The 56,379-nt window shown below is 62.1% G+C and carries 54 protein-coding genes and 1 tRNA gene (2 of these 55 cut by a window edge); 28 read left to right on the plus strand and 27 right to left on the minus strand.

What is annotated here, in order from left to right:
* The 3 genes in view from ED21_RS01960 to dusB are tightly spaced (each overlapping or abutting the next) and all read right to left on the minus strand, a layout consistent with a single transcriptional unit that may run on beyond the window.
* Positions 1-542, minus strand: partial view of a sigma-54 dependent transcriptional regulator gene (locus tag ED21_RS01960; RefSeq protein ID WP_006832137.1) — the 5' end (the start) only. It extends 874 nt beyond the left edge of the window; the window shows 542 of its 1,416 coding nt (coding positions 1-542); it begins with the start codon at positions 540-542; its stop codon lies beyond the left edge, outside the window.
* A complete protein-coding gene (locus tag ED21_RS01965; protein ID WP_006832138.1) occupies positions 539-1,612 on the minus strand; it encodes a nitrogen regulation protein NR(II) in 1,074 nt (357 codons plus the stop codon). Before ED21_RS01965 ends, ED21_RS01960 begins: the two co-directional genes overlap by 4 nt.
* Positions 1,609-2,628, minus strand: a complete 1,020-nt coding sequence (dusB, locus tag ED21_RS01970; RefSeq protein ID WP_006832139.1) for a tRNA dihydrouridine synthase DusB — start codon at positions 2,626-2,628, stop codon at positions 1,609-1,611. The genes ED21_RS01965 and dusB overlap by 4 nt, the downstream gene beginning before the upstream one ends.
* 82 nt (positions 2,629-2,710) lie before the next feature.
* Here dusB and ED21_RS01975 point away from each other — a divergent pair, with 82 nt between their 5' ends.
* Together ED21_RS01975 and ED21_RS01980 are read left to right on the plus strand one after the other, a co-directional pair.
* Positions 2,711-3,853: a bifunctional 2-C-methyl-D-erythritol 4-phosphate cytidylyltransferase/2-C-methyl-D-erythritol 2,4-cyclodiphosphate synthase gene (locus ED21_RS01975; RefSeq protein WP_006832140.1), complete on the plus strand. Its 1,143-nt coding sequence runs from the start codon at positions 2,711-2,713 to the stop codon at positions 3,851-3,853.
* A 16-nt stretch (positions 3,854-3,869) separates the two neighbouring features.
* A complete protein-coding gene (locus tag ED21_RS01980; RefSeq protein WP_034920975.1) occupies positions 3,870-4,373 on the plus strand; it encodes a CinA family protein in 504 nt (167 codons plus the stop codon).
* Here ED21_RS01980 and ED21_RS01985 read toward each other — a convergent pair.
* Positions 4,370-4,825 carry a type II toxin-antitoxin system RatA family toxin gene (locus tag ED21_RS01985; protein WP_034920977.1) on the minus strand — a complete coding sequence of 152 codons (456 nt, stop codon included), beginning with the start codon at positions 4,823-4,825 and terminating at the stop codon, positions 4,370-4,372. The genes ED21_RS01980 and ED21_RS01985 overlap by 4 nt on opposite strands.
* Complete coding sequence (gene lipA / locus ED21_RS01990) at positions 4,825-5,778, minus strand: lipoyl synthase (protein WP_034921205.1); 954 nt, start codon at positions 5,776-5,778, stop codon at positions 4,825-4,827. Before lipA ends, ED21_RS01985 begins: the two co-directional genes overlap by 1 nt.
* A gap of 113 nt (positions 5,779-5,891) precedes the next feature.
* On the opposite strand from lipA, the gene ED21_RS01995 reads away from it, so the two are divergent.
* Both ED21_RS01995 and ED21_RS02000 read left to right on the plus strand, forming a co-directional pair.
* Positions 5,892-6,530, plus strand: coding sequence for a carbonic anhydrase (locus ED21_RS01995; protein ID WP_006832144.1), 639 nt, complete (start codon positions 5,892-5,894; stop codon positions 6,528-6,530).
* A 37-nt stretch (positions 6,531-6,567) separates the two neighbouring features.
* The gene (locus ED21_RS02000; protein ID WP_006832145.1) at positions 6,568-7,293 is read left to right on the plus strand and encodes an NYN domain-containing protein; all 726 of its coding nucleotides are present in this window, start codon (positions 6,568-6,570) and stop codon (positions 7,291-7,293) included.
* 63 nt (positions 7,294-7,356) lie between these two features.
* Here the strand turns inward: ED21_RS02000 and ED21_RS02005 are convergent, their stop codons facing one another.
* The gene (locus ED21_RS02005; RefSeq protein ID WP_006832146.1) at positions 7,357-8,685 is read right to left on the minus strand and encodes a hypothetical protein; all 1,329 of its coding nucleotides are present in this window, start codon (positions 8,683-8,685) and stop codon (positions 7,357-7,359) included.
* A 307-nt stretch (positions 8,686-8,992) separates the two neighbouring features.
* On the opposite strand from ED21_RS02005, the gene gyrA reads away from it, so the two are divergent.
* Positions 8,993-11,833, plus strand: coding sequence for a DNA gyrase subunit A (gene gyrA, locus ED21_RS02010; protein WP_006832147.1), 2,841 nt, complete (start codon positions 8,993-8,995; stop codon positions 11,831-11,833).
* Positions 11,834-11,851: 18 nt separating this feature from the next.
* Here the strand turns inward: gyrA and ED21_RS02015 are convergent, their stop codons facing one another.
* Positions 11,852-12,508, minus strand: coding sequence for a lysoplasmalogenase (locus ED21_RS02015; protein ID WP_006832148.1), 657 nt, complete (start codon positions 12,506-12,508; stop codon positions 11,852-11,854).
* A gap of 55 nt (positions 12,509-12,563) precedes the next feature.
* Here ED21_RS02015 and trmFO point away from each other — a divergent pair, with 55 nt between their 5' ends.
* Positions 12,564-13,931: a methylenetetrahydrofolate--tRNA-(uracil(54)-C(5))-methyltransferase (FADH(2)-oxidizing) TrmFO gene (gene trmFO / locus ED21_RS02020; protein ID WP_034921208.1), complete on the plus strand. Its 1,368-nt coding sequence runs from the start codon at positions 12,564-12,566 to the stop codon at positions 13,929-13,931.
* Here trmFO and ED21_RS02025 read toward each other — a convergent pair whose 3' ends face one another.
* Both ED21_RS02025 and ED21_RS14585 read right to left on the minus strand, forming a co-directional pair.
* Positions 13,932-14,399: a hypothetical protein gene (locus ED21_RS02025; protein WP_006832150.1), complete on the minus strand. Its 468-nt coding sequence runs from the start codon at positions 14,397-14,399 to the stop codon at positions 13,932-13,934. It lies immediately after the preceding gene.
* Positions 14,400-14,437: 38 nt separating this feature from the next.
* Positions 14,438-15,115 (minus strand): hypothetical protein, encoded by a 678-nt coding sequence (locus ED21_RS14585; RefSeq protein ID WP_006832151.1) that lies wholly within the window; start codon positions 15,113-15,115, stop codon positions 14,438-14,440.
* 116 nt (positions 15,116-15,231) lie between these two features.
* Between ED21_RS14585 and ED21_RS14590 the strand changes: the two genes are divergently transcribed.
* From ED21_RS14590 to ED21_RS14595, 3 genes are read left to right on the plus strand one after another with little or no spacing between them, the layout of a single operon-like run.
* Positions 15,232-16,818, plus strand: a complete 1,587-nt coding sequence (locus tag ED21_RS14590) for a TadE/TadG family type IV pilus assembly protein (protein WP_006832152.1) — start codon at positions 15,232-15,234, stop codon at positions 16,816-16,818.
* Positions 16,815-17,276, plus strand: coding sequence for a TadE/TadG family type IV pilus assembly protein (locus ED21_RS02040; RefSeq protein WP_006832153.1), 462 nt, complete (start codon positions 16,815-16,817; stop codon positions 17,274-17,276). Before ED21_RS14590 ends, ED21_RS02040 begins: the two co-directional genes overlap by 4 nt.
* On the plus strand, positions 17,273-17,707 hold the full coding sequence (locus tag ED21_RS14595; RefSeq protein WP_006832154.1) for a TadE/TadG family type IV pilus assembly protein: 435 nt from the start codon (positions 17,273-17,275) through the stop codon (positions 17,705-17,707). The genes ED21_RS02040 and ED21_RS14595 overlap by 4 nt, the downstream gene beginning before the upstream one ends.
* Before the next feature lie 80 nt (positions 17,708-17,787).
* Here ED21_RS14595 and ED21_RS02050 read toward each other — a convergent pair whose 3' ends face one another.
* The 3 genes from ED21_RS02050 to ED21_RS02060 form a co-directional block, all read right to left on the minus strand.
* Positions 17,788-19,179, minus strand: a complete 1,392-nt coding sequence (locus tag ED21_RS02050) for a pyruvate dehydrogenase complex E1 component subunit beta (RefSeq protein WP_006832155.1) — start codon at positions 19,177-19,179, stop codon at positions 17,788-17,790.
* A gap of 3 nt (positions 19,180-19,182) precedes the next feature.
* Positions 19,183-20,253 carry a pyruvate dehydrogenase (acetyl-transferring) E1 component subunit alpha gene (gene pdhA, locus ED21_RS02055; protein ID WP_006832156.1) on the minus strand — a complete coding sequence of 357 codons (1,071 nt, stop codon included), beginning with the start codon at positions 20,251-20,253 and terminating at the stop codon, positions 19,183-19,185.
* A gap of 136 nt (positions 20,254-20,389) precedes the next feature.
* Positions 20,390-20,677 (minus strand): septum formation initiator family protein, encoded by a 288-nt coding sequence (locus ED21_RS02060; protein ID WP_233995687.1) that lies wholly within the window; start codon positions 20,675-20,677, stop codon positions 20,390-20,392.
* Positions 20,678-20,882: 205 nt separating this feature from the next.
* On the opposite strand from ED21_RS02060, the gene hppD reads away from it, so the two are divergent.
* The 5 genes from hppD to ED21_RS02085 all read left to right on the plus strand — a co-directional run bounded on the left by hppD (position 20,883) and on the right by ED21_RS02085 (position 25,690).
* Entirely contained in the window at positions 20,883-22,004 is a 1,122-nt protein-coding gene (gene hppD, locus ED21_RS02065; RefSeq protein ID WP_006832158.1) for a 4-hydroxyphenylpyruvate dioxygenase, read from the plus strand.
* Complete coding sequence (locus ED21_RS02070) at positions 22,001-22,573, plus strand: VOC family protein (protein WP_006832159.1); 573 nt, start codon at positions 22,001-22,003, stop codon at positions 22,571-22,573. Before hppD ends, ED21_RS02070 begins: the two co-directional genes overlap by 4 nt.
* A gap of 76 nt (positions 22,574-22,649) precedes the next feature.
* Positions 22,650-23,528 carry a mechanosensitive ion channel family protein gene (locus tag ED21_RS02075; RefSeq protein WP_006832160.1) on the plus strand — a complete coding sequence of 293 codons (879 nt, stop codon included), beginning with the start codon at positions 22,650-22,652 and terminating at the stop codon, positions 23,526-23,528.
* A gap of 75 nt (positions 23,529-23,603) precedes the next feature.
* On the plus strand, positions 23,604-24,518 hold the full coding sequence (locus tag ED21_RS02080; protein WP_006832161.1) for a haloalkane dehalogenase: 915 nt from the start codon (positions 23,604-23,606) through the stop codon (positions 24,516-24,518).
* Positions 24,515-25,690, plus strand: a complete 1,176-nt coding sequence (locus ED21_RS02085; RefSeq protein ID WP_006832162.1) for an MFS transporter — start codon at positions 24,515-24,517, stop codon at positions 25,688-25,690. Before ED21_RS02080 ends, ED21_RS02085 begins: the two co-directional genes overlap by 4 nt.
* 307 nt (positions 25,691-25,997) lie before the next feature.
* On the opposite strand, the gene ED21_RS02090 is transcribed toward ED21_RS02085, so the two are convergent.
* From ED21_RS02090 to grxC, 6 genes are all read right to left on the minus strand, one after another.
* Positions 25,998-27,698 (minus strand): DUF262 domain-containing protein, encoded by a 1,701-nt coding sequence (locus tag ED21_RS02090; protein WP_034920981.1) that lies wholly within the window; start codon positions 27,696-27,698, stop codon positions 25,998-26,000.
* A 100-nt stretch (positions 27,699-27,798) separates the two neighbouring features.
* Positions 27,799-28,890: a site-specific integrase gene (locus ED21_RS14980; RefSeq protein WP_083800353.1), complete on the minus strand. Its 1,092-nt coding sequence runs from the start codon at positions 28,888-28,890 to the stop codon at positions 27,799-27,801.
* Positions 28,891-29,140: 250 nt separating this feature from the next.
* A tRNA-Arg gene (locus tag ED21_RS02100) sits at positions 29,141-29,217 on the minus strand.
* A 39-nt stretch (positions 29,218-29,256) separates the two neighbouring features.
* Complete coding sequence (locus ED21_RS02105) at positions 29,257-29,724, minus strand: DUF1178 family protein (protein WP_006832165.1); 468 nt, start codon at positions 29,722-29,724, stop codon at positions 29,257-29,259.
* Between the two features lie 7 nt (positions 29,725-29,731).
* Positions 29,732-30,547 carry a carbon-nitrogen hydrolase family protein gene (locus ED21_RS02110; RefSeq protein ID WP_006832166.1) on the minus strand — a complete coding sequence of 272 codons (816 nt, stop codon included), beginning with the start codon at positions 30,545-30,547 and terminating at the stop codon, positions 29,732-29,734.
* Positions 30,548-30,811, minus strand: coding sequence for a glutaredoxin 3 (grxC, locus tag ED21_RS02115; RefSeq protein WP_006832167.1), 264 nt, complete (start codon positions 30,809-30,811; stop codon positions 30,548-30,550). It lies immediately after the preceding gene.
* 168 nt (positions 30,812-30,979) lie between these two features.
* On the opposite strand from grxC, the gene ED21_RS02120 reads away from it, so the two are divergent.
* A complete protein-coding gene (locus ED21_RS02120) occupies positions 30,980-31,447 on the plus strand; it encodes an Hsp20 family protein (protein WP_006832168.1) in 468 nt (155 codons plus the stop codon).
* Between the two features lie 378 nt (positions 31,448-31,825).
* Here the strand turns inward: ED21_RS02120 and ED21_RS02125 are convergent, their stop codons facing one another.
* From ED21_RS02125 to tpiA, 3 genes are all read right to left on the minus strand, one after another.
* Positions 31,826-33,460: a CTP synthase gene (locus ED21_RS02125; protein WP_006832170.1), complete on the minus strand. Its 1,635-nt coding sequence runs from the start codon at positions 33,458-33,460 to the stop codon at positions 31,826-31,828.
* 101 nt (positions 33,461-33,561) lie between these two features.
* Positions 33,562-33,924: a preprotein translocase subunit SecG gene (gene secG, locus ED21_RS02130; RefSeq protein WP_006832171.1), complete on the minus strand. Its 363-nt coding sequence runs from the start codon at positions 33,922-33,924 to the stop codon at positions 33,562-33,564.
* Between the two features lie 79 nt (positions 33,925-34,003).
* The gene (gene tpiA / locus ED21_RS02135; protein ID WP_006832172.1) at positions 34,004-34,765 is read right to left on the minus strand and encodes a triose-phosphate isomerase; all 762 of its coding nucleotides are present in this window, start codon (positions 34,763-34,765) and stop codon (positions 34,004-34,006) included.
* Positions 34,766-34,986: 221 nt separating this feature from the next.
* Here tpiA and ED21_RS02140 point away from each other — a divergent pair, with 221 nt between their 5' ends.
* The 9 genes from ED21_RS02140 (at position 34,987) to lexA (ending at position 44,162) form a co-directional block, all read left to right on the plus strand.
* Positions 34,987-36,924 (plus strand): peptidyl-prolyl cis-trans isomerase, encoded by a 1,938-nt coding sequence (locus ED21_RS02140; protein ID WP_006832173.1) that lies wholly within the window; start codon positions 34,987-34,989, stop codon positions 36,922-36,924.
* An 8-nt stretch (positions 36,925-36,932) separates the two neighbouring features.
* Positions 36,933-38,447 carry an anthranilate synthase component I gene (gene trpE / locus ED21_RS02145; protein WP_006832174.1) on the plus strand — a complete coding sequence of 505 codons (1,515 nt, stop codon included), beginning with the start codon at positions 36,933-36,935 and terminating at the stop codon, positions 38,445-38,447.
* Positions 38,444-39,283: a phosphodiester glycosidase family protein gene (locus ED21_RS02150; protein WP_006832175.1), complete on the plus strand. Its 840-nt coding sequence runs from the start codon at positions 38,444-38,446 to the stop codon at positions 39,281-39,283. The genes trpE and ED21_RS02150 overlap by 4 nt, the downstream gene beginning before the upstream one ends.
* Positions 39,276-40,238, plus strand: a complete 963-nt coding sequence (pip, locus tag ED21_RS02155) for a prolyl aminopeptidase (protein WP_006832176.1) — start codon at positions 39,276-39,278, stop codon at positions 40,236-40,238. Before ED21_RS02150 ends, pip begins: the two co-directional genes overlap by 8 nt.
* Before the next feature lie 61 nt (positions 40,239-40,299).
* Positions 40,300-40,914 carry an aminodeoxychorismate/anthranilate synthase component II gene (locus tag ED21_RS02160; protein WP_006832177.1) on the plus strand — a complete coding sequence of 205 codons (615 nt, stop codon included), beginning with the start codon at positions 40,300-40,302 and terminating at the stop codon, positions 40,912-40,914.
* Entirely contained in the window at positions 40,911-41,903 is a 993-nt protein-coding gene (gene trpD / locus ED21_RS02165) for an anthranilate phosphoribosyltransferase (protein ID WP_006832178.1), read from the plus strand. The genes ED21_RS02160 and trpD overlap by 4 nt, the downstream gene beginning before the upstream one ends.
* Entirely contained in the window at positions 41,900-42,685 is a 786-nt protein-coding gene (gene trpC, locus ED21_RS02170; protein WP_006832179.1) for an indole-3-glycerol phosphate synthase TrpC, read from the plus strand. Before trpD ends, trpC begins: the two co-directional genes overlap by 4 nt.
* A gap of 171 nt (positions 42,686-42,856) precedes the next feature.
* Complete coding sequence (moaC, locus tag ED21_RS02175) at positions 42,857-43,330, plus strand: cyclic pyranopterin monophosphate synthase MoaC (RefSeq protein ID WP_006832180.1); 474 nt, start codon at positions 42,857-42,859, stop codon at positions 43,328-43,330.
* 139 nt (positions 43,331-43,469) lie between these two features.
* Positions 43,470-44,162 (plus strand): transcriptional repressor LexA, encoded by a 693-nt coding sequence (gene lexA, locus ED21_RS02180; protein WP_006832181.1) that lies wholly within the window; start codon positions 43,470-43,472, stop codon positions 44,160-44,162.
* A 74-nt stretch (positions 44,163-44,236) separates the two neighbouring features.
* Here lexA and ED21_RS02185 read toward each other — a convergent pair whose 3' ends face one another.
* The gene (locus ED21_RS02185; RefSeq protein WP_006832182.1) at positions 44,237-46,402 is read right to left on the minus strand and encodes a ComEC/Rec2 family competence protein; all 2,166 of its coding nucleotides are present in this window, start codon (positions 46,400-46,402) and stop codon (positions 44,237-44,239) included.
* 28 nt (positions 46,403-46,430) lie between these two features.
* Here ED21_RS02185 and gltX point away from each other — a divergent pair, with 28 nt between their 5' ends.
* Together gltX and ED21_RS02195 are read left to right on the plus strand one after the other, a co-directional pair.
* The gene (gene gltX / locus ED21_RS02190) at positions 46,431-47,861 is read left to right on the plus strand and encodes a glutamate--tRNA ligase (protein ID WP_006832185.1); all 1,431 of its coding nucleotides are present in this window, start codon (positions 46,431-46,433) and stop codon (positions 47,859-47,861) included.
* Positions 47,862-47,881: 20 nt separating this feature from the next.
* A complete protein-coding gene (locus ED21_RS02195) occupies positions 47,882-49,168 on the plus strand; it encodes a citrate synthase (RefSeq protein ID WP_006832186.1) in 1,287 nt (428 codons plus the stop codon).
* A 54-nt stretch (positions 49,169-49,222) separates the two neighbouring features.
* Here ED21_RS02195 and ED21_RS02200 read toward each other — a convergent pair whose 3' ends face one another.
* From ED21_RS02200 to ED21_RS02210, 3 genes are read right to left on the minus strand one after another with little or no spacing between them, the layout of a single operon-like run.
* Positions 49,223-50,593 carry a sensor histidine kinase KdpD gene (locus ED21_RS02200; RefSeq protein WP_006832187.1) on the minus strand — a complete coding sequence of 457 codons (1,371 nt, stop codon included), beginning with the start codon at positions 50,591-50,593 and terminating at the stop codon, positions 49,223-49,225.
* Positions 50,590-51,555: a hypothetical protein gene (locus ED21_RS02205; protein ID WP_006832188.1), complete on the minus strand. Its 966-nt coding sequence runs from the start codon at positions 51,553-51,555 to the stop codon at positions 50,590-50,592. The genes ED21_RS02200 and ED21_RS02205 overlap by 4 nt, the downstream gene beginning before the upstream one ends.
* A 32-nt stretch (positions 51,556-51,587) precedes the next feature.
* The gene (locus ED21_RS02210; protein WP_006832189.1) at positions 51,588-52,520 is read right to left on the minus strand and encodes a hypothetical protein; all 933 of its coding nucleotides are present in this window, start codon (positions 52,518-52,520) and stop codon (positions 51,588-51,590) included.
* 18 nt (positions 52,521-52,538) lie between these two features.
* Between ED21_RS02210 and ED21_RS02215 the strand changes: the two genes are divergently transcribed.
* On the plus strand, positions 52,539-52,748 hold the full coding sequence (locus ED21_RS02215) for a hypothetical protein (protein WP_006832190.1): 210 nt from the start codon (positions 52,539-52,541) through the stop codon (positions 52,746-52,748).
* Between the two features lie 219 nt (positions 52,749-52,967).
* Positions 52,968-55,685: a hypothetical protein gene (locus ED21_RS02220; RefSeq protein WP_006832191.1), complete on the plus strand. Its 2,718-nt coding sequence runs from the start codon at positions 52,968-52,970 to the stop codon at positions 55,683-55,685.
* A 1-nt stretch (position 55,686) separates the two neighbouring features.
* Here ED21_RS02220 and ED21_RS02225 read toward each other — a convergent pair whose 3' ends face one another.
* Together ED21_RS02225 and ED21_RS02230 are read right to left on the minus strand one after the other, a co-directional pair.
* Positions 55,687-55,959, minus strand: a complete 273-nt coding sequence (locus ED21_RS02225; protein ID WP_034921226.1) for a DUF1467 family protein — start codon at positions 55,957-55,959, stop codon at positions 55,687-55,689.
* 17 nt (positions 55,960-55,976) lie between these two features.
* Positions 55,977-56,379, minus strand: the 3' end of a protein-coding gene (locus ED21_RS02230; RefSeq protein ID WP_006832194.1) for a ribonuclease J. Its footprint extends 1,256 nt past the window's final position; the window shows 403 of its 1,659 coding nt (coding positions 1,257-1,659); its start codon lies off the right edge, out of view — the gene reads right to left on this strand; its stop codon occupies positions 55,977-55,979.

Below are 56,379 nucleotides of genomic sequence, written 5' to 3' on the forward strand. Positions count from 1 at the left end.
TGGTGGATCGCCTCCGCGACCAGTTCCTTGCCCGTCCCGCTTTCGCCCGTGACAAGGACTGTCAGGTCGTTTCGCAGGACCCGCGTGATCATGCGATAGACATCCTGCATCGCGCGGCTGCGACCGATGAGGGGGAGGTCCCCGCCCTCGCCCGCCTCGTCTTCGGCAGACAGACGTGGGGAACGCGCCACCGCCTGCTTCACGGCCTGTGTCAATTCGTCGAGGTCGAAAGGTTTCGGGAAATACTCGAAGGCCTCGCTGTCGCTGGCCCTGACGGCCGTGTCGAGCGTGTTCTGCGCCGAGAGCACTATGACCGGCATGTCGGGCGCGGCGGCATGAACCGATGCAATTCCGTCGAGGCCGTCACCGTCTTCCAGCATGATGTCGGTCAGCATCACGTCAAAGCTGTCCTGCGCCAGCAAGGCGTCGCGCCGGGCGATGCTGGTGCAGTGATCCAGCGCAAAGCCCTCGTCACGCAGGGCCTCGGTGATGACGGTGGCTATGGCGCGGTCGTCCTCGACCAGCAGGACCTTGTGGCTCATGGCAGTTCCCCGTCTGCGACTGGCAGGTTGATGCGAAAATGGGTCAGTCCGGCGCGCTCGTCGCGTTCATGGGCGATGCGCCCTCCCATGTCGCGCAGGAGCTTCCGCACGAGGGCGAGGCCGAGGCCCTGCCCATGCGGCTTGCCCGAAACGAAGGGCTCGAACGCGTGATCGCGCAGTTCCGGAGGCAGGCCCGGCCCGGGATCGGTGACGGTGATCTCGATCGGGAGGCGCGTCGCCTTGCCGAAGCGGATGGCCGAGAAAACAAGCCCACTCACGAACCGCGTCCGCACGGCGACCCGCGCGTTCTCCACGAGCGAACACGCGTCGCAGGCGTTCGCAAGGAGATTGATCATCACCTGCTCGAGCGCGCCCTGGTCGGCCTCGACCGGAGGCAGGGAGGGATCGAACTCCTCGACCATTTCGCAGGCATCCTCGCGTCCCGCGCGGACCGTTGCCATGGCGTTGCGTATGGCTTCATGCAGATTGCAGGGCGCGGTCCTGATCGGTTTGCGACTTCCCAGCTGCTGCATCCGGTCGATCAACTGGGCGATCCGATCCACTTCGCCCTCTATCATGCGAGCCAGAGGCCGGTCCTTTTCGGTTACGCGGCGGGCGAGAAGCTGGCTCGCCCCGCGAATGGCCGACAGCGGATTCTTGATCTCATGGGCGAGCACCGCCGGGGCGCGGAGTTCGACGCGTTCTTCGTAGTCTCCGTTGTTCCCCTCCTGGCCGACTTCGGACAGCGTCACTACGCGCCAGCCCGGATGGGCGTGCATGGGGGAGCTGGTGAAATTGACCCGACGCGCTTTCTGACCAGCTTCGATGGCAATGCCGCGTGCGATCACCTGCGCATCGAAATTGCGGAGGCTGTCGCGCAGCCTGCCGTCGTCGATCCCGATGACATCCGCGAAATCCGCATCGATCAGGCGGCCTGCGCTGCGCCCCAGCAATTCCTCGGCCGCGGGATTGGCCTGCCGGATGCGATCGTCTTGATCGAGCAGGAGGACAGCGAAAATCAGCCCTGAGATCTGCGCATCGGCATCGGGCGCGCCCGGGCTGGCGCTCATGCGGCGCGCCTGCGCAGGAACGGCTCGTAGAAACGCTCCAATTCGCCAAGGACTTCACTGGTATCGTCGATGAAGTTCACGCGATTACGGAACTCGGCAGAGCCGTGCATTCCCTTGGTGTACCAGCCGAGGTGCTTGCGCGCGATTTTCACGCCAACCTGCTCGCCATAGAGTTCGAGCATATCACGGTAGTGCTCCACCACCACTTCGTACTGCTCGTCGAAGCTGGGACTTTCTAGCCGTTCTCCGGTGTGCCACCAGTGCATGACCTGCGCCAGCAACCACGGATTGCCATAGGCACCGCGCCCGATCATCAGCCCGTCCGCCCCCGACTGGTCGAGCGCCTTGGCCGCGTCGTCGATCGTGCAGATATCGCCGTTGACGATGACGGGGATATTGACGGCGTCCTTCACCTTGCGGACGAATTCCCAGTCGGCGCTGCCCTTGTACATCTGGTTGCGCGTGCGGCCGTGTACGGTGACCATCTTCACGCCCAGATCCTCGGCAATGCGCGCCAGTTCGGGGGCGTTGAGATCGGCATGGTCCCAGCCCATCCGCATCTTGACCGTCACAGGCACGTCCACCGCCCTGACGGTGGCTTCCATCAGCCTGGTCGCCAACGGGACTTCGCGCATCAGGGCAGAGCCGGCCAGCTGGCCGACGACCTTGCGCACCGGGCAGCCGAAATTGATGTCGATAATATCGGCGCCATTGCCCTGCTGGAGCTTGGCGGCCTCTGCCATGCTTGAGGGGTCGCAACCGACGAGCTGCATCGAAACCGGCTCTTCGATCGGGTCCCAGGCCGCCTTCTGGACCGACTGGCGCGTTTCACGGATTGCGGCTTCGCTCGCGATCATCTCGGTGACATTAAGGCCCGAGCCGTATTTGCGAACCAGCTTGCGGAACGGCAGATCGGTGACGCCCGTCATGGGCGCCAGGATGACCGGCGTATCGATAGCCACATTGCCGATATGGATCGGCTTCGGCGGGGCCGGCGGTTGGGTGATTGCGTTCATGAGTGCGGCTGTGCCTAAATATTGGGCAGGCACATAGTGCGTTGCAGCGAAAACCTCAAGCCGCTAGCGGCGCACTATAGCTATGCAGGACGAAAGCCCCCTTCTCTCCTTCGCCGCAATCGTGGTCGCCGCGGGCAAAGGGATGCGCGCGGACCAGCCCCTGCCCAAGCAATTCGCCATGTGGCGGGGCAAACAGGTGCTTCGGCATTCGGTCGAGGCCTTTCTGGAAGCGGGCGCCGATCCGCTGGTCGTCGTCATTCCCGAAGGCGGCGAGGACGCGACTTCGACGGCGCTCGAAGGCCTCAACGGGTGGCGCATGGTTGTGGGCGGAGACACCCGCCAGCAATCGGTCGCCAACGGGCTTGACGAGATTGAGGCAGCGGACCGAGTCTTGATCCACGATGCCGCGCGCCCCGACCTGCCTCGGGATGTCATAGCCAGGCTTCTCGAAGCGCTCGCCAACCACCCGGGCGCTATCCCCACCCTTCCCGTCGTGGACAGCCTCGCCATTGACGAGAGCGGCGTGATGGCCGGAAACGGGGAACGCGAGAAGTTGCGCCGCGTCCAGACCCCGCAAGCCTTCCGCTTCGACGACATCCTCGCGGCCCACCGCGCGTGGCAGGGCGAGCCCGATGCCGGAGACGACGCGCAGGTCCTTCGCGCAGGCGCCGGTGCTGTAGCCCTTGTCGAGGGAGACGAACGCTTGAAGAAACTCACTTTCGCGGAGGATTTCGTGTCCGACCTACCCCCCGTTCGCATCGGCAGCGGTTTCGACGTCCACAAACTCGCGGCAGGCGAGGAGCTCTGGCTGGGCGGCGTGAAGATCGATCACGACAAGGGCCTTGCCGGTCACAGCGATGCCGATGTCGCGCTCCACGCCATTGTCGATGCCCTTCTCGGCGCGATTGGCGACGGCGATATCGGCAGCCACTTCCCGCCCTCGGACCCGCAATGGAAGGGCGCAAGCAGCGACCGCTTCCTTGCCCATGCCGCCGATCTCGTGGCCAAAGCGGGTTATCGCACCGGCAATGTCGATCTCACCATTATCTGCGAAGCGCCCAAGATCGGGCCGCACCGCGAGGCCATGCGCGCGCGGATCGCCGAACTGCTCGGCGTTGACATCGGCGCCATATCGGTGAAGGCGACGACCACGGAACGGCTCGGCTTTACCGGACGCGGCGAAGGAATTGCCGCGCAGGCCGTCGCCACGGTGATCCGCGACTGACGCAATCGAGGTGGGCATGACGCTCGAAACTCTTCTTCCCGACGATATCGAGGATCTCGCGCGCCGCGTGATCGAGGCCAATATGGCCGAGGGCCGCAAGGTCGCCATCGCGGAAAGCTGCACGGGCGGCCTGGTATCGGCTGCGCTAACGGAAATCCCCGGATCGTCCGCCGTCTTCGACCGCGGCTTTGTCACCTATTCGAACGAAGCGAAAATGGAGACACTCGGCGTCCCGCTCGACATCATCGAGACCTTCGGCGCCGTATCGGTGGCCTGCGCCTGGGCGATGGCCAAGGGCGCGCTTGCCCGGAGCGAAGCGGATGTTGCCATTGCGATCAGCGGGGTGGCAGGCCCGACCGGCGGGACAAAATTGAAGCCCGTCGGCACAGTGGTCTTCGCTCGGGTGAAACGCGGCGACGAAGGCGAGCCCGAAGGCGAACTCAGAAAGTTCGACCCGACCTCGCGCGCCGATATCCGCCGGCAGGCAACGGTCTGCGCGCTCGAACTGCTGATGCCCTAGAGGTTGGCGGCGGCGTTTTCGCGGCCGTAAAGCTCGTCCGCGCGTTTCTCAAAAGCCTCGACCATCTTGCGGAAAGCGCGGTCGAAATACTGGCCGGCCAGCGCTTCGAACACACTCGATCGGAAGGTGAAATCGACGCAGAAGTCGATCTCGCACCCGCCGTCGGGCAGGCACCGGAAGTTCCAGTTGTTGTCGAGATCCTTGAGCGGCCCATCGACGTAGAACACCTCGAGATGCTCGGGCCGGTTCTTGACTACGCGCGAGGTGAATTTCTCGCGGATCGCCTTGAAGCCGACCAGCATGTCGGCGACCATCTCCGTTTCGTTGTCGCTGCGCACGCGGGTCGCAACGACCCACGGCAGGAACTTGGGATAATTGGTCACGTCCGCAACCAGATCGAACATCTGTTCGCAGCTGTAAGGAAGGCGCCGCGTCTCGCGAATGCCAGGCATCAGGCGGACTGCCTCGCGCGCTCCTTCGCGAGCCGCTCTTCGCGCGCGGCCTTCATCACGGCGAAATCGTCGCCCGCGTGATAGCTCGAACGGGTCAGCGGGCTCGAGGCGACCTGCAGGAAGCCTTTAGCGCGCGCGATCGAACCGTAAGCGGCAAAGGCCTTGGGCGTGACGAAATCTTCCACCTTGGCGTGTTTCGGCGTCGGCTGGAGATACTGGCCCATGGTGATGAAATCGACGTCCGCGCTGCGCATGTCGTCCATCACCTGATGCACTTCGAGGCGCTGTTCGCCGAGACCGAGCATAATGCCCGACTTGGTGAAGATAAGCGGGTCGTGATTTTTCACTTCCTCCAACAAGCGCAGCGAGGCGTAATAACGCGCGCCCGGACGGATCGTCGGATAAAGGCGCGGCACGGTTTCGAGGTTGTGGTTGTAAACGTCCGGACCGGCTTCGCAGATCTTTTCGACCGCCCCGCGCATCTTGCCGCGGAAATCGGGGGTGAGGATCTCGATCGTCGTGTCCGGGGTCTCGCGGCGAAGGGCCTTGATGACCTTCACGAACTGGTCCGCGCCGCCATCGGGCAGATCGTCGCGGTCCACCGACGTGATGACGATGTGGTTGAGGCCCATCTGTCCCGCCGCAATGGCGACATTCTCAGGCTCCATCGGATCGACGATGCGCGGCATGCCGGTCTTAACGTTGCAGAAAGCACAGGCGCGGGTGCAAACATCGCCGAGGATCATCACCGTGGCGTGCTTCTTGTCCCAGCATTCGCCGATGTTCGGACAGGCCGCTTCCTCGCACACGGTGTTGAGCGACAGGTCGCGCATCAGCTTGCGCGTCTCGTGATAGCCCTTGCTGACCGGCGCCTTGACGCGGATCCAGTCGGGCTTGCGCTGCTTCTTCGGCTGTTCGCCCTCGGGCTTCGGTGTGGAGGAAAGATCGTTCATCGCGCCGCCCATCTAGGCGCGAAGCCGGTTTGCCGCAACCTTGCATAGCTATGTGCATGAAGGACGATTCGAGGGCTTGCCTCGCCCAAGGTTTCGGGGCAGCAGCACGAGCCATGAAGACATTCGAACAGATGATCGACGGCTATCGCAATTTCCGCGCCACTGAATGGCATAAAGAGCGGGCGCAGTGGCAGCAGCTTGCCGAGGGTCAATCGCCTCAGGTCATGGTCATTTCCTGTTCGGACAGCCGCGTCGATCCGGCGCAAATCCTCGATGTCGCGCCGGGCGAAATCTTCGTCGTCCGCAACGTCGCGGCGCTTGTCCCGCCCTTCGAGACCACGCCCGGTCGCCACGGGGTTTCGGCTGCGGTCGAATTCGCGGTGCAGTTCCTCAAGGTGCGCGAAATTGTGGTCATGGGCCACGGCCTGTGTGGCGGGTGCCAGGCGGCGTTGACGCAGGATTTGCACGGCAACGAGATCGGCCAGGGGGGCTTTGTCGCGCACTGGGTCGATATGCTGGACGAGGCGCGCGAACCGATCGCCGCGAAATACGGGACTTCGGGTCGCGAGGCGGAACTGGCAATGGAACTGGAAGCGGTGAAGGTCAGCCTCACCAACCTCATGACCTTCCCCTATGTTTCTGACAAGGTGGCGAGCGGCGATCTGGCACTACGCGGCGCGCATTTCGCCATTTCCGATGGCATCCTGCGCCTGCTCGACCGCGACAGCGGCGAGTTCTCTCCGGCGGAGTGACTTGCGCTTGCAGCCCGCTCCGCCCATGTGAGCGCGCATGTCTGACAAAGAACTGAAGAACATCGCCCTGCTGATCGACGCGGACAACACCACTCCGCGCGGGATCGACCCGGTGCTGACCGTCATGGCCGAACTGGGCCAGGTCAATATCAAGCGGGCCTACGGCAATTTCACCAAGAAGAACCTCCAGGGCTGGGACAAGTACAGCCACAAGTTCGGCATCCTGCCCTACCAGCAGTTCGACATGACGACCGGCAAGAACGCCACCGACATGGCCATGACGATCGACGCGATCGACCTGCTCTACCAGGGCAAGGTGGACGGCTTCGGCATCATGAGCTCGGACAGCGATTTCACGCCCTTGGCAACGCGTCTTCGGCAAGACGGCCTCATCGTTTACGGCTTCGGCAGCAAGAGCAAGACGCCGGACGCCTTCAAGAGTGCCTGCACCCGTTTCATCGACATCGATGCCCTGATCGCGGGCGCGGCCGATGAGCCGGCGCCTTCGAAGTCGCAGGGCAAGGCGGAAAAATCCACGGTTGACGACGACCTCGTCGAATTGCTCGGCACTGCCTGGAAGGCTGCCAATCGTGACGAGGACGGCTACGCCCAGATGGGCGAGGTCGGCAGCCTGGCGGGCAACCGGTCCAGCTTCGACGTACGCAACTACGGCTTCAAACGCCTTTCGGACCTGTTTCAGGCTATGGACCAGTTCAAGGTCGAACGGCGGGACAACGGGCTCTACGTCAAACGCCTGCGCTAGACAGCAAAACGGCGCGGATCCGCTTAGGACCCGCGCCGCTTTAAGTGGCTAAACCCTATTGGATTACATGCCGCTCTTCTGGGCGGCGTAAATGGCCCAGAGGTTGGCGATGTCCTGACGAGCGCCCTCGACCTTGCCAAAGGTTTCGATGGCTTCGGCATACTTGCCCTGGTCATACTGGGCGATGCCGAGACGGGTGAGAACCATCGGAGTCTCGACGCCGCTCATGCCGAGCGCCTTGGTGTAGAACTCTTCGGCTTCGGTCGGCTGGTCGTAGCTGAGGAAGGTGTCGCCAGCTACTACCAAGGTCTTGAGCGAAGCATTGCTTGCACGCGCATCCGCGGCAAGACTAGCAAGTTCCTTGCGATCGGTGTCCACTCGGCCAGCAGCCTCCTTGCGCGTTTCGGCGAGGAAGGGATCGCTTCCGTCCGCTACGCCCTTGGCAATGCCTTCATCGATCGCAGCGAGGACCTCACCAGGATAACGCCTGGCGTCGAGCACTTCGACATACTCCGACAGCACACGCGCGTCGTTGTATGCGCCAGTCCGGCGTGAGAGCCGCAGGAGATCGAGCACTTCAGGGTTCGCGTAGCTGTTGGCGTTAAGCGTGATGATTACCGCATCGCCCCAGGTTACATCGGTCGGGTAGTTTTCAGCCAGCAGCGCGACATACTCCACTGACTGGCGGTTGAGGTTGTTTTCGTAAGCTTGGGAAAGACCGGAGCGGATCAAACTTTCGGGTACCGGCTGACCGGCGGCTTTCAGCGCTTCGATCTGGCTCGAAATGTAGGACAGACCTTCCGCGTATTGTCCCTGATCGAAATATAGATCGGCGATCATGCGCTGCATGTCAGCGGCAGCGATAGTACGTTGGCTGCCGTCACTCATCTGCGCAGTGAAGGCATAGTTCGATTTGATAGCGCCCTCGAGCACTTCGCGCGCGCCGGCAATATTTCCGGCATCTTTGTACGCCTGATAGGCGGCAAAACTAAGCTGGCCACCCAAGTCGGAATCGACCTTGCCGCTGGAAAGCATCATTTCGATACCCTTCAGACGCAGGTCGGCGTCGCTCGATGAGTTGGCAAGGTTGAATATCAGGCCGCCCGCAGCGCGTTTCTCGTCAGCGCTCTTGACGGTCGCTTCGAGTGCAGGAACCAAAGCCTTAGCAGCCGCGTAATCGGGCGCTTCAGCCTTCAAAGCTTGGTCGAGTGGGGAATAGGCGGCCATGAACTCCTTGGAGTATTCGGGCTTGGCTTCCTTTTCCTTGTCCTGCTTGGCGAAGGCAGGAGCCTCGAGTGCGGACACACCGAGCGCGCCGGTGGCGGCAAGCACAAGCGCCATGGCAATAGAAGAACCGGGGCGCGAAGCCTTGTTGATGCGGGTGAAGATCATTCGTGAACTCCCAAGAGTGGATTAGGGGAACAGAGCGCCACGCAGGGCGACTTTTTATACCATAGGTGCGGCCCTTGCCGCGTCTGCGCTCTCATTGCAAACTGTCTAAGCGAAACGCGCTGAACAGCGATTGAATACCGCCTCGTCCCACCGTTCAGGGTTACATGCGGTCCGGTCGATACCCATATGTGGAAAAAGCGCGCAGGTTGCGGCTTTGGTTCCCTCCATCGGTGGCGCTGCAAGGGCAATTCGCCTAGGCTCACCGGCCTGAATACCTGTCAGAAACAGCATATGGATTACCCGAGTTTTGGCTGACGACATCGACACGATCGATACCCCCGTTCCGGGCGGCGAAGAACATACCCGCATCGACATCGTCGAGGAGATGAAGACGAGCTATCTCGATTACGCAATGAGCGTGATCGTGAGCCGTGCGCTGCCCGATGTGCGCGATGGCCTTAAGCCGGTGCACCGCCGTATCCTGTATGCCAGCAACGAAGGCGGTTTCGTCGCGGGGCGTCCGTTCCGCAAGAGCGCCAAGATCGTCGGCGACGTGATGGGTAACTACCACCCGCATGGCGACGCTGCGATCTACGACGCGCTTGCCCGAATGACGCAGAACTGGTCTCTGCGGGTTCCCCTGATCGACGGTCAGGGTAACTTTGGTTCGATGGACCCCGATCCGCCGGCCTCCATGCGTTACACCGAGGCGCGTCTCGCCCGCGTTGCCAACTCGCTTCTCGACGATCTCGACAAGGATACGGTCGATTTTGCGGACAACTACGACGGATCGCGCCGCGAACCGACGGTCCTTCCGGCACGTTTCCCGAACCTCTTGGTCAACGGCGCAGGCGGCATCGCGGTCGGCATGGCCACGAACATACCGCCGCACAATCTGGGCGAGGTGATCGACGGCTGCTTCGCCTATATGGACAACCCGGCGATTACGAACGAGGAACTGTTCGAGATCATCCCGGGCCCCGATTTCCCGACCGCACCGCTCATCCTCGGCAAGACCGGCGCCCGCGCCGCCTACACCACCGGGCGAGGTTCGATCCTGCAGCGCGCGCGCCACGAGATTGAAGAGAGACGCGGCGATCGCAAGTCCATCGTCCTCACATCCATTCCCTTCCAGGTCGGTAAAAGCGGGCTTGTCGAGAAAATTGCCGAAGCGGCGAAGGACAAGCGGATCGAGGGCATCTCGGATATTCGCGACGAATCGAGCCGTCAGGGCGTTCGCGTGGTCGTCGACCTCAAGCGCGATGCCTCGGCCGAAGTCGTGCTCAACCAGATCTGGCGCTACACCCCTGCCCAGTCGAGCTTCCCGGCCAATATGCTCGCCATCAGCGGCGGCCGTCCGGAAGTCCTGACGCTGCGCGAGTTCATCCAGGCCTTCATCACTTTCCGCGAGGAAGTGATCACCCGCCGCACCAAGTACGAACTGAACAAAGCGCGCGACCGGGCGCACATCTTGCTTGGCCTCGTCGTTGCGGTCTCGAACCTTGACGAGGTGGTGGCGATGATCCGCAGCGCGCCGACCCCGGCGGAAGCGCGCGCTCGGCTGCTCGCCAAGGAATGGCCGATCGGCGATATCGCGCAATATATCGCGCTGGTCGAAGCCATCGAACCGAGCGACGAGCAGACCGGCGGCACCTATCGCCTGTCGGAACGTCAGGTGAAGGCCATCCTCGACCTGCGCCTGCATCGCCTGACCGCGCTCGGCCGCGACGAGATCGGTGACGAACTCAAGCTACTTTCGCTCTCGATCGAGGAATATCTCTCGATCCTCGCTGACCGCGTGAAGCTTTACGGTGTCATGCGCGGCGAGCTGGAAGAGATCCGCGCCGCCTATGCCACGCCGCGAGTATCTGAAATTGCGCCGGCCTGGGACGGGATCGACGATGAAGACCTGATCGAGCGCGAGGAAATGGTCGTGACCGTGACCCACGGTGGCTACATCAAGCGCACCCCGCTCGATACCTTCCGCGCGCAGGCCCGCGGCGGCAAGGGCCGCAGCGGCATGGCGACAAAGGACGAAGATGCCGTCGTAGAACTGTTTGTAACTTCGACACACAACCCTGTGCTTTTCTTCACGAATACCGGCCGCGTCTATCGCATGAAGGTGTGGAAGCTGCCCGAAGGCGGACCGCAAACCAAGGGTCGCCCAATGGTAAACCTGCTGCCCTTGGGCGACGACGAACGCGTGACCAACGTGCTCGCCCTCCCCGAGGACGAGGCCGAGTGGGCCAAGCTCAACATCGTCTTTGCCACCGAGCAGGGCATGGTTCGCCGCAACTCGATGGACGCATTCACCAATGTGCCCAGCAACGGCAAATACGCCATGGGCTTCGTGGAAGACAGCGGCGACCGGCTTATCGGCGTCGAATTGCTGACCGAGGACCAGGAGATTTTCCTAGCCTCGGATTCGGGCAAGGCGATCCGCTTCTCCGCCACCGATGCGCGCGAAACCAAGAGCCGCACCGGTATCGGCGTGCGGGGCATGAAGCTCAAGGAAGGCCAGAAGGTCGTCTCGATGGCCGTACTCGATGCGGGCGAACGCGACACCGAGGTACGCGAGGCTTATCTGCGCGCAGCCGAATGGAAGAACAACGAGAACGATTATACGCTTGATGCCGAAAAGGTCGAGGAAATGGCCGAGGCGGAGGAGTTCATCCTCACCCTCACCTCGCGCGGTTACGGCAAGATCTCCTCGGCCTATGAATACCGCACCATCGGTCGCGGCGGCATGGGCCTGACCAACATCGGCGAGCCGAGCAGCAACCCCGACCGCAACGGGACGGTGGTCGCCAGCTTCCCGGTCAAGCACGGTTCACAACTGATGCTGGTCACCGACCAAGCGAAGCTGATCCGCCTGCCGATAAATTTCCGCTACCTTCTCGAAAACGGTTTCGAGAACCACGAAGGTTACTCGATTTCTGGCCGCGGGTCCTCGGGCGTTCGTATCTTCAACGTGGCGAAGGGCGAGCAGATCGTCGGTGCCGCACTGATCGACGAAACCGAAGAACCGGAAAACCAGGCCGAGGAACTGGTGCAGGACGAGATTGCCGCTCGCGGCGGCCTCAATAAGACCGAGCCCTACACCACGGCGCATTCCGATAAGAACATCGAGGACGAGCCGGGGGGCTGATAGCCTCCCGGTAACAGTTCAGACCTTGCCCTTGCGCAAGGTCTGAACAACGCCGGTCGCAATCAGGAACTGGCCGCCGTAATAGAGCGGCCAGACCAGCCATTCGGCCATGCCGCGAGACATGTGCCCTGCCTCTCGAGCGAAGATGACGAGGTCGCTCACCACGAACAGCACAGCGCCCACTCCGACGCGGTAGCGCGGGAAGCGGCTCGTCCAGGCTGCGCCTGCCATGGCGCCCACAATGGCGGCATAGAGAGCCGCGAGAATCCAGTTGTCGAGCGGATAGGTTAGCATGCCCGCAAGAACCGGCGTCAGCACGAGCAGCGCGAGCCCGGCTCCTAGCTGGCTACTTGTCGGATCGGCCCGGCGATTGGTCATATAAAGCCAGATCGCGACCATGTGGCCCACGGCGAAGATCGCTCCGCCGGCAAGGAAGCTGAATTCCAGCACCACATCGGCCAGCGCTCCGAGCGTCATAATGATCGTGATCAGAGCTCCGTCCCGCCCCCTACCCCGATGCGCGGCGTAGATGGCGAGGAAGGCAACGCCAGCCCCTTTCCACAGGGCCAGCCAGCTGCCGCCTACTTTTCCGTCCATCACGAAGAAATAGGTGATGCCGAACAACAGGCTCAGCAGGAGGTAGGGCCGGTGATCGATAAGGGCGCGTTTTGGCATCTTCGCGTCTATTCCCTTGATAGGGGCCGGGTGCAAGCACTAGGTGGCGCGCGATATGACACACGACATCCACATCATCGGCGGCGGTCTCGCGGGAAGCGAAGCGGCCTGGCAGCTCGCGCGGCGGGGCTTCAAGGTGCGCCTGTCCGAAATGCGCGGCAGCGGCGAGATGACACCAGCCCATCAGACCGATGGCCTTGCCGAACTCGTATGTTCGAACAGCTTCCGTTCGGACGATAGCGACAAGAACGCGGTCGGACTGCTGCACCACGAAATGCGCCGCCTGGATAGTCTGGTTATGCGCGCCGGTGAAGTCGCGCGCGTTCCGGCGGGAAGCGCCATGGCGGTCGACCGCGATGTCTTCTCCGCCGAGGTTCAGCGCACGCTCGACGAACATCCCAACGTCACCGTCGTGCGCGAGCAGGTCGATGCCCTCCCCGCATCCGGCCCGACCATCGTCGCGACCGGCCCCCTGACTGCGCAGTCGCTGGCCGAAAGCATCGTGAAGTCGACCGGGCAGGACCGCCTCGCCTTCTTCGACGCCATCGCTCCCATCATCCACCGCGACAGCATCGACATGTCGAAGTGCTGGATCCAGAGCCGCTGGAACAAGCGGACCGAAGCCTCGAACGAAGACGGCGATTACATCAACTGCCCCATGACCAAGAAGCAGTATCTCGCCTTCCACCAAGGCCTGATGGACGGAGAGAAGACCGAATTCCGCGAATGGGAAGCCGACACACCCTATTTCGATGGCTGCATGCCGATCGAGGTCATGGCCGCGCGCGGTGTCGAAACGCTACGCTACGGTCCGATGAAAGGTGTCGGGCTCGACAACCCCTACGACACGAGCGAGGAGCATCCGCAGGGACGCTGGCCCTACGCCGTGGTCCAGCTGCGCCAGGACAACAAGCTCGGCACGCTGTGGAACATGGTCGGCTTCCAGACCAAGCTCAAATACGGCGCGCAGATCGAGCTGTTCCGCACCATCCCGGGCCTGGAGAACGCCGAATTTGCACGCCTTGGCGGCCTGCATCGCAACACTTTCATCAATTCGCCGCTCGTGCTCGACCGCCAGTTGCGCCTGCGCGGGGGCGAGCATATCCGCTTCGCCGGCCAGATCACCGGTTGCGAAGGCTATGTCGAAAGTTCCGCTGTGGGGCTGATGGCGGGCATGATGGCGGCGAGCGAGCTTGCGGGCCACGACTGGTCCCCTCCGCCGCGTACCACCGCCTTCGGGGCGCTGCTCTCGCATATCACGGGCGATGCGGAGGCTGACACCTTCCAGCCGATGAATGTCAATTTCGGCCTCTTCCCGCCACTTCACGAGGTAAAGAAGAAGCAGCGCAAGGAAGCCTATACCTCGCGCGCCAAGATCGAGTTCGGGGAATGGTTGGCTACTCTCGAGGCCATACCGGCGTAATCAGCAGGCGCAGCGGCGTTTCTTCCTTGGCTTGGGTGCGGTGGTCGCGAACTCGCCGGGCGACAATTCACGGTCGCCATTCGCATCGGCACCCTCGAACTTATTCACAGTGTTCACGGCCCATTCCTCGAACGTGAGGAGGTTATTGCCGTCCTTGTCGAGCTTGCGAAAAGCATCGGAGCGGCTTGAGAGCATCTCGCTGCGCGTGATGCGCCAGTCGCGATTGCGGTCATACCGGAAAAAGCGGCTTTGCTCCTTCGTCAGCTCGCTTGCTTCGGGCGGCGCGGGGCCTTCCATGTCGCCCGGGTCGGTGATCGGCAGCTTGTCGGGGTCGAAGGGTTCGGGCGCGAAGGCCATCGGATCTGGAGGCGGTGCCGCCGCTTCGACCTCGGCCCTCCCCTGCCACCAGAATAGCCCCACGCCGAGCAGGGTCAGCGTCACGAACGAACCGATCACAAAGGCTTTCACTGGCAGTGCTCCCCTCCTGCGTGAGAAGCCTACCTAGCCTAAGTCCCGAAAATTCCAAGCCTTAGCGCGACAAGGGGGCTGAACCGGTCCCCGAACATGGCCTTGCCTCCGCGCTGCAGGGCGCGCCGGGCGAGGCCGCCAATCATTGCGAGCGGACGCAGACTTCTGGGCAGGCGCGGGAGTGGGCGGATGGACCCGGACGACGGCAATCCGAAGGCCGCGAGGTCGGCGCGGGCCCATGCGCTTGCATGCGCTGCAGCGTCGGAAGCGCTGGCGGTTTCCCCCGAACTCACCGCTATCTGCGAAAACACCGCTTCCCGCCCGGCAGCGAACCCGACGGCAGCCGCACCCGAAGGTGGCAAATCTCCTATGAGCTCCTCCCAACCGTCGATCAGACGGATTAGGGCAGAACGGTCATCGCCCCACTCCCGCAAGAGCGAGGCGAGCAAGGGATCGGGCGGCATCTGAGCCTCGGCGGGCCGCTCGCGCGAGAGCTCGTCGCGCCACCAAGCGAGGCGGATCTGCGAAAGCGCCGGTTCGCTCGCCGTCAGGCATATGCGCCCGAGCCGCGCGTCGAGCCGGAGCGCACTTTCGAGCAACCCACGCAAGCGCGGCGAAGCGGATGCCAGCACCAGACCGGCCCATTCGGGAAGCTCGTTATCGACGGTATCGTTCACGCAGGCGGCTTCGGGACCGCGCCGGTTGCTGTCAAGCACCGACCGGCCCGAGCGCCACCTAAACGGCCTCTTAACCACTCTTGGTACATGAATGGAAAGGAACCGGCCTTTTATAAGGCACATTCGCATCGAACCGTTCGAAGGTATTGGATATTATGGGCTTCACCAAACTGATGAAGCGGCTGCAGGCCGACACTAGCGGGAATGCTCTCATGCTCGTTGCGATGGGCGCGCCGGTCCTGTTCGGATCGGCCGGTCTCGGTGTCGACATGGCGCAGTATTACATGTGGAAGCGCGAGATCCAGTACGCGGTCGATCAGGGGGCGCTGGCCGGCGCCTGGTCGCGCGGCAACGGCGATATGGGGCTGGAGTACAAGACCCGCGCCAAGCAGGAATTCTACATCAACCTTTCGGAAACGAAGGACTACCTGCTCACCCACTCTATCGAATTGCAGACCTTTGACGGCACTCCCGATAGTGCCGTCTACATGCATGCGACGGTGTCCGCCCAATTGCCCTTTACCAAGGTCATGATCAACGAAGGCATGACCATCGCCGTCCAAGCGCGTGCAACCTGGGAAACGCAGAAGCAGTTTACTGCCTGTCTCTATTCGCTAGACCCGAGTTCGACGCGAACGATGTGGTTCAACGGCGGGCCGACGGTAGACGCAGCATGTGGTGTGGGCGCGCGATCGAATGCCGATAATGCGATCGTTACGAATGGCGGTTCGGGGGCTCAAAACATCAACTGGGTCGTCGCCGGCGGCACAATCAATGACGGTGCCGGAGCCTTCGTTAATGCGGAGGTTGTCGAGAACTACGACAACATGGTCGATCCGTGGGAAGGATTGACCCCACCTGACAACGCGACCCCGCGAACCGTGACCTGCGGCTCGGCCGATGCGAATTGGCAGGCTGACGAGGCGCAGCTCGACGCGATCACCTTCAAATACTATCGCGGCAAGAACAAGAACGATGCCAAAAGCGCCGGAGCAATAAGCTATTCGGGACCGGGCTCGGAAAGCGCTTATGATGTCACTTACGCGACGAACGTCGGCGCCATGTTCACGAGCGAACCAAATGACTACAATCAGGCTCCGGTGGCAGAAAACCTTTCGCAGATTGCGGGTAGTGGCCCTGACAAAATTTTCATCGAACGCATTACCACCTCCTATTTCCGCTATTACAATAAAGTGGATCTGTCTGGATCCAATGATCTGCTACCCGGGACGTACACCGACTTCGACATAGCTTGCGATGTGAACCTTGCAGGCGGCGTTTATGTGATCGACGGTGGGCAGCTTAAGGTGAACGGCGGCACTGCTGTAACCGGAACCGGTGTCATGTTCGTGCTGAAAAACGGCGCGACCGTGGACATCAGCGGCGGCGGCGGGGTCTACCTTACCCCCATGACGGTGACCGAGCTTATTGCCGCCGGGGTAGACGCAGATGACGCGGAAAAGATGGAGAACATGCTGATTTTCCAAGATCCGAACTCGCCTCCTACCACCGGTAACAAGATAACCGGTAACGCGACCTTCGATCTTAACGGTATCATCTACATGCCCAATGGCGACATGGACATGGCTGGCACCATGAGTGCATCGGCCGAGTGTCTCATGGTCGCGACCAGAACCCTTAAAATCAGCGGTACAGCCGACCTGACCACCCTGTGCCCTGCCGGCAAAACGCACGATATCGTTGTCGGCGAAGGTCGCACCCGCGTGAGGCTGGTGCTATGATCAGGATGCTTCGCAAGCTCGCGGCAATCCGTCGCAACGAAAATGGCTCGGTCGTGATCGAGACCGCTATCGTCCTCCCTGTACTCGTGCTGATGGCGCTGGGCGGGTTCGAGACCAGTCGCATCGTCTCCCGCGAAAGCGAACTCCAGGCTGCAATCGCCGAAGGGGCGGCCGTTGTGCTCGCAACATTCCCGGAGGACCAGGAAGAACTCGATACGATCGAGGAGATCATCGAGGCGTCGACCGGGCTGCCGGACGGCAAAGTGCGCCTGTTGTTAAAATACCGCTGCAACTCGGACGCATCGCTCCAGGCCGATGAGAGTTCCTGTCCGACCGGCGCGGTTATCTCCGAGATCATCCAGATCAATATCTGGGATACTTATGACCCCATCTGGACCGAATTCGGGGTCGGCGGAACGGTCCGCTATGACATCATGCGAAGGGTACAGATCTCATGAGTGCGCCCCTTTTCCATCGCCTGCGCCGCGACGAACGTGGCACGGCCATTATCGAATTTGCACTGCTCGCGCCGGTCATTCTCGGCCTGTTCTTCGGCTTGATCCAGATTGGTATCAGCATGCAGGCGTACAATTCGCTCCGTGGTGTCGCTTCGGACACGGCCCGCTACGCCGTGGTCGAATATATGAACGGGGACACGATCGACGATACGACGATCGAAAACAGGGCGAAGGCGATCGCGACCGGAGCGCCCTATCTGCTGAACAACAGCGTGACAGCAACAATTACCCCGGTCGCAACACCGCGCGTTCACGGTACGCATGAGAAGACGCTGCTCATTTCCTACACGCCGCCCGACGTGCTCCCGTTCTTCAACTTCACCAGCAAGCAGATGACTTACGAGCGCCCCATCTTCGTGATCGACGAATGATCGGATAGCGACAAGCCACACGAAAAAACCCGCCGCCGGATTGTCCAGCGGCGGGCTTTTTGTTGGCTCATGCAGCGCACTCAGTCGCGGTAGCAGACCTTCTTCACCGCCTTCACGATGCGCGGAGTGTCGATCAGTGCCAGCTTTTCGAGATTGGCGGCATAGGGCAGCGGCACATCTTCGTCGCACACGCGGGTGACCGGCGCATCGAGGTGGTCGAAGCCGTCTTCCATGCAGATCGCGACGATTTCCGATGCAATCGAGCAGGTCGGCCAGCCTTCCTCGGCGATGACCATGCGGTTGGTCTTCTTGAGGCTTTCGAGCACGGTTTCCTTGTCGAGCGGGCGCAGCGTGCGAAGGTCGATGACCTCGGCGTCGATGCCCTCGTCCGCCAGTTGCTCGGCCGCTTCCAGCGCAAGGCCGACGGCAATCGAGTACGCGACGATGGTGACGTCCGCCCCCTCGCGCACGATGCGCGCCTTGCCGATGGGCAGGACATGGTCGTCAAGCTCGGGCAGTTCGAAGCTGCGGCCGTAGACCAGCTCGTTCTCGAGGAAGACCACCGGGTCTTCGCAGCGGATCGCGGCCTTCATCAGGCCCTTGGCGTCCGACGCGTCATAGGGCGCAATCACGATGAGGCCGGGAACGCTGGCGTACCAGGGCCCGTAGTTCTGGCTGTGCTGCGCGCCCACGCGGCTTGCGGCAGCGTTGGGGCCGCGGAACACGACCGGACAACGCATCTGGCCGCCGGACATATAATTGGTCTTCGCCGCCGAGTTGATGATGTGGTCGATCGCCTGCATGGCGAAGTTGAAGGTCATGAACTCGACGATCGGGCGCAGGCCGCCCATGGCAGCGCCTGTGCCGATGCCGGCGAACCCGTACTCGGTGATCGGTGTGTCGATCACGCGCTTGGGGCCGAATTCGTCGAGCAGGCCCTGCGTGACCTTATAGGCACCTTGGTACTGCGCGACTTCCTCGCCCATCACGAAGACACGCTCGTCACGGCGCATTTCTTCGGCCATGCCGTCACGCAGGGCTTCGCGAACGGTGACGGTTGCCATGTTGGTGCCGTGCGGGATCTCGGGATCCTTGACGCCCCACTTCTTGGCCGGCTTGGCGATTTCCGCCTCGCTGCCCTCGCCCGATCCTTCGGGGCGACCGACATCCTTGCCCTCGCCCGGCACATCGTCGACCGGTGCGGCAGCCGCGGCCTCGGAGACATCCTCGCCCTCGCCCGCCAGCATAGCGATCACCGTGCCGACCGCGACGTTCTCGGTCCCTTCGGCAACGAGGATCTTGCCCAGCGTGCCTTCGTCGACCGCTTCGAATTCCATCGTCGCCTTGTCGGTCTCGATCTCGGCGATGATGTCGCCGATCTCGATCGTGTCACCTTCCTGCTTGAGCCACTTGGCGAGCGTGCCCTCTTCCATGGTGGGCGACAGCGCGGGCATCTTGAGTTCGATAGCCATGGCTCAGTACTCCTCCACCAGGACATCGGTGTAGAGTTCGCTCGGATCCGGTTCGGGCGAGTTTTCGGCAAAGTCCGCCGCTTCGCTCACCACCTTACGGATGCCCTTGTCGATGGCTTTCAAGTCGTCCTCGCTATTGCCCTGTTCGATCAGGATCTTTTTCACCGCCTCGATGGGGTCCTTGTGTTCCTTGACGTCCTGCACTTCCTCGCGCGTGCGGTACTTGGCCGGATCGGACATGGAGTGGCCGCGATAGCGGTAGGTCTCGCATTCCATCAATACTGGGCCGCGACCTTCGCGTACGTGCTTGAATGCGATCTCGGCAGCCTGGCGCACTTCGAGCACGTCCATGCCGTTGACCTTCATGCCTGGGATGCGGAACGCGGTGCCGCGGCGGTAGAATTCGGTTTCGGCCGAGCTGCGGCTGACCGCCGTGCCCATGGCGTACTGGTTGTTCTCAATCACGAAGACGATCGGCAGCTTCCAGAGGGAAGCCATGTTGAAGGTCTCGTAGACCTGGCCTTGGTTGGCCGCGCCGTCGCCGAAATAGGCGAGGCAGAGGCCGCCGTCCTCGTTGTACTGATGCGCGAGCGCCAGCCCGCCGCCGAGCGCGACCTGCGCACCGACGATGCCGTGGCCGCCGTAGAACTTATGCTCGGTCGAGAACATGTGCATCGACCCGCCCTTGCCCTTCGAGATACCTGCTTCGCGGCCGGTGAGCTCGGCCATGATGACCTTGGGATCGATACCGTAGGCGAGCATGTGCCCGTGATCGCGGTAGCCAGTGATCACGCTGTCGAGTTGTTCGGTCAGTGCCGATTGGAGGCCGACTGCGACGGCTTCCTGCCCGATGTAGAGGTGGCAGAAGCCGCCGATCAGGCCGAGCCCGTACAGCTGGCCGGCGCGTTCCTCGAAGCGGCGAATGAGCAGCATCTGCTCGTAGAAGTCGCGCAGCTGGTCGTCCGTCGCATCGTATCGCTTCTTGGCTTCCAGCTCTTCCTGGAGGGAATGAAGCGCGAAATCGGGGTTTTCCGCCGGGCTATGCGGGGCTGTTTTCGTGGGGGCCTTGGCCAAAACGTGTCGTCCCTTTTCCTGTCGGGGAATTCTCTCGCAGCGCCTATAGGCACAGCGTCACGGGCAGCGCAACACGGCGCGGCGCCTGCATACGAAAACCTTACGGAAAAGCGGGGGTTCCGGCCCTCGCGCCGGATCAATCTTCCAGCTTGATGACGACTTCGTCGGGGTGCACGACATTGAGCTGGCTTCGCAGCAATTCGCCCACCATGTCCGGATCGGCGTGGTCGGGATGGAGCAGCGCGACCTTGTTCTGGAGCGCGGCGCGTTCCTTCTGCAAGGCCTCGAGCTGCGCCTCGCGCTGGTCCAGAAGGCGCAGGTTCTCGCTCCATGCGAGAAGGCCCGAAGGTCCGGCAACGGCAAGCCCCCCGAGCACGAGCAGCACCAGAAGCGCCGCATTCTGCGTCGTCTTCTGCTTGCGCATGATGTCGATTCTGCCAGCCCGCCTCATGGAAGCACAGAATCACAGTTAACCGTGTCGCGCAAGGAGAATTCACGGCGAATGCGGCGGGTTGAAGCGATGTCGGGCTTGGAACCGCGCGCTTGGCCACTCCGTTGGAACCTTGACAGTACCAGCGCCAAGACGTATTTGGTTTCCATTGAAACTATATAGCTCCCAGAGGATTTCCATGCCCGATCTTTTCGAAAACCCCATCGGTCTCGACGGCTTTGAATTCGTTGAATTCTGTGCCCCCAAGAAAGGCACTATCGAGCCGGTTTTCGAAGCCATGGGCTTCACGCATGTCGCCACGCACCGCTCCAAGGACGTCGATCTCTGGCGCCAGGGCGGGATCAACCTCATCCTCAACTACGAGCCGCGCAGCGCCGCCTGGTATTTCGCTCGCGAACACGGCCCCTCGGCCTGCGGGATGGGCTTCCGCGTCCGCGATGCGAAGAAGGCTTATGATGAACTGCTCGAGCGCGGCGCAGAACCCGTGGCGGTCGAAACCGGCCCGATGGAGCTGCGCATCCCCGCGATCCGCGGGATCGGCGGCGCGATCGTCTATCTGATCGACCGCTATGCCGAACAAGGCGAAGACGGCCTGTCGATCTACGACATCGACTTCGAATATCTCGACGGCGTGGAAAAATGGCCGGTCGGCGCGGGCTTCAACGTGATCGATCACCTCACGCACAACGTCTACAACGGCCGCATGAAGTACTGGGCGGACTATTACGAGACGCTCTTCAACTTCCGCGAAATCCGCTTCTTCGACATCAAAGGCGAATATACGGGCCTCACTTCCAAGGCGCTCACCGCACCCGACGGCAAGATCCGCATCCCGCTCAACGAAGAAGGCGAAGGCGGCAAGGGCCAGATCGAGGAGTTCCTCAAGGAGTTCAACGGCGAAGGCATCCAGCACATTGCGCTGATCTGCGACGATCTGGTCAAGTGCTGGGACAACCTCAAGGATCGCGGCGTCCCCTTTATGACCGCCCCGCCCGAGACCTATTACGAAATGCTCGAAGAGCGCCTGCCTGACCATGGCGAGCCGGTCGACGAACTGAAGATGCGCGGCATCCTCCTCGACGGTACGACCGAAGGCGGCAGCCCCCGCCTGCTGCTCCAGATTTTCGCAGAGGCGCAGGTCGGTCCGGTGTTCTTCGAATTCATCCAGCGCAAGGGTGATGAAGGCTTCGGTGAAGGCAATTTCAAAGCGCTGTTCGAAAGCATGGAACGCGACCAGGTCAAGCGCGGCGTGCTGAGCGTCGAAGATGCCAATTCGGTCGAGACGGAGCCGGCCGAATGAGCGAGGCTGCCGCACACCCCGTAAAACTGGGCGGCGTCCACCACGCCGCCTACCGCTGCAAGGACGCCAAAGAGACCGTCGAGTGGTACGGTAAGGTCCTGGGCATGGACTACACCACCGCATTCGCCGAGGACCACGTGCCGTCCACCGGGGAATACGACCCCTATATGCACGTCTTCCTGGACGCGGGTAACGGCAACATCCTCGCCTTCTTCGAACTGCCCAACCAGAAGGACATGGGCCGCGACGAGAATACCCCCCAGTGGGTCCAGCACCTCGCTTTCAAGGTCGATAGCGAAGAGGGACTCGTGGCTGCCAAGGAACACGTCGAGAGCCTCGGCATCGACGTCCTCGGTCCGACCCATCATGGCATCTTCAAGTCGATCTATTTCTTCGACCCGAACGGCCACCGCGTAGAACTCGCCACCGACATCGGCACCGACGAGCAGTATGCGGAACTCAAGCGCGTGGCCCCCTTGATGCTGGAAGAATGGAGCGAGACCAAAAAGGCACCGCGCCATGCCGACTGGCTGCACGAGCTGGCCCGCAAGGAACACGGTCAGGGTTAACGCCCGCTAACGGCACTTTTCCGCTATTTCGGAACCTGCTGCGGGGCACACCGTTGCCCCGCAAAGGGAGCCGTGCGTGAATTACATCCAGACCTTGCGAGAACAGCTGCAATCCATGGGGGAAGGGTTCATCGAAACCCTCCCCAGTATCGCGATCGCGCTGTTCATTGTCCTGCTGACATGGATCGTTGCCCGTTTTGCCGTGCGCATTTCCGACATGATCGTCGGCCGGACCGAAATTCGTACGAGCCTCAAGGCACTTGTCGATACGGCGGTGCGGCTAACCATCTGGGTGCTTGGCCTCTTCATCGCGGCCGTCGTGGTCATGCCCGACCTGACGCCCGCCAGCCTTCTCGCAGGCCTCGGCATCGGCGCAGTCGCCATCGGTTTTGCCTTCCAGGACATCTTCGAGAATTTCTTCGCCGGCATCCTAATCATGTTGCGCGAAAAGATGCAGATCGGCGACATCATCGAGTGTGAGGGTATTTCGGGCAAGGTGGAGCATATTACCCTGCGCGAAACGCATGTCCGCAAGCTTTCCGGCGAACTCAGCGTGGTGCCCAACTCGATCCTGTTCAAGAACCCGGTCGAAATCCTGACCGATGTCGAACAGCGCCGACACGATGTGGTGGTCGGCGTCTCCTACGATACCAACCTCGATCACGCCGCCGACGTGATCCGCCGCGCGGTGGAGAATGTCGACGATGTGCTGGCCAGCAAGGGCATCGACATCTTCGCGCAGGAGTTTAACTCCAGTTCGGTCGATTTCCTCGTGCGCTGGTGGGCCGGTTCCGCACCCCGCTCGGGATGGGAAAGCAAGGACAAGGTAGTGCGCGCCATCAAGGCTGCGCTGGACGAGGCCGGGATCGAGATCCCCTTCCCCTATGTCACCCACACCTTCAAGGAAACGGTGCCGGTCAGCCAGCTGGGTGACAGCAGCAAGCGCACGCCCTAAGCGTTGCAAACAGAAACGGGAATCGCGCGCGGCTTCTGCCCACCTGTCCTCCCGTGCATCCGGGGAGAGACGGCCATGGAAATCCTTCGCACACCGGCAGAGCGCTTTGCCGATATTCCCGACTATCCCTTTGCGGAGCACTGGTTCGAAGTCGATCTCGGCAACGGGCAGACTGCGTGTCAGCACTATGTTGATGAGGGCGACAAGGGCGCGCCGCCCGTCCTCCTGTTCCATGGCGAGCCAAGCTGGTCTTTCCTCTATCGCAAGATGATCCCGATCCTTGCCGATGCGGGCATCCGGGTGCTTGCACCCGACCTCATCGGTTTCGGCAAGAGCGACAAGCCGGACGACATCGCTTTCTTCACCTATGAGCGCCATGTCGACTGGCTCAAGCAATGGCGCAGCGCGGTCGAACCGCGTCCTGCGGCCCTCTTTTGCCAGGACTGGGGCGGATTGCTGGGGCTGTGCATGGTGGCGCACGATCCCGATCTCTTCGCCTGCGTCGTCGCCAGCAACACCTTTCTGCCTGCTGGCGGCACGCCCTCACAGGCCTTCCTCGCCTGGCGCGACTTTGCGCGCTCCTCGCCCGATTTCCGCATCGGTCCGCTGCTCGACCGCGCCACCCAGACGCCGCTCACCGAGGCCGAAATCGCGGCCTATGACGCGCCCTTCCCCGACGAACCTTCGAAAGCCGCAGCCCGCGCCTTTCCTTCGCTCGTGCCGGTCGAGGACGGGATGTCGGGCGTGGCCGAGAACAAGGCCGCCTGGCCAGCTCTGGCCGCTTTCGACAAGCCGTTCCTCACGCTGTTCGGCGACGAGGACCCGATCACCAAGGGCAGCGAGAAATTCCTGATCGAGCGGATCGCAGGCGCCGCCGGGATCGACCATCGCACACTCAGCCCCTGCGGCCATTTCTGCCAGGAAGATCAGCCCGAAGCGCTGGCGCAGGGCGTGATCGACATGGCGCGCAAGGCAGGCCACCTCGCGTGACCACAGCCTCGCGGCTGACCGCGACACAGGAATATTCGCTCGCCTTTGCCGCCGCGGTGGTGACGGCGAACGCCTATTACATCCACCCGATCATCGGCGATGTCGCGACCCATTTCGGGGTAAGCGAGGCGCGGATCGGACTGGTTCCGGCGTTGAACCAGATCGCGCTCGCCGTGGGCATCCTACTGCTGCTGCCGCTGGGTGACCGCTACTCGAACCGCCGCCTGACGATCATGTTCGCCAGCGGGCAGACGCTCTCGTTGGCCATCATGACACTCGCCCAAAGCTTCGTCGGTTTCACGGCGGGATCGACGCTGCTCGGCTTCTTCACCATCGCGCCCTACCTCCTTCCCGCCTATGCCTCGAAGCGGGTCGCGCCGGAGCGGCTCGGCCATGTCACGGCGCTGCTGACCGCCGGAGTAATCCTCGGCATCCTCATCGCGCGGGTCGGTGCCGGTTGGGTGGCCGAGCATTACGGATGGCGCCTCGTCTACTGGATTGCCTCCGGGCTGATGCTCACCGTCACCCTCGCCCTGCCCCGCCTGATGGAAGGCGGCGAGCGAGACCGCGGTGGCGAGAGCTACTGGGCGCTCGTCTTCTCGGTCTTCGCCCTGGCGCGCCGCCATCGCGAAGTTCTGCTATCCGGCGCGATCCAGGCGCTCAATTTCGCGCAATTCATCGCGCTGTGGCTGGCGCTGGCGCTTTATCTGACGGCTCCTCCGCTTGGCTATGGGACGGACGTCGTCGGCTATCTTGCCGCCATTGCGGCGGTGAGCATTCTGTCCACTCCGCGCCTCGGCCGCTGGGCCGACCGGATTGGCGCCCGGCGCGCGCGGTTCGTCTTCGCCTGCATCCAGCTGGTGGGCATCGCGCTCTTCTGGCCGCTTGGAGGATCGCTCTGGGGGATAATCGTCCCCCTCGTCATCGTAAACCTCGTCGGCCCCGGGATCGACGTGACGGGCCGCATGACATTTCTCTCGCTCGAACCTGATCTCCGGACCCGGCTGACGACGGTCTATATCGTCCTGATGTTCATCGGAGGCGGTATCGGGAGCTTCGGGGGAACGGCGGTCTACGACGGTTTCGGCTGGGCCGGCGTCTGCATCGCGCTCACGGCCTCTTCGGCGCTGCTGACCGGGCTGTGCTGGGTGGCCGTCAAGAAAGGAAAGTAGGTGGCGTCCCCGACAGGATTGGCGCCTTCGGCGCCGTCTTCGCTTCGCTGCGACTCGGAACCAGGCACGAGCCTGAATGGGCAAACCACACGAGGCGGCCCATCGCAGGACAGCCTCGTGTGGTGCGCCCGACAGGATTCGAACCTGTGGCCCCCAGATTAGGAAGCCGACGTGGAGCGGTGGAATTCTAAATCCAGCACAAAGACTTGAGGTAACTAGACGAAAAAATTCGTGTGAAATTCGGGGATTATGGAGGTGCTTGCGGAGGTTTAATGAAGCTAGGGAGCCAAGCACCTCAGATCTAATCTCAGACTTTCCAAACCTGTTCTCTTGCGATTTCAGCGAGCCGTAGAGTGTTTGATCTAAGCAATTTCGGGGTCAATTCTTCCGCCCCAGCTAGCTGCTCGGGCAATCTGTAGCCGCGCGATTCTAGGATCCGCTTTTTATCTGCGAAACGATTGGAGCTCAGCATGCCATTCGTCTCACTGTCGATCAGAATGAGATTCCCAAGCTGTCCTACTTCCTCCTCTGAATAACCTGCACCGATGGCTGCTTGGGGAACAAGGTGCTCGATGGTCAGATCATCAGTTTCCCCTTGGAATTGATGCCCTTCGTGCTTGGCAAGTTTCAGCAAAATGTACCTAACCAAAGCCTTCTTGGCAGACTTGGTTTTCGTATAAAAAATTTGCTCGAAACCAGCATCGAACTCCACCGCTGGCACCTCTCTGAAGCGCAGCTTCTCTCTGTGCTCAGCGATAAGTCTTCCAATCTTCGCGCTATCACTCTGAGCCCGAAAAATATTCTGACCTAGTGATGCATACATACCGGATATACCGCCTGACGAACGAGAGGAGGTCACCGCGTTGAAGGAAAAGTGAAAATACTCGATATCTCGGATTGCGTCTCGAAGTGTACGATATTTAATATGTCCGTCACGATAGCTGCGGATCAGTGAAAGCAATCCAGGCGTGGGCTGCACGACTTTAAATATATGCAAAGCGCTCAGTGAGCGAATGACATCCTTCTCTTTCTTTGAATGCCATTGGTATTCAATATCGAATATAGAGCGCCACTGGCCTGCATCGCTCAATAATCTATTCAAATGCGGCCTTGCATTACTCTCCTTAATGGCGACTTTTGCCTTTTGGAATGTCTTTGCTTTGGTGACGAAGTCGTAACGAGATTGCCAAGAATGGACAATGAATTGGTCCACATCGAGCTCCATAGGAGCGCTTTCGATCGTCTCATGAATCTCGCGCAGCTTATGGATAGGAGGATCGGTTACACCCGTTGGCTTTAGATACTTGGTAAAATGATTACGCAACAAATCGAAAAGCTCGAGGTCTTTCCCGCGCGTATTCAATGTCTCAAAAATTAGATAGGCATCATCCTCGTCATCGAGCTGAACCAATATTAGATTCAAATCGAGGATAGTGTCACGCAACTTCGAAAGCCAAGCAATGGAGTCTTCGTTGTTCTGCTCCGGCGTTTGTTCGACATTGGAAATAAATTCCGCCAGCTTATCGGTTATGTTTCTACGGAATAGACGAAAAGCTTGTTCTATTCTCTCTTCTTCCCGACCAATTTGGCAGTCGATTTCAGATGGGTCGCTCTTTAAGACCTCTTCTTGAAGGTAGGGATAAGAGGTTTCAGTCTCTAATACATAAACGATTTCGTTATCGCGGTCGCGTTGCTCCACGTACGATTGGATGCCGTCGGCCAACTGTGGGGCTTCCAGCATTTTGTAAGCCTCTCTGATCGCACAGAGTAGGATTGTGATCGTAGTTATTCGCTGTTGACCATCGACTACTGCGAGGCTTCCCCTGCCCTTCGTATAAACGACCATAGAACCGATGAAGTAACTGTCACCAATGCTATCAACAACGTCGCTCCAGAACTCTTGGAGGTGGTCAGATTCCCAGTTGTAAGGTCGCTGCAATCGCGGAATGATGAATGTGTTGCCCTTGAAAAGAGCTTCTACTCGAATGTCTTTTGATTCAATTTTCAAGGTGCTTGCCCCGTTCCTCCAACCCAGACTTAATTCCGCTATTATTCAGTGAAATCAAGTAGGTTGGAGGATGCGTCTGGGGACAGTCTAAGGAAATTCGCTACCGACGAGCGCGGCTGCGCGCTTCCATCGCCTTTCGAACGTCGTCGCTGATCACGTGTGCGTAACGCTCAGTTTGTGAAACATCTGAGTGACCGAGGAGATCTCGAGTTGCGGTTAGATCTTTGCTGGCTCGAAGCAACTCCGTTGCCGCAGTGTGACGCAGATCGTGGATACGCCGCCAATCCTTTAACCCAGCCCGCTGCACCGCACGTCCCATTTCACTTTTGAAACCCTCATAGGTGATTGGGTATCGTCGGCCTCGGACCTTGCCATTGAACGTCCGTTTCGCTCGAAATGTGAAGACGTGCTCACAATCAGATGGTGACTTCCGTAACTCGTTGCGCAACAGGCGCTCCACGTCTTCGGTAATCGGTATGAAGCCAAAATCGTTCTCGAATTTGCTCTTCTTGTCGTAGATTATAAGACCCTTCTCGAAGTCGATTTGATCTTTCTTAATGAGCATCGCGTTTGCTCGAAGCGCAGAGAGTAGCGCGAACTTGACTAGAGGCCGGTAATCTTTGCTGATTGAGATATACAGCCGCGCCTTTTCGTTTCGCGTCAGCCAGCGAACTCGCGGTCGTGGTACACGCAATTTTAGTTCGCCCCACGGAAAATCGCTCTGGCCCAATGGGCCAACCTCAACTCCCCAGCTCCGAGCACGTTTGTAAATGGGGCGAAGAGTATCGAGAATGTCCGAGTTCACGGTTCGATTTGCTACTTCTTTGCGTCGGGTAGCCTGGTAACGAAGCAAATCATCGTGTGTGAGGCTACAGATTGTCCGATCTGATCCTAATCGCTTTGCCAGGCGCTCCAGTCGCGTAAGGAGTTCAGGCGGGCGTGCGATATCCGGACTATGTTCTTCGAAGTACCGGGCAAAAGCAGAGTCTAAAGTAATTTTCGGCTTAGGACGAATTTTGTGGGGGCCTTGGAGCTCTGCAAAGGCACGAGCCTCTGATGCTACCCGGGTCGCTTCTCGTAAGTTGGTCTTACCAGTGGACCGTTTGTACCTTATTCCGTCTACATTGAAGTCGTAGACGTAGGTGCGTCCGTTCTTGGGAATATGTAAGCCGAATGGGGCTTTCTGGTGCATTGCAACATCCTCTCTCGATCAGGGGGAAACTGAGAATGAGAATGTTGAATGTTGAGAATGCCCTCTAACCTAGCTTCGTCGAAACCGCTCCTCAAGAAGAATCACGGACAAAACATAGCAAGAGAATTCGTGTGAAATTCGTGGAGATTAGTGGGCTCTAGAGACGCTAAATGCGCTTAGATGAATTTCGCGAGTGGTCTTCAGCTAAATTATCTGGGACCACAATATGTTGAAAAACCAAGGTTTTTATTGGTGCGCCCGACAGGATTCGAACCTGTGGCCCCCAGATTAGGAATCTGGTGCTCTATCCGACTGAGCTACGGGCGCCGCCGGAACGCTGTATAGCGCCTTGAAGTCTGGTGACAATCAGTTGAGTTCGTCGGGCTCGGCGATCGGGAAAAGGATCGGAGCGACGGAAATGCCCTCCTCTGCAAGGTCCTCGGCTTCCTTGCGGGTGGCCTTACCGTGAATCGGGGATTCAGCCTTTTCGCCGTAGTACTGCGAGCGCGCTTCGTCGGCGAACTTCTCGCCGACATAGGTGCTGCTTTTCAAGGCCTTGGCCTGCGCTTTTGCCAACTGCTTAAGCGCTTTTTCCACCTCGGGCGGCATGGGCGCGTTGGAGAGCTGGGTTTCCTTCGCAGAAGGAGCTTTTGCCTCCACGGTATTACTCTTCGCCGGAACAGCGGGAGCCATCGGCGCCTTGCCCACAGTCTTGCTGCCGCATTCCGGGCAGTCGACGAGGCCGCGCGCCTGCTGGCTGTCGTAGTCGGCCGACGAGCCGAACCAGCCTTCGAAACGGTGGCCGTTGTCGCAATGGAGGTCGTAGACGATCATCGGCGCGCTAATTGGCGATTTCGCGGCGGTTGGCAAGGCTCGGGACCTGCGCCCGCACTTCCGTGATCCGCGCGGTGTCGATTTCGGCGAAACCGAGGCCTGCGCCTTCTCCCCCCATATCGAGGCCAATTTCGCCCCAGGGATCGACGACGAGGCTGTGGCCGTATGTCCGCCGCCCGTCTTCGTGCTCGCCCACCTGCGCGGCGGCTATGACATAGGCGCTCGCCTCGATAGCGCGGGCGCGCTGAAGGACGTGCCAATGCGCCTCGCCGGTAGGCACGGTGAACGCGGCCGGGATAGCGATGGCGTCGCACTGCGCCCTACCGAGCGCCTCGAACAGCGCGGGAAAGCGCAAGTCGTAGCAGACCGCCAGGCCCAGCCTGCCGAGTGGCGTTTCCACCGTCACAACCTCGTCGCCCGCGCGATAGGCGTTGGACTCCCGCCAGCTTTCGCCGCTGGCCAGATCGACATCGAACATGTGGATCTTGTCGTAGCGCGCCGCAATCTCACCGGAAGGGTCGACCACGAAGGACCGATTGGCCCACTTGCCCTCCCCCGTGTCGATGGCGAGCGAGCCGAGACAGGTCCAGATACCTTCCCGCGCGCAGGCCTCGCGCACTTGCGCCAGTACGCCATCCTCCTCCTCGCGCAGAATCGAAGCGGCGGCGCGTTTCCGATCCCGGTCGAGCAGGCCCGACATTTCGGGCGTGAACAGCATTGCAGCGCCCTCGCCGGCCGCCTTCGCGATGGCATCAGCGATAGTGCTGCCATTGGCCACCGGATCGATACCCGTGGTCATCTGCAGGACGGCAATGCGGGTCATTCAGCCTTCGAGCAGCGGGTCGAGCTTGCCCGACCGTTCCAGCGCGGCGAGCTCGTCCGAACCGCCGACATGGGTCTCGCCGATGAAGATTTGTGGCACCGTGCGAGCCTGAGGCGCGCGCTGGAGCATTTCCTCACGCTTGGGGCCGCCCATGGTGATGTCATGCTCGTGATAGTCGGCACCCTTCTCGTCGAGCAGGCGCTTGGCGCGGACGCAAAAGCCGCAGCCGAACTTTGTGTAGATGTCGATATGAGGCTGGCTCATGTGTGTTCCTTAGTGTCTCGGCAGGTGTGGATAGGGCCAAGCCCACCGGCTTGAAAGCGATTTTCCAACGCTTATCTTGGATGCGTCGTCACACGCAGTGGCGGCGTGGGAGTGCCGGTTTCGGGCTCCCATTACATATTCAAATTGCTCACTGGAGGATTTGTTTCGATGAACCGTTTTGACACCACCCCCTATCGCCGTTCGACCGTCGGCTTCGACCGTCTGTTCGACCTGATGGAACGCCAGGCGCGCAACGCCGGGGGCGACAATTATCCGCCTTTCAACATAGAGCGCCGCGATGAGGATGAATACCGCATCACTCTCGCCGTCGCCGGGTTCCGCGCGGAAGATCTCGACATTACCGCGCAGCAGAATCTGTTGGTGATCCAGGGCCGCAAGCGCGACGACCAGCCCGAAGGCGAGATGCTGCATGTCGGTATCGCCAACCGTGGCTTCGAGCGCCGCTTCGACCTTGCCGACTATGTGCGCGTCGAGAACGCCGACCTCAAGGACGGCATGCTCGTGATCGACCTCGTGCGCGAAGTGCCCGACGCGATGAAGCCGAAGAAGATTTCGATCGGCGGCGCAAAGACGCTGGAAATCGTGAAGGACGACGACGACAGCGCCGCGGCCTGATCGAACTCGCGTCTAGCAACAAGAGGCGGTGCCCACATCGGGCGCCGCCTTTATCGTTTGGGCTGGAAATGAAAGGGGGTGACACCAGGTGCCACCCCCGCGACGCATAACGTCGCCAAGCCTCGGATTCGGCCGTCCGGGTCGCAGAAGACGACTGGGTTCGAGGCAAGCCCCACCGCTTGCTCGCGCGAGCGAAAACCTTGCTGTCTCAAGCGCTTTCGGCACCTGAGTCGGTTCTGTCCTGCATCAAATGTAACAAAAGATAAAGCCGCGGGCGCAAGACGCGCGGGGTCGCCGTGTCGCGCGGTTACAATAGTTTTCGAACGAGGGTAACCAAATCAGCGACTTAGCGCTAAAGCCGCGTGCGGAAAAATATTTTCAGACAAGGCGTGCCTGTTCGAGTGCCGCTCCAATAAAGCCGGCAAACAGGGGGTGCGGGTCGAATGGTTTGGACTTCAGTTCGGGGTGGAACTGGACACCGACGAACCACGGATGGTCGGGGCGCTCGACGATTTCCGGCAGCAAGCCATCGGGCGACATGCCGGAGAAAATCAGGCCCTGCTTCTCGAGCTGCTCGATATACTTGCCGTTCACCTCGTAGCGGTGACGATGGCGTTCGGAAATGTCGGTCTGGCCGCCGTAGATCGACGAGACGTGGCTGTTTGCCGCGAGCTTCGCATCATAGGCGCCGAGGCGCATGGTTCCACCAAGATCCCCACCCGCTTCGCGGGTCTGGAGGCCTTCTTCGGTCATCCATTCGGTGATGATGCCGACCACCGGTTCCTCGGTACTGCCGAACTCGGTCGAGCTCGCCTTTCCGAAACCGGCGTTGCGCGCGCCTTCGACGCAGGCCATCTGCATGCCGAGACAGATGCCGAGGAACGGTACCTTGCGCTCGCGCGCGAAGCGGACGCTCGCGATCTTGCCCTCGCTGCCGCGCTCGCCGAAACCGCCGGGGACGAGGATGCCGTGCATCGGTTCGAGCTGGGCGGCGATATCCGCACTGCTCTGCTCGAACACCTCGGCGTCGATCCACTTGATGTTGACCTTGACGCGATGCGCCATGCCGCCGTGGACGAGCGCTTCGTTGAGCGACTTGTATGCGTCCTGCAGGCCGACATACTTGCCGACAACGCCGATGGTCACTTCGCCTTCGGGGTTCGAGTGGCGGTCCACCACATCGTACCAGCGCGAGAGGTCCGGCTTGGGCGCATCGGCGATGCCGAAACCGCGCAGGACCTCGGTGTCGAGACCTTCGGCGTGGTACTGCAGCGGCACCGAATAAATCGAGGGCGCGTCGAGCGCGGGGATGACGGCTTCCATGCGCACGTTGCAGAAGTTGGCGATCTTCTGGCGCTCGCCATCGGGAATGGGGTGCTCGGCGCGGCACAGCAGCACGTCGGGTTTGATGCCGAGGCTGGCCAGTTCGCGGACCGAGTGCTGGGTCGGCTTGGTCTTCAGCTCGCCCGCAGCCGCGATGTAAGGCACCAGTGTCACGTGGACACTGAGCGATTGCATCGGCTCTAGTTCGTTCCTGAGCTGGCGGATCGCTTCCATGAAGGGGAGGCTTTCGATGTCGCCCACCGTGCCGCCGATTTCGCACAGGATGAAATCGTGATCGTCCTGGCCGGCGAGCGCGAATTCCTTGATCGCGTCGGTGACGTGCGGAACCACCTGCACCGTCGCGCCGAGATAGTCGCCGCGGCGTTCCTTGGCGATGATCTGCTGGTAGACGCGGCCGCTGGTGATGTTGTCGCCCTGGTGCGCCGAGACACCTGTGAAGCGCTCGTAATGGCCGAGGTCGAGGTCGGTTTCCGCCCCGTCGTCGGTCACATAGACCTCGCCGTGCTGATACGGGGACATCGTGCCCGGATCGACATTGAGGTAGGGGTCGAACTTACGAATGCGGACCTTGTAGCCACGCGCCTGGAGGAGGGCAGCAAGCGATGCTGCCATGAGACCTTTGCCAAGCGAGGAGACCACGCCGCCGGTGATGAAAATATACCGCGCCATGGGAGTCGGGCCTTAAGCGTGCGTGTTGAGTCGGCGCAAGGGAAAAGGCGCGCAAAAAGGCGCCATCCACAAGCGCTATGCGAATTCAGAAGCCGGAAGGCTTATTCAGCGAGCGGGTCGTCGTCCGTAGCCGGTGCCTCGGCTGGAGCAGGCGGAGCCGTAGCCGCCGGGCCGCCCAGCGGATCGTTGTCCACCGGGGTCACGGTGCGGTCGAGAGTGGATTCGATCTCGCCCGTTCCAACCCCTTCGACAGCCATCGCGGCCAGCGCGATCGACAGGGCGACGAAGGTCACCGCCAGCCACTTGGTCGAGCGGGTCAGGAAGTCCGCCGCACCGCGCGCGCTGAGCATGCCGCCCGGGCTACCGCCGATTCCAAGGCCGCCGCCTTCGCTGCGCTGCATCAGGATGACGGCGATCAAAGCTGCCGCGATGATCGCCTGGACGACGGTGAGGAAGAGGAACATGAAAAGACTACTCTATCGATAGGTTGTGCGCCGCATCTAGTCGCGGCGCGGCAGGAGGGCAAGGTCCGACAGGGGCCGGTCAGGCGTCTTCGGTCTCCGATGCGGCGACCACGATTCCGAGGAAGCTCTCGGCCGACAGGCTTGCGCCGCCGACCAGCGCACCGCCTACTTCGGGGACGGACAGGATCTCGCGCGCGTTGTCGGGCTTGACCGAACCACCGTAAAGGATGCGGACCTCGGCGGATTGTTCCGCGCCATAGGTCTCGTCGAGCAGGCCGCGAATCGCCCGGTGCATCTCCTCGATGTCCTTCGGGGTCGCCGTCTTGCCGGTGCCGATCGCCCAGACGGGCTCGTAGGCAACCGTCAGCCGCTCGGCCGCGTCTTCGATCTTCGGCAGGCTCGCCTTGAGCTGCTTGAGCACGAATTCGACGGCGTCGCCCTTCTCGCGCGTCGCCAGCGTCTCGCCGCAGCACAGGATGATGCGGAGACCTGCCTCGAGGGCGGCCTCGATCTTCGCGTTGATCTGCGTGTTGGTTTCCTTGTGATCGGCGCGGCGTTCGCTGTGACCGAGGATCACGAACTTCGCCCCGGCATCGGCGACCATGGCCGCCGAGATATCGCCGGTATGCGCGCCATCGTCGCCATCGTGGCAGTCCTGCGCGCCGATGCCGATCTGCTCGGCCTCGCGGTGCACGGCATGGATCAGCGTATAGGGCGGCGCCACAGCCACTTCGGCTTTCATGTAGCGCTGTGCGGCACGATCGATAGCGCGCGCTTCGGAAAGCATCGCCCGCGTGCCGTTCATCTTCCAATTGCCAACGATGTAGGGCCGTTCGGCCATAAATAAGTCTTCCTGTCGTGAATGCCTGCGCAGCGAGGCGCCTATATAGGGCGTGAGCGACGCTTCGCTAGTCGTGGTTTGTTTATCCGTCAAAAGCCGATGCGACCTGTTGCGGCGAGGACGCAGGGCGGATAAAGCGCGCTGCTCCAACCGGCAATCCGCCGCTACCGGCCTGGAGAAGCGGCGCGCCCTAAGCACACGAAAAGGCCTTTTCGCAAGCCATGCTCACCTTTTTCCGGAATTTCTTCAAAACGAAAATCGGTCTGGCGATCGCGCTGGCCTTTCTGGGCCTGATCGGCTTCGCCTTCGCCAGCATGGATGTGTCCAACACCGGTGCCTTCGGCGGCGTTGCCGGCGGAGATAGCGTTGCCGTGGTCGGCGGAAGCAAGATCAGCACTGCCGAACTCAACGAGGCGATGGACAACGCCCTGCGCCGTGCGCGCGAGGAAAACCCCGATGTGACGATGCAGACCCTTATCGCCGAGGGCGAGATGGACCGTGTGCTCGAAGGGCTGATCGACCGCTATGCGCTGATGGCCTGGGCGGAGGAGAACGGTTTTCGTGCAGGCGCGAACCTCGTCAACAGCGAAATTCGCCAGATCCCTGCTGCGCGCGGGCCGAGCGGCAATTTCGAAACCGCAGCCTACGAAGCCTTCCTGCGGAACAACAGCATCACCGATTCCCAGCTTCGCCAGCAGTTGCGTACCACGGTCTATTTCCAGCAGGCCGTTTTCCCCGCGCTCTACGGCACGCAACTGCCGGAATCGATCGCACGCACTTATGCGCGCAGCTTCAAGGAACGCCGGAGTGGCGGCATCGCGACCATCCCGGCCGCTCTCTTCGCACCTCAAGGCGATCCGACCGACGCGCAGCTGAGCGAATTCTATGCGGAGAACCGTTCGCGCTTCGTCAGGCCCGAGCGCCGTACCTTGCGCTACGCCACCTTCGATAGCAGTGCGCTCGGGGGCAGCATCAATCCGAGCGATGAAGACATTGCCGCCTATTACCAAGATAACGCCGAAGAATATGCCGCGCGCGAAACCCGCAATTTGACCCAGCTGATCGTTCCGACCCGCGAAGGGGCGGAGGCTCTCGCAGCCCGGGTCCGCGGCGGCGAAAGCTTTGCGCAGGCTGCCAGCAGCTCGGGACTGCGCACCACGCAACTCGATGGGCGTGAGCGTTCGGACATTCGTTCGGCGGCATCTCAGGCCGTCGCCGACGCTTACTTTTCGGCAAGCGAAGGCGCCGTTACCGCTCCTGCGCGCAGTTCGCTCGGCTGGCACATTGCACGCGTGAACTCGGTCGATCCGCAGCCGGCCCGTTCTCTGGCCGAGGTCCGCGATTCCATCGTGGAGGTCCTTCGCGAACAGAAACGCCAGCGCGGCATAGCCGAACTGGCCGTCGGGATCGAAGATCGCCTGGCCGATGGGGCCTCGCTTTCTTCCGTAGCCTCGGAGCTCGGTGTCGAACTTCAGGACACCCCGCCGCTCACGGATTCCGGCCTCATTTACGGGACCGGCGAGCGCGTTCCGGACATGCTTGCCCCGGTACTCGAATTCGCCTTCCAGATCGATGAGGGCGAGCCCGAGATCGGCGCACTTGCCGACCAGCAGACCTTCCTGATCTACGAAGTGGCCGATATCACGCCCTCGGCAGCCGCGCCGCTGGCCGAAATTCGCAATGAGGTGACCGCCGAATGGCGCCGCGTACGCGGCAATGAGGGAGCCGAGGAGGCTGCCAACCGCGTGCTGAGGCGCGTCGAGGAAGGCGCGACCCTTGCCGAGGCCGTGGCTGCCGAGGAAAAAGCGATTGGCGCGCCCCAGCAGGTTACCTACAGCCGCGAAGAACTGGCGCGCATGGGAAATACCCGCGTGCCTGCTCCCATCGCTCTCCTGTTCGGGATGGCGAAAGGAACGGCGAAGAAGCTGGAAGGTTCGCGTGACCTTGGCTGGTATGTAGTCGATCTGGAAGACATCGTTCTCGAGGATCTCGAAGATAACGATCCCCTGATCGGCCAGGCCAAAAGCCAGATCGCGCAGGCTTGGGGCAATGAGTATGGCGAACAGCTGATTGCCGCCATGCGCAGCAAGCTGGGTGTCGAACGCAATGAGGAAGCGATCGCCGCCGTGCGTCGCCAACTCCTCGGCGAAACGAACTGAGAGCTGCCTTGGCCGGGTCGCTGGAAGGTCGGAGCCGCGCGGATAAGGCGCTTAGCAAAGGCCGGCCCGCCCTCGTCTGGCGCAAGGTCGTTGCCGATACGGTGACACCCGTTGGCGCCGCGCTACGCCTGATCGAGGAAGGGCGCGGGGATTTCCTGCTCGAATCGGTTGAGAGTAGCGAGGTTCGCGGGCGGTACAGCCTGCTCGGCCTCGATCCCGATCTCGTTTTCCGCGCCGAGGGTAACGAGGCCGCGATCAACCGACACTGGCGGCAGGACCGAGAGGACTTCACGCCGTCCACTGGCGGCACGCTCTCTGCCATGCGCGCGCTCATGGCCGAATGCCGGATCGACGTGCCGGAGGATCTGCCCCCAGCCCTTGCCTGCCTCGTCGGCTATTTCGGATACGAGACCATCGGCCTGGTCGAGAAACTACCGCGTCCTGACGAGCAGGCGCTGGACCTCCCCGACATGCTCTTTGTGCGCCCGACCCTGCTGCTGGTGTTCGACAGTCTGAAGGACACGCTGTTTTGCATCGCGCCGCTGTGGCCCAAGAACGGCACCGCTGCTGCACAGATCGGGTCGGCGGAAGAGCGGATCGATGCGGTCCTTGCCCGCCTCGACGCAGGCCTCGACCGCGCCTCACCGTTTGCGCAGTCGCATGACGAGCCGACGCCGCAGCCCGTCATGGAGCCGGGGGATTACGCGGCGATGGTGGACCGGGCCAAGGAATACATCACTGCGGGAGATATCTTTCAGGTGGTCCTCTCGCAGCGCTTCACCGCGCCTTTCGAACTGCCCCCCATCGCGCTCTACCGTGCGCTGCGCCGCGTGAACCCCTCGCCCTTCCTCTATTTCCTCGACCTGCCCGGCTTTGCCGTCGTGGGATCGAGCCCGGAAATCCTCGTCCGCGTGCGCGATGGCGAAGTGACCGTGCGCCCAATCGCCGGGACGCGTCCGCGCGGCGCGAACGCCGAGGAAGACCGGGCGGCCGAAGCCTCGCTGCTGGCCGATCCCAAGGAAAGGGCCGAGCATCTCATGCTTCTCGACCTCGGCCGCAACGATGTCGGACGGGTGGCGAGCAGCGGCAGCGTCACTGTCACCGACAGCTTCACGGTCGAACGCTACAGCCACGTGATGCACATCGTCAGCAATGTGGTGGGCCGGCTCGAACCGTCGAAGGACGCTGTCGACGCGCTGTTCGCGGGCTTTCCCGCAGGCACAGTCAGCGGCGCGCCGAAGGTGCGGGCCTGCGAGGTCATTGCCGAGCTTGAGCCAGCCACCCGCGGCCCCTATGCGGGCGGCGTCGGCTATTTCGCGCCCGACGGCTCGCTCGACAGCTGCATCGTCCTGCGCACGGCCGTGGTGAAGGACGGCACGATGCATGTGCAGGCCGGCGCCGGGATAGTCGCGGACAGCGATCCCGCCTATGAACAACGCGAGTGCGAGGCCAAGGCCGGCGCGCTCTTCGCAGCAGCACGCGAAGCGGTCCGCCTCGCACAGGAACCCGGTTACGGACAATGAAATACGCTTTCCTCGCCCTTCCCCTGCTTGCGCTCACCGCTTGCGAGCCTGCGCCCGAGGGTGAGCCGGTCACCCGCACCCGCATCGATGGCAACGCTCCCGCCCCCAGCCCGAGCGCGACGGAAACGGCTTCGGGCACGACACAGGTCGAAAGCGCCTGTCGCTCGATCATCTTCGAGGACACCCCGCTTACCCATTGCCTCGCGACGCCCGCGCGCCATCGCATATCGATGGACCTCAGCCCTTCGGGCGAGGTGCCCTATCGCAGCCTTTCCGCCTATTCCCAGGCACATTCCGCAGGCACAATCGCCTTTGCCATGAACGCGGGCATGTATGACGACGAGGGCAAGCCCATCGGCTATTACGTTGAGGACGGTGATCGCCTGCAGACCCTCAGCACAAGCGATGGAGAGGGCAATTTCCACATGAAGCCCAACGGCGTGTTTTTCGGCAGCGGCGACGCCTGGGAAGTGCGCACCACCGACGACTTCCTCGCCAATGTCCGCGAACGGCCGCAGTTCGGCACACAATCGGGCCCGATGCTCGTAATCGATGGCAAGCTCCACCCCGAAATCGCGCAGGACGGCGATTCCCGTCTCGTCCGCAACGGCGTGGGCGTCGACGAAAGGGGGCGCGCGCATTTCGTCATCTCCAACGCGCCGATCAGCTTCGGCAAGCTGGCGCGCTTCTACCGTGACGAACTGGAGGTGAAGAACGCGCTTTATCTCGACGGCAATGTCTCTGCGCTCTGGAACCCGGCGACGGGCCGCCTCGACACGGGCGCACCGATCGGCCCCATCGTGGTCGTCGAGAAAAAGGAACAATCCGATGATTGAGTACGAGCGCGGCCTCTATCCGGAGATCGAACCCTACGAGACCGGCCTGCTCGACGTCGGCGACGGCCACTCGCTCTATTACGAGCGCGTCGGCACGCCGGGCGGCAAGCCCGCGGTGTTTCTCCACGGCGGACCGGGTGGCGGAATGTCGCCCAGCCATCGCCGGCAGTGGGACCCGGAGCTCTATGACGTCCTCCTCTTCGACCAGCGCGGCTGCGGCAAATCGCTGCCCTTCGCCGAGATCGAACACAACGACACCTGGCGTATCGTCGAGGATATCGAGAAACTGCGCCAAATGTGCGGCCATGAGAAATGGCAGGCGTTTGGCGGCAGCTGGGGCGCAACGCTCGCTCTCGCCTACGCCCAGACGCATCCGGAACGCGTGAGCGAGATCGTCCTTCGCGGCGTTTTCCTCGCGCGCCAGAAGGAAAAGGACTGGCTCTACACCTACGGCGCGAGCGAGATCATGGCCGAACAATGGGACGATTTCGCCGGTCTCATCCCCGAAGGTGAGCGCTCCAATCTCGTCCAGGCCTATTACGATCGCCTCACCAGCGACGACGAACCCACCCGCCTTGCCGCCGCGCGCGAATGGTCGCTGTGGGAAGGCAATGTCGCCACACTGCTGCCCGACGAGGAGTTGCTCGACAGTTTCGGCGATCCGGCCAAGGCCGTCCCCTTCGCCCGTATCTGCGCCAAGTTCTTCCTGCAGGACTTCTTCCTGGAAGAAGCGCAGCTGCTGAAGAACGTCGACAAGATCAAGCACATCCCCGGTATCATCGTGCAAGGGCGTCACGACATCTGCACCCCGCCCACTTCGGCATGGGAGCTGAAGAAAGCGTGGCCCGAAGCCGAGCTGTGGATCGTCCATGATGCGGGGCATTCGGCGGGCGAACCGGGCATCATCGAGGGCCTCGTGCGCGCGACCGACAAGCTTGCTGGCAAGGAGGCGTGATCGCTCTGGCAGCTTTCCTTGCTTGAAAGCGAGGGCAGCCGCCGCCAATCATTCTGCACCCATGACCGCCAACCGATCCATCCTCGTCATCGACAATTACGACAGCTTCACCTTCAACCTGGTCCATTACCTGATGGAACTGGGGGCCGAGGTGGAGGTGGTGCGCAACGACGCCATCACCGCCGAAGAAGCGCTGACCAAGGACGCGGCGGGATATTTGATCTCGCCCGGCCCCTGCACGCCCAATGAGGCCGGAATCAGCCTCGACCTCGTAGCGGCTTGTGCGCAGGAGAAGAAACCGCTGCTCGGCGTGTGCCTCGGCCACCAGTCGATTGGTCAGCATTTCGGCGGCACGGTCGTGCGCGGCGGGCTGATGCACGGCAAGACCAGCGATCTCACCCATGACGGCGCCGGCGTTTTTGCCGGACTGCCCTCCCCCTATACGGCGACGCGCTACCATTCGCTCGTGGTCGAGGACATTCCCGACTGCCTCGTGATCAACGCCACCAGCGAAACACCCGGTCTCGACGGATCGAGCGTGATGGGCTTCCGCCACCGCGAATTGCCCATCCACGGAGTCCAGTTCCACCCCGAAAGCATTGCCACCGAGCACGGCCACGCCCTCCTCGCCAACTTCCTCGAACTGTGCGGGATCGCAACCAAGGTGCCAGCATGAAGACGCTTCCCTCCGCCGACACCCATCTCACAGAAAGCGACGCTCACGAGATTTTCGGCTGGATCCTCGACGGCGAGACGAGTGACGAGGAAATCGGCCGCTTTCTGGTCGAGATGTCCGCCCGTAGCGAAACTTCGGAGGAAATCGCCGGGGCTGCGCGGGCCTTGCGCGAACGGCTGATCCCCATCGACGCGCCCGAAGGAACAGTCGACTGTTGCGGCACCGGCGGCGACGGACACCACACGCTCAATGTCTCGACGGCAGTTAGCCTTCTGGTCGCGGCGTCCGGCGTACCGGTAGCGAAGCATGGCAACCGTGCCGCCAGCTCCAAATCGGGCGCCGCGGACACGCTCGAAGCGCTCGGGCTCGACATGGAAGCGGCGGGAAGAACCGCCGAGAAGACTCTGAACAAATTGGGTATTTGTTTCCTTTTCGCCAAGAACCACCACCCGGCCATGGGGTGCATCCAGCCCATTCGCCAGAAGTTGGGCGTGCGCACGATCTTCAACCTGATGGGCCCGCTGTCGAACCCCGCTGGCGTCACGCGCCAGCTCATCGGCATCGCGCGCCCGGCCTATGTCCCGATCTACGCAGCGGCAAAGGCGAAGCTCGGGACCGAGCGCACCTTCATCGCCTCGGGCGACGAGGGCCTGGACGAACTCAGCCTCGCAGGCGGCAACGAGCTTGCCGACGTGAAGGGTAATGAATTCGAGATGCGCCGTGTCATCGCTGTGCAGGCCAACCTGCCCCACGCGCCGGTCGAGGCGATCCGCGGCGGCGATCCGGCCCATAATGCCAAGGCCCTCGAAGCGCTGCTCATGGGCGCCCCAGGGCCCTATCGCGACGCTGTCTTGTTCAACACCGCCGCGACGCTGATCGTTGCCGGCCAGACGAGCGACTGGACCGAGGGCGCCGAGATGGGCGCCGAGGCGATCGATTCCGGGCGCGCCAAGCAGCTCCTCGCCGACTGGATTGCGCTGGCCAAATGAACAAGCTCGAGCAGATTTGCGCGACCAAGCGCGAGGAAGTGGCGGCACGCAAGGGCGAACGAAGCCTTGCCGACCTCGAAACGCTGGCCACCGAACAGAGCGCGCCGCGCGGGTTCCTTGCCGCGCTGGAACAAGCGCAGTCAGCGGGCTTCGGTCTTATTGCGGAGATCAAGAAGGCCTCGCCGTCGAAAGGCCTCATCCGTCCCGACTTCCAGCCCGCGGATCACGCGCGCGCTTATGCCGCAGGGGGCGCGGCCTGCCTCTCGGTCCTGACCGACGCGCCCTATTTCCAGGGGCACGAGGATTATCTCGTCGCGGCGCGGGCCGCCTGCGACCTGCCCGTCCTGCGCAAGGATTTCATGGTCGATCCCTGGCAGGTCACAGAGGCGCGCGCCATCGGGGCCGATGCGATCCTGATTATCGTGGCCGCGCTAGACGATACGCAGATGACGGAGATCGAAGCGGCTGCCTTCGAGCAGGGAATGGATGTGCTGGTCGAAGTCCATGACGCCATGGAAATGGAGCGCGCGTCGCGATTGAAGTCACGCCTTCTCGGAGTGAACAACCGCAACCTCAGGACATTCGAGACCGATCTTGCCACGACGGAAGAACTTGCAAAGCGCGCTCCGGCCGATCGACTGATGATCGGGGAGAGTGGTATCTTCTCGCATGACGATTGCCAACGCCTGGCCCGCGCGGGTGTGCGCAGTTTCCTCGTCGGCGAGAGCCTGATGCGGCAGGACGATGTCGAGGCGGCAACCCGTTGCCTCCTCAAAGGCTGATCCTCTGTCCTACCGTGCGCATTCGTGGCATGTAGCGGCCATGAACTCGATCCCCCCGCATTCGCTCGCTAGTGCCCGAAGCCTTTCGCAGCGCGGCTGTGCGGCAGGGGGGATTTCTTTCCCAGGACCGTGTTCCATGTGTTCCATCGTTCAGCTTGAGGGCGAGGTTCGATGAACGGGCTGACCCATCTCGACGAAACCGGCGCGGCGCGCATGGTCGATGTGAGTGCGAAGCCCGAGACCAAACGTTCGGCCATGGCCGGGGGGCGTATTCGGATGCGGTCCGATGCTCTCGAGGCTATGCTCTCGGGCAATGTGCCGAAAGGTGACGCCCTCGCCACGGCACGGATCGCCGGCATCATGGCTGCCAAGAAGACCGGCGAGTTGATCCCGCTCTGCCATCCCCTCGGGCTGGAAAGCGTGACCATCGACTTCGAGCGCGAATCGGACGCGATCCGCGTCACCGCCACAGCCGGATTGACCGGAAGGACCGGTGTCGAAATGGAGGCAATGACCGCCGCGAGCGTCGCGCTGCTCACGCTGTACGACATGGGCAAGGCGCTCGACCGGGGCATGGTGATCGAGGGCGTCCGCCTCCTTGCCAAGACCGGCGGCAAGTCCGGCAAATGGCATGCGGGGGACTGAAACGGGAACGCCTGTTCTCGCGCAACTGCCTCCAAAACGGGGGGATTGCTTGACTTGGCAAAAATGGTTGCCTAATTGTTCCACATTCGTTCACAACCTTGTGAACAGATAATGTGACAAGGACCATGGGGAGAACCCGATGCTGACTGCCAAGCAGCACGAACTGATACGCTTCATTCAGCAGAAGCTGGAAGAAACCGGCATTTCGCCTTCGTTCGAAGAGATGAAGGAAGCGCTCGACCTCAAGAGCAAGTCGGGCGTGCACCGACTGATCTCGGCTCTGGAGGAACGCGGCTTCATCCGTCGTCTGCCCAACCGGGCGCGCGCTCTGGAAGTGATCAAGCTGCCCGAGGATTCGGTCACCAGCCCGTCCAAGCCGGCGGCTCCCGCCAACGACACGGTCGTCGCGGTGCATGCGCCGAAAACGGCGGCTCCGGAACCCGCTAACGACATCATAGAAGTGCCGCTGCACGGTCGGATTGCCGCCGGTGCCCCGATCGAGGCGATCGAGGGACAGGCTTCGATGCCGGTTCCCGCGGCCCTGCTCGGCCCGGGCGATCACTACGCGCTGGAAGTCAGCGGCGATTCCATGATCGAAGCGGGTATCTTCGATGGCGACTTCGCGCTCGTGAAACGCGCCGAAACCGCACGCGATGGCGAGATCGTGGTGGCGCTCGTCGATAACGAGGAAGCGACGCTCAAATACCTGCGCAAGGAAGGCGGCATGGTGCGGCTCGATCCGGCCAATGGGGCTTACGAACCGCAGATCTACGAAGCAGGGCGGGTAAAGGTTCAGGGCAAGCTTGCCGGCCTGCTGCGCCGTTATCACTGAGGCATAACAGTAATGAGACGGGGGTGCAGGCGTCGTCACTGCCCCCCTTCCTTCAGCTAGCGGTCGGCCCTTTTTCACCAGCCATGCTGTCCTTGGCGACTTCCGACGGTGTCGATACGTTCATCGGCGAGATAAATCGCCGTTCCGCCGTTCGCCGCCAGATATCGCCCGTCGGCCTTCAGCCACCGTGGCAGGCAACTCCTCGGAAGCCAGCGACTTGCGATGACGATATCGGCGCGTTCACAAGCCGCCGCCAAGGCCCGCTCATCGATTTGCTGGCGGCTGCGGGCAAGCAGCAAGTGCCAGGTCCCTCCGCCGCGGACCACCGGCAGGCTGCAGAAATCTGCGCTGCACCGGGCGCCGGGCCATGTGTCCATCGAATGCGGCAGCGCTTCGGTACCGGCAAGTTCCACCAGGTTCTCCTGCGCATAGGAGCCGGGCGAGTCGCGCAGCACGAAAAGCCGCCCATCTCCGTCGACAAGACCCACATCCCTGCCGTCGCGGGCGATGAGGATATCGGGCGCGGCAGAGATGCTCAGGAGCAGCGCGCCGAGCGAGGCAGGAACAAGACCCAGAATTCTCGCCCTTCCCCGCCACAGAGCCAGCCACAAGCCGCCCGCCACGCAAAGGAGTACTGTGGGAAGGCCGATATGGGGGACCAGACGTACCGCACCGGGTTGCTCGGCCGTAGTGTGCGCGATGAGCAGAAGAAGGTCGAGCGATTGTCCCGCAAACCACCACACCGGCGCGCCGAGCCCGATCAAGTCCAACGTAAGGGCTATGGCAATGAGCGGCATCGACACGAAAGTAACGAGAGGAATGGCAATGACATTTGCGAAGGCCCCGTAAAGCCCCGCCCGGTGGAAATGGAAAAGCACGATGGGTGTCAACGCGATCTCGATGACCAGTCCCGTGACGAACAGCATTAGGATACGTCGCGAGAGCCAGCGCACCCACACTTCCTCCTGGGGCGCCAAAAAGTCGCGCACCGGCCTGGCGTTGTGCAGCGCCACAATTGCGATGACTGCGGCAAAACTCATCTGGAAGCTCGGCCCCACGAGGGACTCCGGCCAAATCAGCAGGACCACGGCCGCAGCGGCCGCGACCATCCGCATCGAGAGCGGCTCTCGCCCCAAGGCCAGCGCAATCAGGACGAGAACCGCGCCAATGCAACTTCGCACCGTAGGCACCTGCGCGCCGGTGAGCAGCGTGTATCCTATCCCGACACCCGCCGCGATGGCCGCAGCAAGCAAGGGCAGCCGCACGCGCAAGGTCAGCCACGGCCACAAAGCCAGAATCTTGAGCGCGAGGAAATAGGCCGCGGCGATCACCGCACTTACATGCAGCCCGCTGATCGAGAGCAGATGGGTGAGGCCGGCATCGCGCATCGCGACTTCATCGGCCTCGGAAATCGCGCCGCGATCCCCGCTTGCGAAGGCTGCGGCAATGCTCCCGGAGGATCCGCCGAGTTCGCCCCTCACATGCCCCGACAACCACCGCTGCATGCGCGCCAGCCCGCCCTGGTCCCCTCCGGCATTCTCGAGAATTTCGATTTCTCCCACGAGAGCGCCGGTCGCCGCGTAGCCATCGAACCATGCCCTGCGGGCAAAGTCGTATGCCCCCGGCAGCATCGGTGGGGAAGGAGGCATCAGCCGTGCACGCAAACGGACGCGGGCTCCCTCATCGAGATCGGGCATATCCTTGGCGAGCGGAACATTCACCCGAAGCTTGAGGCTCCTGCCGTTAACGGCGTCCCGTGCGGCAAGGACCAGCCTGACACGCTCTTCCGCAGGTTGTTCCTGACGTTCAAGCACGCGCGCGTCGATTTGCATCAACGAAGGCCGCTCGATCGGTTCGGCCCCGATGAGCTCGGAGCGTGCCCAGACTATGGCGATCCCTGCCGCAAACGCGAGGCCGAGGGCGGTACCCGAAAGCCTGAGCAACGCCCGCCCGTCCTCACCCTTCCAGAGGGCCAATGCGCCAAGCGAGCCTATCAAGGCGCAGCACATGGTGGCGACCCATTGCCACGGTCCCGGCAGGAGAAACCAGCTACCGATCCCGGATGCAAAGGCAATGACGAGCCAGGGGCCGCGGTCGAACCCCGATCCTTCCAGAAAGCGCTCGATCGCATCGCCGAATCTGGACATTGAAGCGCGCATGCGCCAAGGGCGCTGCACTGCCGCATCGGCGGATAATTCCGCATCGCTGATCGGAACCAGCGGCGTCCCCTGCGTCGCCATGCAAGTACCTGAAAGGAAAGAGCAAGGAATGGCAAGCGAAACCGGCAAACAGGTCGTCACGCGGTTCGCCCCCTCGCCCACCGGCTTCCTTCACATCGGCGGCGCGCGCACCGCGCTGTTCAACTGGCTCTATGCCCGCCACCACCGCGGCCGCGCGCTCCTGCGGATCGAAGACACCGATCGCAAGCGCAGCACGCAGGACGCGATCGACAAGATCATCGAAGGGCTAGACTGGCTCGGCCTCGACTACGACGAGCCGCCCCTGTTCCAGTCTGACCGCGCTGCGCGTCACGCAGAGGTGGCCAACCAGCTTCTTGAAGCCGGACACGCATACAAGTGCTACGCCACGCCCGAAGACCTCGAGGCCATGCGCGCGGAGCAGCGCGCCAACAAGCAGCCCATGCGCTACGACCGTCGCTGGCGCGACCGCGATGAAAGCGAAGCGCCGAAAGGCGCGCCATATGTGATCCGCCTCAAGGTCCCTACCGAGGGCGAGACCGTCATCGAGGACGAGGTCCAGGGCAAGGTCACGGTCCAGAACGCCGAGATTGACGATTACGTGCTGCTGCGCGCCGATGGTACGCCTACCTACATGCTTGCCGTCGTGGTGGACGATCACGACATGGGCGTTACCCATATCATCCGCGGCGATGACCACCTCAACAACGCCTTCCGCCAGCTGCCCGTGATCCGGGCGATGGATGCGATCGAAGGCGGATGGCCGGACCCGGTCTACGCCCATGTGCCGCTGATCCACGGAGCCGATGGCGCCAAGCTGTCCAAGCGCCACGGCGCGGTGGGTGTGGAAGCCTATCGCGACGAGGAAGGCGTCCTTCCCGAAGCGCTGTTCAACTACCTCCTCCGCCTTGGCTGGGGCCATGGCGATCGCGAGGAAATCACCCGCGAGGAAGCGATCGAGCTGTTCGATCTCGATGGCGTGGGCAAGAGCCCTTCGCGCTTCGACATCAAGAAGCTTCAGAACCTCAACGGGCATTACATCCGCGAGGCAGACGATGCGCGGCTTGCCGCCCTTGTCGCGGAAAAGCTGGGCGGGCATGCCCACCAGCAGCTTCTGACCGAAGCCATGCCGGTGCTGAAACCGCGTGCGAAAAGCGTCGACGAACTCGCTGAAGGCGCAGCCTTTCTCTTCAAGCAGCGCCCGCTGGAAATGACCGAGAAAGCCGCCGGGCTGCTCGACGACGAGGCACGTGTCCGCCTGGCAGGCCTTTCGGAGCGCCTTGCACAGGAAAATAACTGGACATTGGAGGCTCTCGAAGCCACTACGAAATCGTATGCCGAACAGCTCGAACTGGGCCTCGGCAAGCTGGCGCAGCCCATGCGGGCGGCGTTGACGGGCACAACCACGTCGCCCGGAATTTTCGATGTACTGGTCCTGCTGGGCAAGGAAGAGTCGCTGGCGCGTATCGACGCGCAGGCCTCGCCCGCAGGCAAGGAATAAGACGGACCAAGGAGACACGCGTGGCCGACAAGCAGGCAACTCTCAATCTCGGCGATCAGGCCCAGGACTTCCCCGTACTGGAGGGAAGCGTCGGACCCGACGTTATCGACATCCGCAAGCTCTACGGGGCGACCGGCAAGTTCACCTACGATCCGGGCTACAAGTCCACTGCAAGCTGCGAAAGTGCGCTCACCTATATCGACGGTGAAGCCGGCGTCCTGCTGCACCGCGGCTATCCGATCGGCCAGCTCGCCGAACACTCCAGCTTAATGGAAGTCGCCTACCTCCTGCTCAACGGCGAACTGCCGAACCGAGACGAGCTCGACGATTTCGACAACACGATCACGCGCCACACCATGGTGCACGACCAGCTGCGCCAGTTCTACCAGGGCTTCCGCCGTGATGCGCACCCGATGGCCATCATGTGCGGCGTGGTCGGCGCGCTGTCCGCGTTCTATCACGACAGCACCGACATCTCCGATCCCGAACAGCGCAAGATCGCCAGCCACCGTCTCATCGCCAAGATGCCGACGATTGCGGCGATGGCGTACAAATATGCGGTCGGCCAGCCCTTCATGCAGCCGAAGAACGACCTCAGCTACACGGGCAACTTCCTGCGTATGACCTTCGGCGTTCCGGCCGAAGAGTATGAAGTGCACCCTGCAATCGAGAAGGCGATGGACCGGATCTTCATCCTCCATGCCGATCACGAACAGAACGCTTCTACCTCGACCGTGCGCCTTGCCGGTTCGTCGGGCGCGAACCCCTTCGCCTGCATCGCGGCCGGCATCGCCTGCCTGTGGGGCCCGGCGCATGGCGGCGCGAACGAAGCGGCGCTCAACATGCTGCAGGAAATCGGCTCGCCCGATCGCATCCCGCACTACATCGAACGCGCCAAGGACAAGAACGACCCGTTCCGCCTGATGGGCTTCGGTCACCGCGTCTACAAGAACTACGACCCGCGCGCGACGGTCATGCAGCAGACGCTGCGCGAAGTGTTCGAAGCGCTCAACGTCAGCGACCCGGTCTTCGAAACCGCTCTACAACTGGAAGAGCTTGCGCTGAACGACGATTACTTCAAGGAAAAGAAGCTCTTCCCGAACGTGGACTTCTACTCGGGTATCATCCTGAATTCGATCGGCTTCCCGACGACCATGTTCACCGCGCTCTTCGCCCTCGCCCGGACCGTGGGCTGGGTCGCGCAGTGGAACGAGATGATTTCGGATCCCGGCCAGGTCATCGGCCGTCCGCGCCAGCTCTATACCGGCCCGACGGAGCGCGATTATACGCCCATCGGCCAGCGCTGAGTTCGCTAGCAACTATAAGGATCAGGGGCGCTTCGGCGCCCCTTTTTCATGGCCTCAACCCGCTTCTTTGGAGCCAGCTGGGACTGACAAAGTGAAGCGAGCACCCTGACCGGGAGCGCTTTCCACCGTCAGGTCGCCGCCCATGGCCCGCGCTATCCGGCGCGAGATGTAGAGGCCGAGACCCGATCCGCCGTCTTCTCCGCGGCCGAGGCGTTCGAATTTCTCGAACACCTTCTCCTGTTGCTCCTCATCGAGCCCATAGCCCTGATCGGCGACGGTAATCGTCGCCCGCTCGCCAATCTCGTCGAGCCTAATCCAGACGCGGCTCTTTTCCGGCGAATAGCGGATGGCGTTGCCGATAAGGTTGAGCAGGACCTGCAGGACCCGTCTGAACTCGGCGACGGCTAGTTGGCTTTCACCCTCGGGCGGAGGATCGAGCGTAATGTCGCGTTCGGCAGCGCGCACACCGAGGATGCCGCAGGCGCGCCGCGCAACATCGGCAAGGTCGATGTGGTCGGGAGCGGTGGAAAAGTCCTCCGCTTCCACCACTTCGAGATCCGCCAAATCGTCGATCAGCCCGAGAAGGTGCTGGCCTGCGCTCGCGATATCGGCGGCATATTCGCTGTATTCGTCCTTGAGCGGGCCTGCGAGCTTGGTGCGGATTGTTTCCGCGTTGGCGATGATCCTGTTGACCGGCTGCCTGAGCACCGGGGTTAGATCGCGTCCGAGTGATGGTGTGCGAGCCGCTGCCTGGCCGATAGCCCTGAGCGGTTCGTTTGCGCTCAGGTGCAGAACGAAACCTGCGCTTCCCGGTTCTGGCTGGCCCAGCGGCTCGAGAAATGCCGTCCATTGCCGCTTTGATCCGGCCATCCGGCATGCCGCACCGTCGAGCAGGCGCCAGTGAGCTGGCTGTTCGAGGACATTACCGGTCAGTGTGACGAAATCTGTCCACGGTCGCCCGATCCCCTTCGCCGCAATGCCGACGAATTCGACGAGGTCGGGAGCGTCGCTCTCTATTGAAAGGATGCGCTGGCCCGGGTCGAGCCGCGCCGTGCACTCGGCCAGATGGCGATTGATTTCGGTCTGTCGCTGGGCTGCTTTCGTTTCGGCTTCCGGGGCGACGTCCTCCACCTGCCAGTTCGAAATAGCGATCTCGCATCCTGCGGCTTCGTCGAATCCAGGCGAGATGTCGGCCCAGGCGGTTACGCGCTCGTGGTCTTGGCTTGCGCTGAACTGGCGCGAAAGACGCAGACCGTACTCACGCGCCTTTACGACGAGGGCAAGCAATTCGGGAATGGCCAGGGTTTGTCCGAGTTCCCCTCCGCAGGCGCGGTTGAGCACTCCAAGCCTGTCATCGGCCTCGATAAGGCGATGCTCGTCGTCAGTCAGGCCGCGAGCGATATAGTGTGTGGCGACGCTGCTCACGCGCCGCGCTCCAGAACCTGGACAGCGTCCAGCAACATGCCGCGCGCCGCGTCCTCATCGATGTCTTCAAGGCCAGCGAACGGAGCAGCGCCCGGATGCAGACGGAGGAGCAATTCGTCGATCCGCCTTGGTTCGATCCCGGACGCCCGTAGGCCAAGCGCGAGCCGTACGGTCTGACGCGCATGGCTCGACAGGACGGCGAACTCGCGCGGCTGTCCGGAGTGGACCGACAGCGCGCTGAAGAACAGGCCGGCCCCTGCCTTGTCGAGCAGGAGGGCACTGCGAGCACCCGGCCCCGCGACAAGTCGGGCGAAAAGGGCGAGCCTTCCCGCGCTCTCGTCGTAGGCATGTCGCATCTTGCTCTCGGCACGGTCGACGGCCTCGCTGGAAGTTTCTCCGCAATAGCGGCGCCATGCGCGCAGTGTTTTGTGCAAGAGGTCTCCGGGCAGTTCGTTGAGCGGCAATTCCATGCGCCGTTGGGACTGTGTGAATCGCGCTTGCGCTGCGAGGGCGGCCATCGCGCTGCTGGAAGTCGCGCTCTCGTCATCGGCAATCATTTTCTGAAGCAGGGGCGAAAGTACGGGGTCGAGACCGTTCTCGGCCTCCAGTCTTTCGGTCAGCTGCCATTCCAGTGCCAAGGCATGGCAATGGGCGAGAAGCGCCGGAGATGCCTGGAAATGTTCGGACAGAGCGGCTCCGTGGCGCTCGACGAAAGCATCGCGGCCTGTTTGCCCGGTGGCTTCCGCCTGCATCCGCAAAACCTGTCGCGCAAGGTGGGCCAGCATTCCGCGGACCCGGGCGACGATTTCGTCGCTGAAGAGCGAATAGTCGGGTGCCGATAGCAAGTGACCGAGAATGGGGCCCACGCCAGCCAGCATCGCGTCGCCTCGCGCCAGTTCCAGGCGCAAGGTTTCGCTAGCCGCGCGAGCAGTGTCGTTCGAGGCGTGAGCTCGGTCCATCATCACGGATTTAGTGGGCTGTGGTTAATTCGCCGTTAGTCGCCGCGAAGGGTGGGAAAGAAGCGCGTCGCGAGCACCAAGAGGGCAATGGCTGCTGCCATTTCGGTCGAAAATCCCAAGAAAGCGGCTGGGGCAAGGAGGACGCCCAGAAGGATGCGGTCGGCATAGGTCGCCCGCCACTTCTTGCTGGAATAATTTTCACCGAGGCGAAGCAGGCCGAAGAGCACCAGGGGAACGAAGGCGCGCAGGAATCCGAATTCTTTAGGTGCGGAAATGGTCAGCAGGAGGATGAAAACCGGATCGATGGCGTGACCTAGCAGGCGGTGGAGCAGGCCGTGATTGGTCTTCGGCCTGCTGAGCTGCGCGACCCGATCGACCACACCTGCCATATGGCCGAACAGCGCAGCGAGACCGGTCATTGCAATACCGGCGGCCGGAAAGCCGAACGCCGCAAGTCCCAGGGCCGTGATCACGGAGGCCATGGCTGCCAGGATCGGGACCGATTCTGCGGATTGGCCGAGGATATCGCGCGCAAGTCGTGCCCCCGCCCTTTCGGCGACGGCAAGTCCGGGCGCGCGGAAGGCGATCTTGCGACGCTGCGCATCGATCCAGCGCTTCTCGCGCGCATCGAGCTCCGCGCGGTCGGCATCTATATGCCAGTGCCCCTCACTCAACAGATCGCGATCCAGGTGGCGGATCGGACTGCCCGATTGCAGCGAAAGCCGCATCAAGGTGCTCGGGACATCTACGTCGCCCGGCAACTCCGCGAGCCGCTCGACGATCCTTCCCGGGACCAGCATCACCCCGCCCCACGCCAGTTCGAGATCGATCCTCTCATAGCCGAGCGGCACTGCGGTATCTGCCGGAAATGCCAGCACGCCTTTGCCGGTGAGAGTTTCTTCCACTTCGGCATCGTCCGGCAAGACACCCGGAGCGACCACGAACAGCTCGTCGTCAGCGGTCACCATTCCAGACAGGCGCGATGGGTGCCGGATAGCCCGGAACTTTATCCCGGCACTTTCCGCGCGACCCTGGAGTTCGACCACCTCTCGCTCGACCGCATCGACAAGGCAGGCCACCCGCTCACAGCCAAGCTTTATTGCAAGGTCCAGCTGTCGCTCCACCACCATCGCGCCTGCAAACGCTGCGAAGGCTGGGCGCACAGTTCCCGGCTTGGGAGCGCAGTCCAACGTTGACAGCAAGGCGATGCGCACGAGCGCTCCTTTGTTCCGATGCGGGAGCGATTACATAGGTGGCGCGCCGTTAGCCTGCCAAGCGCAGCCGGGCAAATGCCCACCGCTTATTCCCCCACGCCGTGCCGGTCGGCCGCCATGACACGACGAACTCACCGTGCGCTGCGGCCTTCAATAGTTAACAAGGGTTTCTGGCATGGGCGATTGTGATACAAGCGCGTCATGAGAAAACGCTCGCATATCACTGTCGTCGAAGGCGAAAACGAGACTAACGAGGGAGCCGAACAGCTTCCCGTCACCGGAACCGAGCCCGTTGAGGAGCCGGAAAGTGTCGAAAGCTACGACGAAGAAGAGTGGTTCGAGACAGAACCGACGGCCCACAGCCGTGGATGGCTGGTTCCGTCTGTAGCGTTCCTGGCTATTGCAGGATGGACCGGTTTCTTCCTGTGGGCGAACGGTGCCGCAATGCAAGCGGGCGCCAGTGCGCATGACTGGTCGGGCTGGATCGTAAACTGGTCGGTGCCGGTCCTGCTCGTCGTGGCACTCTGGATCCTTGCTTCGCGAAATTCCACCCGTGAAACGATCCGTTACGGCGAAGTCGCGCGCTCGCTTTCCGAAGAGTCGGCACTTCTCGAACGGCGTCTTGTCACCGTTAATCGCGAACTTAGCCTTGCCCGTGAGTTTCTCGGCAACCAGTCGCGCGACCTCGAATACCTCGGCCGCAGCGCTTCGGAGAAAATTTCCGAACATGCGGACAGGCTGCAGGGCCTGATCCGCAACAATGGCGAGCAGGTAGATGCTATTGCCGGAACGAGCACTGCCGCGCTCGAGAACATGGAAAAGCTGCGCGACAATCTTCCCGTCATTGCCAATTCGGCGCGCGACGTTTCCAACCAAATCGGAGGTGCGGGACGCACGGCCCAGGACCAGCTCGGAGCGTTGGTCGCCGGGTTCGAGAGGCTTAACGAATTCGGAGAGGCGAGCGAGCGTCAGGTCGGCTCGCTCAGAAAGCGGGTGGATGAAGCCTTGGCCGCTTTCACTGCACAGTCCGAAGAACTCGAAGCCATCGTCACCAACCGTTTCGCGACCCTGGCCGACGGCAGCGAAGCCATTCGAAAAGATTTGCAAGCACAGGAAATCGAGGCTCTTGCCGCCTTGCGCGCTCGCAGCATGGCGTTGCGCAGCGAACTCGCGGAAGCGCACGCCGCCGCCGGCGAAGAAGAAGAACAAGCGCTCGCGGCGTTGCGCGCCAACCGTGTAGCGCTCCGCAGCGAATTGGCAGAAGCCCATGCTGCGGCCGTCGAAGAAGAAGAGCAGGCGCTCGACGCAATGCGTGTCCGCGTGAACGCGCTGCGCGACGAGGCCGCCGGCATCGCACAATCCGTGCGCGACGGAGAAGATACCGCCCTCGGAGCTTGGGGTTCGCAGGTCGAGGCGATGAAAAAGCGGCTGGAAGACGCCGTATCGCAAATCAAGGACATCGACGAAGCTGCGCTCGACGCAGCGAACGCGAAACTCCTAGCGCTTTCCGAGGAAGCGAATGCCGTCGATGGCCGCATCACCGAGCGCAACCGGATTTTCGAGGCGGAAACGCTCCGTCGCGTCGAAGCCCTGTCTACCGCCCAGGAAGAAATCGCCCTGGCACTTGAAGGGCATATGGCTGCACTCGATGACGCCATCGCTCAGCGCCGCGAGAAGCAACGCGAACAACTCGAAAGTCTTGCCAGCGATAGCGAAGTCCTCGGGGAGCGCATCGGCTCGCTTTCGACGACCTTTAGCACCATTGCCGCCCAAGGGCACGAAGCTCGCGAAACGCTTGCCGGAGGGATCGATGCCCTCGTTGCGCAACTCCGCAGCAGCCGCGAGGCGCTCGACGGAACCGATCAGGACCTTGCCCGACTTACCGACGCAAGCGTGCGCCTTCTCGAACTTATCCAGGCCAGCGCCAAGCAGAGCGCCGACACATTGCCCAAGGCCATGGAAGCCTCCGAAGCGAGACTCGCCGAAATCGAGCGCCGCGCCGGGGAAGTACACACTCTGCTCGACCAGGCTCGTCTCACCGGAGAAACTCTGTCCGAGGGCATGGTCACAATCGAGGACCGGACCCGCACTGCGATGGAAGGCTTCGACGCCTTCCATCAGGACTTCGAGGGGACATCGGCACGCCGGATCGACAGCGTGGAACAGCTCCGCGCCAGCCTCGCTGGCCTTTCAAGCGACAGCCAGGCCCTTGCAGAACAGGTCCAGGGGGAATTGCGGGACGCGATCTCCACTCTCGAAGAAAAGGCTCGCCACGCTCTCGCTGCAATAGAGGACGAACAGGCTGGAAAGGTCGCGCATATCGCGGACACGATCAGCGAACGGAGCGTCGAACATATCAAGGCGGCACTGGCCGAGCGGACCGAAACCGCTCTTGCCGATCTTGATGAGGCCCGCACGCGGTCCAATGAGTCTGCCCGCGAGATGACCCAGAACCTGCGCGACCAGCTGGGCCGCTTAAACGAGCTAACCCTGAATCTGGAATCGCGAATTGCAAGCGCTCGTGAACAGTCGACCGACAATGTCGATGGCGATTTCGCGCGGCGCGTGGCTCTGATAACGGAAAGCCTGAATTCAAGCTCGATCGATATCGCCAAGGCTCTATCGAGCGAAGTGACCGACACCGCCTGGGCCAGCTACCTGCGCGGCGACCGCGGCATCTTCACCCGCCGGGCCGTCAGGCTGCTCGACAATTCCGAGGCGCGCGAAATCGCTGAGCTTTACGACAGCGACAGCGACTTCCGCGAACATGTGAACCGGTACATCCATGACTTCGAGGCGATGCTGCGCTCGGTGCTTGCGACCCGTGACGGCAATGCCGTCAGCGTGACGCTGCTTTCGAGCGACATGGGCAAGCTTTATGTGGTCCTTGCGCAGGCGCTGGAACGCCTCCGGCAGTAGGTCAGCGCGGTTCGGGACCCCAAAAGATCAGATCTTCGGCACTAATCCAGCCATAGCCGTAGTTGAGGACATAAAGCGTCGTCAGCACGATAGCGAGCACGCTTGCCCGCTTTGCCACGAGACCGGGGCGGAAGTTTGCCGGGGCGCTATCAGCCTGTCCCGGGACTTTTTCCATACCCACTTCCTCATGCGTTTTCACGCCGAAGGGAAGCAGAACGAACGCGCTCACCACCCAGAAGAGGGCGAAGATAGCGACGATCGAAGTCCATTCCATCGGAAGCGTCATGGCGCTCAATCCAGTCCATCGGTGGGCAGGAGAACGCGCACCTGCGGGCGCTTGCCCGACCAGCGTTGGGCGGCCCGTCGCGCGGCCAGTCGCGCAGCTTCGTGCACCGCGCCACGCGATTTCCTGTCCGAGCCTTTCAGCTTGCCAATTGCCGAGCGGATATCCTGCATGGTCTCGGCAACGAAGTCCTCGTAGTCCTCGTCCAGCGGAAGACCGAGGCTGTCGATGATCGGGTTGAGCCGATCGTCCAGCGCGACGATAACGACGCCTTCGTGCATGATCCGGCGTCGCATGACGATGCTGTCGCCATCGGCAGGAGTGATGATATCACCATCAAGAACGAGGCGCCCTGCCCTAACCTCTGCGATCTTGCCCGGCGCGCCCGGTGCAAGGCGGACGATGTCGCCG

The sequence above is a fragment of the Erythrobacter sp. SD-21 genome (assembly GCF_000181515.1).
GTDB lineage: Bacteria > Pseudomonadota > Alphaproteobacteria > Sphingomonadales > Sphingomonadaceae > Qipengyuania.

Excerpts from the sequence above, each read along its gene's own strand:
- ED21_RS02050 (WP_006832155.1), bottom strand. The coding sequence starts at position 19,179 with ATGGCTATCGAACTCAAGATGCCCGCGCTGTCGCCCACCATGGAAGAG.
- ED21_RS02105 (WP_006832165.1), bottom strand. The coding sequence starts at position 29,724 with ATGATCGTCTACGACCTCCATTGCGACAACGGCCACCGTTTCGAAGGC.
- ED21_RS02120 (WP_006832168.1), top strand. The coding sequence starts at position 30,980 with ATGAACCGTTTTGACACCACCCCCTATCGCCGTTCGACCGTCGGCTTC.
- ED21_RS02000 (WP_006832145.1), top strand. The coding sequence starts at position 6,568 with ATGTCTGACAAAGAACTGAAGAACATCGCCCTGCTGATCGACGCGGAC.
- ED21_RS02150 (WP_006832175.1), top strand. The coding sequence starts at position 38,444 with ATGAAATACGCTTTCCTCGCCCTTCCCCTGCTTGCGCTCACCGCTTGC.
- gltX (WP_006832185.1), top strand. The coding sequence starts at position 46,431 with ATGGCAAGCGAAACCGGCAAACAGGTCGTCACGCGGTTCGCCCCCTCG.
- trmFO (WP_034921208.1), top strand. The coding sequence starts at position 12,564 with ATGACACACGACATCCACATCATCGGCGGCGGTCTCGCGGGAAGCGAA.
- lexA (WP_006832181.1), top strand. The coding sequence starts at position 43,470 with ATGCTGACTGCCAAGCAGCACGAACTGATACGCTTCATTCAGCAGAAG.
- ED21_RS02160 (WP_006832177.1), top strand. The coding sequence starts at position 40,300 with ATGACCGCCAACCGATCCATCCTCGTCATCGACAATTACGACAGCTTC.
- ED21_RS02210 (WP_006832189.1), bottom strand. The coding sequence starts at position 52,520 with ATGGTGACCGCTGACGACGAGCTGTTCGTGGTCGCTCCGGGTGTCTTG.
- tpiA (WP_006832172.1), bottom strand. The coding sequence starts at position 34,765 with ATGGCCGAACGGCCCTACATCGTTGGCAATTGGAAGATGAACGGCACG.
- secG (WP_006832171.1), bottom strand. The coding sequence starts at position 33,924 with ATGTTCCTCTTCCTCACCGTCGTCCAGGCGATCATCGCGGCAGCTTTG.
- dusB (WP_006832139.1), bottom strand. The coding sequence starts at position 2,628 with ATGAACGCAATCACCCAACCGCCGGCCCCGCCGAAGCCGATCCATATC.
- lipA (WP_034921205.1), bottom strand. The coding sequence starts at position 5,778 with ATGAACGATCTTTCCTCCACACCGAAGCCCGAGGGCGAACAGCCGAAG.
- ED21_RS02140 (WP_006832173.1), top strand. The coding sequence starts at position 34,987 with ATGCTCACCTTTTTCCGGAATTTCTTCAAAACGAAAATCGGTCTGGCG.
- ED21_RS02080 (WP_006832161.1), top strand. The coding sequence starts at position 23,604 with ATGGAAATCCTTCGCACACCGGCAGAGCGCTTTGCCGATATTCCCGAC.
- ED21_RS01980 (WP_034920975.1), top strand. The coding sequence starts at position 3,870 with ATGACGCTCGAAACTCTTCTTCCCGACGATATCGAGGATCTCGCGCGC.
- ED21_RS01965 (WP_006832138.1), bottom strand. The coding sequence starts at position 1,612 with ATGAGCGCCAGCCCGGGCGCGCCCGATGCCGATGCGCAGATCTCAGGG.
- ED21_RS14980 (WP_083800353.1), bottom strand. The coding sequence starts at position 28,890 with ATGCACCAGAAAGCCCCATTCGGCTTACATATTCCCAAGAACGGACGC.
- ED21_RS02040 (WP_006832153.1), top strand. The coding sequence starts at position 16,815 with ATGATCAGGATGCTTCGCAAGCTCGCGGCAATCCGTCGCAACGAAAAT.
- ED21_RS01995 (WP_006832144.1), top strand. The coding sequence starts at position 5,892 with ATGAAGACATTCGAACAGATGATCGACGGCTATCGCAATTTCCGCGCC.
- ED21_RS02070 (WP_006832159.1), top strand. The coding sequence starts at position 22,001 with ATGAGCGAGGCTGCCGCACACCCCGTAAAACTGGGCGGCGTCCACCAC.
- moaC (WP_006832180.1), top strand. The coding sequence starts at position 42,857 with ATGAACGGGCTGACCCATCTCGACGAAACCGGCGCGGCGCGCATGGTC.
- ED21_RS02225 (WP_034921226.1), bottom strand. The coding sequence starts at position 55,959 with ATGGAATGGACTTCGATCGTCGCTATCTTCGCCCTCTTCTGGGTGGTG.
- ED21_RS02005 (WP_006832146.1), bottom strand. The coding sequence starts at position 8,685 with ATGATCTTCACCCGCATCAACAAGGCTTCGCGCCCCGGTTCTTCTATT.
- trpC (WP_006832179.1), top strand. The coding sequence starts at position 41,900 with ATGAACAAGCTCGAGCAGATTTGCGCGACCAAGCGCGAGGAAGTGGCG.
- trpD (WP_006832178.1), top strand. The coding sequence starts at position 40,911 with ATGAAGACGCTTCCCTCCGCCGACACCCATCTCACAGAAAGCGACGCT.
- hppD (WP_006832158.1), top strand. The coding sequence starts at position 20,883 with ATGCCCGATCTTTTCGAAAACCCCATCGGTCTCGACGGCTTTGAATTC.
- ED21_RS14595 (WP_006832154.1), top strand. The coding sequence starts at position 17,273 with ATGAGTGCGCCCCTTTTCCATCGCCTGCGCCGCGACGAACGTGGCACG.
- ED21_RS02125 (WP_006832170.1), bottom strand. The coding sequence starts at position 33,460 with ATGGCGCGGTATATTTTCATCACCGGCGGCGTGGTCTCCTCGCTTGGC.
- pip (WP_006832176.1), top strand. The coding sequence starts at position 39,276 with ATGATTGAGTACGAGCGCGGCCTCTATCCGGAGATCGAACCCTACGAG.
- ED21_RS14590 (WP_006832152.1), top strand. The coding sequence starts at position 15,232 with ATGGGCTTCACCAAACTGATGAAGCGGCTGCAGGCCGACACTAGCGGG.
- ED21_RS02220 (WP_006832191.1), top strand. The coding sequence starts at position 52,968 with ATGAGAAAACGCTCGCATATCACTGTCGTCGAAGGCGAAAACGAGACT.
- ED21_RS02110 (WP_006832166.1), bottom strand. The coding sequence starts at position 30,547 with ATGACCCGCATTGCCGTCCTGCAGATGACCACGGGTATCGATCCGGTG.
- ED21_RS02060 (WP_233995687.1), bottom strand. The coding sequence starts at position 20,677 with ATGCGCAAGCAGAAGACGACGCAGAATGCGGCGCTTCTGGTGCTGCTC.
- ED21_RS01975 (WP_006832140.1), top strand. The coding sequence starts at position 2,711 with ATGCAGGACGAAAGCCCCCTTCTCTCCTTCGCCGCAATCGTGGTCGCC.
- ED21_RS02185 (WP_006832182.1), bottom strand. The coding sequence starts at position 46,402 with ATGGCGACGCAGGGGACGCCGCTGGTTCCGATCAGCGATGCGGAATTA.
- ED21_RS02205 (WP_006832188.1), bottom strand. The coding sequence starts at position 51,555 with ATGATGGACCGAGCTCACGCCTCGAACGACACTGCTCGCGCGGCTAGC.
- ED21_RS02015 (WP_006832148.1), bottom strand. The coding sequence starts at position 12,508 with ATGCCAAAACGCGCCCTTATCGATCACCGGCCCTACCTCCTGCTGAGC.
- ED21_RS01985 (WP_034920977.1), bottom strand. The coding sequence starts at position 4,825 with ATGCCTGGCATTCGCGAGACGCGGCGCCTTCCTTACAGCTGCGAACAG.
- grxC (WP_006832167.1), bottom strand. The coding sequence starts at position 30,811 with ATGAGCCAGCCTCATATCGACATCTACACAAAGTTCGGCTGCGGCTTT.